Below are 57,671 nucleotides of genomic sequence, written 5' to 3'. Positions count from 1 at the left end.
CAATATGTCTGGTTTGAAGCGGCCGAAGCGCACGGCGTGAATGTGGGGGTCCGCGGGATCTATCTTGTCTATCAGCTTTTTCAGTTCCGGTGTCAGTGAGACATCCTCAAGGTCAACGACGACGCGATCCGGATCTTTTACCGTAGTGAGGGTGTAGCGAATGGCGGAAGCGGATTCAAGCGTAAGACGGGTGTATTCCTCGGATGGCCAGATACGGGCGGAACTGATGCGTATCTTTTCTTCAGCACAGACAGAGCTGGCAGATGACGATAACAGGAGCGCCGTCATTGACAGGCATGCGCCAGCTGCCAAGCGGTTTCGAATAGAGGAGAAACGGATTGAGTTCAAGGGTTGTGAGACTGAAGGAGCAGGCTGGGGGCGCCACCCCTTCAACGCAGCGTATTGTTCCTCGATGAGATTTGCCAGCGTTTCACGCACAGTTTGCCGGCCTCCGTGTCCGCCTGAATTTCAACATCACGCCCCCCTTCTGTAACCTTGAATATAAATTTCAAATCGGCTCGGGGCAATAGTCCGTCTGCCTTTTCCGGCCATTCCACGAGACAGATCGAGTCTGCATTGAAGTAATCCCGAAAGCCCGCTTCTTCCCATTCATTGGGATTATTGAAACGATAGAAATCAAAATGATACAAGTATAACCTAGAAATTTTATAAAGTTCAATCAAATTATAGGTGGGACTTTTCACTTTTCCAAGATAACCAAGCCCGCGTAATATGCCGCGCGTAAATGTAGTTTTGCCTGCTCCCAGTTCGCCTTGCAGGAATACAATAAGGCCCGGGCGCAATGCCGGAGCTATTGCAGTTCCGAGTGCCAGGGTAGCGGTTTCATCGGCGAGATGGCAGGTCTGGTGAAGGGCTATCAAGGTGATGAATGGCGGCAGAGCCGGTATGATGTGAATATCAGAGCCCGGCAGGATATGAATATGCGTAAAGACTCATCCACCGAACTCTCCCCGGAACCTTTGCAAGATCTTCCTGACTCTACTGTCGATCTTCCGCAACTCGCCAGATTCATCAAGGAATGGGGGAAGAAGCTCGGTTTTCAGAAGGTTTCCATTGCCGATGCAAGCGCGGACATGAGGCAGGCGGAGACAGGCCTGTTCGAATGGCTGGACCAGGGTTGTCACGGGGAGATGGATTATATGGCACGGCACGGCACCCGGCGTACTCGTCCTGCCGAACTCGTTCCCGGGACGCTGCGAGTGATCTCCGTGCGCATGAATTATACACCGGTCGCAAAGGACAGCTGGCAGGTCATCCAGGATGGCACTCGCGCGTTCATATCGCGCTATGCTCTGGGTCGGGATTACCATAAGGTACTGCGCGGGCGCTTGCAAAAACTTGCAGAAAAAATCGAAGCGGAAACAGGACACCTGAATTACCGTGTATTCAGCGACAGCGCGCCGGTAATGGAAGTTGAATGGGCGCAAAAATCGGGCCTTGGCTGGCGCGGAAAGCATACTCTGCTGCTTTCCCGTGACGCGGGATCCCTGTTCTTTCTGGGCGAATTGTTTACGGATCTGCCACTGCCCGTGGACAACCCCGTAGGCAATTACTGCGGCAGTTGCACGAGGTGCATCGATATCTGCCCGACGCAAGCGATCATGGCGCCCTATCGAGTGGATGCGCGACGTTGCATTTCTTATCTTACTATCGAACATAAGGGCAGTATTCCCGAACCCTTGCGGCCTTTGATCGGTAATCGGGTATATGGTTGCGATGATTGCCAGCTCGTCTGCCCCTGGAATAAATTTGCGGCAATTACCAATGAAGATGATTTTTCCGTGCGAAACGGCCTGGATAGCGCGTCTCTGATCGAATTGTTCGAGTGGAGCAGAGAGGAGTTTGAGGCACGGCTTGCCGGAAGTCCGATTCGGCGCATCGGACATGAGCAATGGCTGCGTAACCTGGCTGTCGGCCTGGGGAATGCGCCATTCTCCCAGCCTGTCATTCAGGCATTGCGGGCGCGCCTGGATGACGCTTCGTCCCTGATACGCGAACACGTACGCTGGGCGCTGCATCAGCAGGAGCGCCCTCTGTCGCTTTTTATCGAAGATGCGTCGATCCCGAAAAAATAATTTGCGTTTTGTACGGAACTTAACATACTGTGCCGTAAGGGTGTACTAAAGTCCAATTCGCTCCCGCTCCTCAAGTTGATAGAATGCGCGACATGTTCGAGCGTATGGATGAACCGGAGGAATATTGCAACGGCTGAATCGAGAAGCTGGGTCGTCGGCCACCGATATTGCGGGTATTCTTCCAGGCCCCGGCCTTGCTGAAATACGGTACGATGCAGAGTTATATTGCTGTTTGCGGGCACATGAATACTGTCTTGACAGGTGTATTGACTTATAGCATCTTTATTTTACATTAAAGGTCAATAATCCTCTCCGACTCAGGCATTTTCTAATCAACAAAAAAGGAAATTCAGTGAACGCCCTTCGTATCCGTACCGTGACATGGTTCTCTTGTTTTGCTGTTGTACTTCCCCTTCTTTCCCTTGGGGGTTGCAAAACATATCCATCCCTGAATCCAGATGAGAAACCCATTGCACACGATTACCTGATCGGTCCGGGAGATAATGTCGATATCATTGTCTGGCGTAACCCTGAAGTTTCCATGGCAGTGCCCGTTCGACCCGATGGCAAGATTACCACCCCCCTGGTAGAGGATCTGCCGGCAAGCGGAAAGACCTCGACGGAGCTTGCGCGAGATATCGAGGAGGCATTGTCGAAGTACATCCAGCAGCCGGTCGTGACCGTTGTGGTGACAGAATTTATAGGCCCATACTCCGAACAGATCCGGGTGATAGGGGAAGCAGCCGAGCCTCAGGCATTGCCCTATCGGGAGGAGATGACACTGATGGATGTCCTGATTGCGGTAGGTGGTATTACCGACTTTGCCGCGGGTAATCGCGCTAGGATAGTACGTAACGTGGACGGGAAGCAGCATCAGTTTAGCGTGCGGTTGGACGATCTGATCCGGGATGGGGATGTGACGGCCAACGTACCCATGAAGCAGGGAGATGTACTTGTCATACCGGAAAGTTATTTCTGATCTGTGAAATTCCACTGTGACGACTTAATCCTCCTGTAACGGCATTCCGATAAGGTATAAGGTTTTCATTACCGGATAAGTTGAAATGAAAAAAATCATTCCAGGAACAGGGATAGAAATAGCGTCTTATTCCACCCAGACTTCTATTCCTCCATCGGCTACCATGAGACAAGACATCCGCCCTATTCGATAAGCTCTCCATCTATTTTTCACCACTCCATGAAGCAGCGAGACGTAATACCCGGGATAACGAGAATCCTGGTTAGAAACTATTCCAAGACAACGGGAGTGCGTTCACCCTCCCCATCATTGACCGCATTTCTAAGGACCGTTTGACAATATGGAGGAGCTGACAACCCAGCTGCTGGTTTATCTGAAAGGGGTATGGAAGTATCGCTGGATCGCTGTGGCTGTAGCCTGGACCGTCGCAGTCGTCGGTTGGATCATTGTCTATAAACTCCCCGATGATTACCAGGCTTCCGCCAGAATCTATGTCGACACGCAAAATGTGTTGAAGCCCCTGTTGCAGGGCATGACAGTGTCGCCTGATCTGCAACAGCAAGTTTCCATCATGAGCCGTACTCTGATCAGTCGCCCGAACGTGGAAAGAGTCATTCGCATGGTGGATCTTGATATCAAGACAAAAGACAGCAAGGATCAGGACAGGCTAGTGAAGGAGCTCATGGATAAGATCAAGCTGGGGACCACGGGGCGAGATAATCTTTTTACTATTGCCTACAGCAATCAGAACCCTAAACTTGCCAAAGACATTGTCCAATCTTTACTGACGCTTTTTGTTGAAGGAGGGCTTGGAAACAAGAACCAGGATTCTTCAGCGGCCATTCGCTTTATTGATGAGCAGATTAAATCTTATGAGGAGAAGTTGATCACAGGGGAAAATAATCTCAAGGCATTCAAACAGAAGAACATCGGAATGATGCCGCAACAAGGCAACGATTATTATTCACAACTGTCCCAGGCGATAGAAGATCTCAATAAAACCAGGCTGGAACTGCGCGAGGCGCAGCAGGCGCGGGACGCGATCAAACGTCAGATCACGGGTGATGAACCGGTTCTCCTCGTGGATCAGGGGGAGGAGGGGGCAGCCTCATCGATAGTTAATGTGGAACTCGATTCTCGAATCCAAGCGTTGAGCAAGAACCTTGATGCGCTCAGACTAAACTATACAGAGTTGCACCCGGATATTATTGCAGCGAAACGCCTCATTGCCCAGCTTGAGGAGCGCAAGATCGAAGAGGCCAAGCTGACGAGGAATAGCTCGGATCCGGGCAGAAACTATAGCCCGATGCTGCAGCAACTCAATGTAGCGCTGGCGGATGCGGAAGCCGACGTGGCATCCATGAACGCTCGGGTAGAAGAGTACACTGCCCGCTACGAGCGCCTGAAGTCCTTGAGCAACGCTGTGCCACAGGTTGAAGCCGAGCTTGCCCAGCTCAACCGGGATTACCAGGTAAACAAGGCGAATTACGAGAAACTTCTTGAGCGGCGTGAATCGGCCAAAATCTCGGGAGATCTGGGTTCCACCACAGATCTGGTGTCATTCCGTGTCATTGATCCCCCGACAGTTTCTGATAGACCCGTTGGCCCGGACCGTGCGAAATTTTTTTCCATTGTTTTCCTCGGCTCTTTGCTGGCAGGGATTGGTATAGCCTTTGTTATCAGTCAGGTTCGGCCCACCTTCCACAGCCAGATCAACCTGCGGGAAATTTCGGGCAAGCCGATACTGGGTTCAATTCCGATGATCTGGACAGATACGGAAAAGATAAAGCGCAGAAAGCGCCTCTATGCATTCGGGTTATCCCTGCTGTCCCTGTTAGGCTTGTACGGGGCTCTTATGCTGAAGATGGCGTGATTCGTACTCTGAAAGACAGCGAGTTGGTGCTGGAAGTTTTGATGACGGAAACCTGTTCCGGCGCAAGGTCCTCATATCTCTGATTGTTGCCTTAAAATCTATTTTGATGAAGTTTGTATTGCTCCGGCCCAATTTTTTTCATTAATACTTCAGGCCGGCGACTGAATCAATTCCAGAGTTCAGTAGTGTGGCAGAATCATTTAATTAATATCTCTTTAACCACCATTCCTGTCACAATTCCTCGGTTAGGTGCAGTAATTCTATAAAACCAGAGTTCAGGGGATCTCGGAACAGAACGGGAGCGCATGTGAGCATAATTGAAAAGGCTGTAGGCAAATTGGAAAAAGGGGTACTGGCGAGCGCACAAGTACCTCCATCGGTTTCGGTAAATCCTGATCAGAAGCTCAGTAGCGGTGTTACCGAGACAAAAGAGGTTGAACAAAAAGTTCCACCAAATACGTTTATCACACAAAATCGGGTAAACCTTGACCTGGTCAAAATGCGTCAGTATGGTATCGTCACCCCCGATCAGGGGAGAACGCAAATAGCGGAGCAGTTTCGCGTGATCAAGCGGCCGTTGCTGACCAATGCCTTCAATAAAGGGCCGGGCATGATCAAGAATGGCAATCTCATCATGGTTACCAGCGCACTTGCTGGCGAAGGAAAAAGTTTTTGCACTGTCAACCTCGCAATGAGCATTGCGATGGAAATGGACCGCACAGTTTTGCTGGTTGACGCGGATGTCGCGCGACCTTCGATCCCAAAAATCCTGGGTGTGGGAACAGAAAGGGGCTTGCTGGATATTCTTGTAGAGGAAGATCTCAGCCTAGCGGATGTACTGATCAAGACTGATGTCGAGAAACTCACACTCCTTACCGCAGGAAGGCGGCATTCACACTCCACCGAACTTCTCGCCAGCCGGAATATGGAAGAATTATTGAAGGAGCTTGCAGAACGTTATGCTGATCGCGTCGTTATTTTTGATTCTCCTCCCTTATTGCTGACAAGCGAGGCGCGTGTACTGGCAACCCAGATGGGGCAGATTGTCCTGGTGGTTGAGGCCGAAACGACATCACAGCAGGCCGTCAGGGAAACGCTGCGACAAATTGAGTCGTGTGACGTCGTGAACCTGATCTACAACAAGGCCAGAACATTTTCTGGCGGGGAATACTACGGCTACTATTACCATGAAAGTGCCTGAGAATAAGTGTCAGCATGGCATTTTGTTATCGCCAGCTTGCACTGTAGTCGGGATCATTCTGGTACTTTCATCTTATTCTTCTTGCTCAAATGCAGCGGAGTGGAAAGTTATTCCGCGGCTGAGCTTGATGGAGACGTATAGCGATAATCTGAGACTGGGTTCAGGGGGAAGTGATTTCGTTACTCAAATCAATCCAGGTATTTCACTGACCGGAATAGGACCGCGATTCAAGCTGAATACAAATTATACGATGAATAACCTCATCTATGCGGAACACTCCAATCTGACGAGAATGAGGCATCAGCTAAACGCGAGGGGAACTGCCGAGCTGATGGAAGATTTTTTCTTCGTTGACGGCAGGGCTTTGATTACTCAGCAGAATATCTCCCTGTTTGGGCCTCAAGCTATCGATAATGTGAATGTCACAGGCAACAGGGCTGATGTCAGAACATTTAATATCAGTCCCTACATCCGCCACCGTTTCAAGAATTTTGCTTCAACTGAATTACGCTATGCCCACAACATAGTCAGCTCAAACGCGAATTTGCTTCGAAACAGCCAGGCTGACAGCTTTTCTGCTCGCGTGGATAGCGGCACCGATTTCGGCAAGTTTCACTGGGGTTTGAGCTACAGTAACAACATGATTCATTTCGACCAAACGGGTCGAACAGTAGAACTGGAGCGTTCTATTGGCAGTCTTCGTTACATGTTTACCCCAAGGTTCGGTCTGACAGCGACAGGGGGTTACGAAAGGAACAGTTTTCTATCAATCCGGGGGAGTCCTTCCAGTCCTACCTGGACGGCAGGTTTTGTATGGACGCCAAGCGAAAGAACAAACATAGTGGCGAACGCCGGAAAAAGATTCTTCGGAGATACTTATTTTGCCCAAGCGAGCCATCGGACCCGCCTGACAACATGGAATTTCAGCTATATCCAAGATATTACTACCTTCAATCAACAGTCCCTGCTTGGTGGCATGGGCATTACGAGCTCGCTGAACCAGTTGATTGGAGCGCAGTTTCCCAATCTTCCTCCGGAAACTATTCAACAAAATACCGACCTCTTACTAGGTCCCAATTTCTCTGGTTCTTTTCTTGGTCCCACCAATTTTTTTACAAACCGGCTCTTTCTCCAGAAACGGCTGCAGGCCTCTGTTGCTCTCAATGGTGTCAAGAATACACTTGTGTTGACGGGGTTCGACATGACACGTCAGGCCTACTCGCCAGACAATGTAGATGCCGACTTGATCGGAGCAGCAAATGCAGCCTTACTGAGACACACGCGCCAAACTGGGGGAAATGCGCTATGGAGTTACAGGATTTCCCAGCTTACAAGAGCTAATCTCAGTTTTGCATACACACGATTCAGTTTTCTCAATACGGGCAGAGAAGATGACCTCAGGCTTATCACTGTCAGTCTGACCCGGCGATTCCCGCAGATATTGCCCAATTTGAACGGTACGATCCAGTACCGGCGCAATGAGAGGGATTCCAATCAGGGAGGCGATTATCTCGAGAACGCCGCAATAGCCTATGTGAACATGACTTTTTAGCAGAACAGAAGAAGTGTATACATCATTCTATGGCTTCAAAGCCAAGCCATTTCAACTGAGTCCGGATCCAAATTTCTTTTTCGGCAGCAAAGGACATAACCGAGCGATGGCCTACCTTGAATATGGGTTAGCGCAAGCGGAGGGATTCATTGTCGTTACGGGAGAAGTGGGCGCGGGGAAAACCACGCTGGTCCGTAATCTGTTTCGGCAACTGGAGCCGGAAAAGGTCGTTGCTGCTCAAATTGTCAATACCAGCCTGGATTCTGATGACACATTGAGGATGGTCGCGGCGGCGTTCGGGTTGAATTTGACGCAGGGGAGCCCGGGGAAGACACCAGTGCTCGTCGCACTCGAGAAATTCTTCCGACAATGCGAGCAGCAGGGTAAGCGGGCGCTTTTAGTGGTGGACGAGGCGCAAAATCTCTCCCCCCATACTGTGGAAGAACTGAGGATGCTTTCCAATTTTCAGGGAGATAACAAGTCTCTGTTGCAAACATTTCTTCTCGGGCAGCCAGAGTTCAGGAAAACCCTCCTTGGTAATGATATGCGGCAGTTACGGCAAAGAATCACTGCAACCTATCACCTCGGCCCCATGGACCTGACGGAAACGAAATCCTATATTGAGCACAGATTGAAGACTGTGGGCTGGAGCGGAAATCCCGGGTTTGATGAGGATGCTTTTGACGCCATATATCACTATACCGGGGGTATTCCAAGGAGAATCAATGCGTTGTGCGATCGCCTCCTGCTGATGGGCTATCTCGAAAAGCTGCAGCATTTCCGAGTATCTGAAGTGAACGAGGTGATCCGGGATATCCAGCAGGAATTTGATACAGTTGAAGTCGAGACCGGACTATTCTCAGGAGATAAAACTTCCGCGTTGAAGGAAGAGCAGTTCGTTACCGAACTGGAGGAGATGAGCAACCGGGTTGCCAAGCTGGAGGAAACCGTTGTTTCCCTGATGGGTCTGCTCAAGCAGGTACTCTCGCTGGCTGACGTGAACAAGCGGCTCCGCTAGAGGCACGTCTGCCCTATGCGCCCCTATGCGCGATCCAACATAGTCGATCAAGAAATGCCGATGAGCATGAGGGCGAGATTACGAGGATGCGGCGCGTTCGGCGCAGCTATTGCTATTCGAGTTATACGAGATTTTTCAAATGAATCCTGACCTCATTCGAAATGCAATGACGATCGACGTGGAGGATTATTTCCAGGTTTCCGCCTTTGCCCCTCATATTCCGAGAGATTCATGGAATTCCATCTCCTGCCGTGTAGAAAATAATATCGATCGCATTCTTTCATTGCTGGACGAGAGAGGGGTAAAAGCAACGTTCTTTACCCTAGGCTGGATTGCGGAGCGTTATCCCGCGATGGTGAGGCGGCTGGTTGCAGAGGGCCATGAGGTGGCGAGTCACGGGTGGGGTCATCAGCGGGTTTGGGAGCTGGACCCTGACGAATTCAGAGAGGATATCGTCCGCAGCAAGGCACTCCTGGAAGATATTGCCGGGCAACCCGTACTCGGTTATCGGGCGCCGAGTTTCTCCATAGGACGTCAGAATGAATGGGCCCTGGATCTGCTCGGAGATGCGGGCTACCGTTACAGTTCCAGCATCTATCCGATCCGCCATGATCACTATGGAGTTCCCGATGCTCCACGGTTCGCCTATTACCCCCGCAACAACATGCTGCTGGAAATCCCGATTACAACGATACGAGTGTTCCAGAGAAACCTCCCAGCGGGTGGCGGAGGCTACTTCCGGTTATGGCCTTACCCTGTCTCCCGCTGGTTTCTGCAGAGGCTGAATCGTTTCGAGGAGCGTCCTGCAATCTTCTATTTCCATCCATGGGAAATAGACCATCAGCAACCACGCCAGAAGGGGATTAGCATGAAAACGCGCTTTCGCCACTATCACAACCTCCATCGGATGGAAGACCGGCTCAGGGCGTTAGTTCGCGACTTCAGATGGGATCGGATGGATAGAATTTTTCTGGAAGATGCATGAGTTCCCAGGCGTATTCAGTTGCAAATGTGAATTTTGAGTCTCCGCACCCAACTGACGCTTTGTCGGTAAACCTGCTTTCCGGGGGGGAAGTTAAGCGATGGGATGATTTCGTATCGTGCTGCCGGGAAGCGACCTTCTTTCACCGGGCAGGTTGGCAAACTGTCATTGAACGCGCTTTTGGTCATAAAACCTGGTTCCTTTACGTGGAATCCGGAGGGGAAATTCAGGGTGTACTTCCCCTGGCGGAGATCAATAGCCGCTTGTTTGGTCATTCACTGAGCTCCCTGCCCTTCTGCGTGTATGGGGGAATTGCTGCCAATTCGCAAGCTGCCCGGCATGCGCTTGACCGGTCTGCCCAGAAACTGGCCCAGGAGTTGCAGGTAGACTATCTCGAATACAGGAATCTGAAACCACATCACGCTGACTGGCATGGAAAGGACCTTTATGTCACCTTTCGCAAGGAGATAGCGCCCGAAGCTGAACAGAACATGAGTGCCATTCCACGCAAGCAGCGGGCAATGGTGCGAAAAGGTATCAAGGCAGAACTGGAAAGTGTCGTTGATCAGGATATAGAACGCTTTTTTTCAGCTTATTCGACCAGCGTGCATCGCCTTGGTACCCCGGTTTTTTCGAGGAAGTATTTCCGTCTGCTCAAAGAAGTGTTTGCGGAAGATTGCGAACTGATGATAATCGTAAAGGATAACCGCACCATCTCCGCGGTGATGAGCTTTTATTTTCGGGACGAAGTCTTGCCCTACTATGGAGGCGGTACCGGGGAAGCACGCGAGGTGGCGGGAAATGATTTCATGTATTGGGAACTGATGCGCCGAGCGTGCGAAAAGGGGTACAAGGTTTTTGATTTCGGCCGCAGCAAACGCGGATCAGGCTCTTTCGATTTCAAGAAGAACTGGGGATTTGAACCGCAGCCCTTGCACTATGAGTATCAACTCTATCAGGCAAAGGAAGTACCGGATCATAATCCCCTCAATCCCAAGTATCAGCTCTTCATCAAAGCCTGGCAGAAACTGCCACTGGGGCTGGCAAACCTCATCGGTCCGCACATCGTAAGAAATCTGGGCTAGATTCATGCGGGAATTGCTTTATCTGGTTCATCGAATTCCTTATCCCCCGAATAAGGGAGACAAGATCCGGTCCTATCATCTGCTGGAACATCTGGCACAACACCATCGCGTCCATCTCGGTACCTTTATCGATGACGAGGGAGACCGGAAATATATCGAGAAAGTAAGAAACCTCTGCGGGGAAACCTGTTTCGTCAATCTCCATCCAGGGATGGCCAGGGTGCGAAGCCTCTCAGGATTGCTTTGCGGGAAGCCCCTTACTCTTCCCTACTATTGGAACTCGCGTCTGCAAGCATGGGTAAATCGCATCCTTGACACGAGACCCATTGAGAATATCCTGATCTTTTCTTCCGGAATGGCGCAATATGTAAGCCGTGTTAGCCATATCCGCCGGATTATCGATTTTGTCGATATCGATTCGGACAAGTGGATGCAATATTCGACGTCAGCAGGCTGGCCGATGAACTGGATATACCGAAGAGAATCCAGACTGCTGCTGGGCTATGAAAAAGAGGTCGCACGTACATTCGACAGCGCCACTTTCGTCTCCGAGACAGAAGCGAGCCTGTTCCATCAATTGCTACCCGAAGCTGCGGCAAAAGTGACCCATTTCAATAATGGCGTCGATGCCAATTATTTCTCGCCGCAAAATATCTATCTCAATCCTTTTCCCCAGGGGAAGCACGTTCTTGTTTTTACCGGCGCAATGGATTATCGGGCCAATATTGACGCAGTCGCCTGGTTTGCACGATCTGTTTTTCCGGCGATCCGTGCGAAACTGCCGGAAGTCGAGTTCTATATCGTCGGGACGCGTCCGTCCAGTGCCGTAGCGGCTCTGGCAGCATTTCCCGGCATCAGGGTAACAGGATCTGTACCCGATGTGCGGCCCTATTTGGCGCATGCCTCGCTGGTGGTCGCGCCATTGCGCATTGCGCGTGGAATACAAAACAAAATCCTGGAGGCAATGGCCATGGAGAAGATCGTGATAGCCTCTCCGTCAGCTGCGGAAGGCATTCACGCACGAAGGGAGGAGGAACTGGTGGTTGCTCTTGATGAACAAGACTTTGCCCGTCGAGTTATCTCCTTTCTCCAGAACAGCGCGCATCCTGGAATTTGTCGAGCTGCCAGGATGCGCGTGCTGGAAGACTACAGCTGGAAAAACGGCTTGAGACGTATCGACAGACTCCTGTCACAACCTCAGGCAGTTTAGGCAGAATTCCTTGTACTACTATTGCCAGAGAGAATTTCGAGTGGAACGATGCATATGAATACCCCAATCCGCCAAGACGTCGCCCCCGGACCCTCATTGACACTGGAGCATGAGGGGTCGAAAGCAGGCGCTCTGCTTGCGCTCGGTGTAATTGTGGCGATTCTCATTGCTTATCATGAAACCACCTGGTCCATGATTTCCACTTGGAGCAGATCGGATACGTTTGCTCATGGGTTTCTGATCTTTCCGTTCAGTGCTTACCTGATCTGGGGACAGCGCGAGCATCTCGGCACCCTTTTTGCTCGCCCCAACCCCAAAGTTCTTTTCGTACTTGCGATTCTCGGTTTCAGCTGGCTTTTGGGAACACTGGCGAGTGTCCAGGTATTTGCGCAATTTATGGTGATAGCGATGATTTCCGCCGCAGTCTGGGCAATCCTGGGAAATCAGATAGCATGGGCGCTGGCCTTTCCATTAGCCTATCTCCTGCTCGCCGTACCTTTTGGCGACGCATTCATACCGTCGCTGATAAACTTTACCGCAGACTTTACCGTAACAGCGCTTCAGCTGACCGGAATTCCCGTCTATCGCGAAGGCAATTTTTTTACCATTCCAAGCGGCAACTGGTCCGTGGTTGAAGCCTGCAGCGGTCTGCGCTACTTGATTGCATCCTTTACGCTGGGAACCCTTTACGCATACCTGACCTACCGAAGCCTCACCCGGCGGCTGATATTTATTGCCCTATCTCTGATCGTACCGATCCTTGCCAACGGTATCCGCGCCTACCTGATTGTAATGACAGGGCATCTAAGTGGTATGCAGCTTGCTGTAGGCATCGACCACCTGATTTACGGATGGATATTCTTTGGCTTTGTGATGTTGATGCTATTCTGGGTCGGATCTTTCTGGCGTGAAGATGAGAACAAGCTTGACAGTATCAGCCGCACCAGGGGCGTTTCGACGGGAAATAATCGTGGTTCAGAGGGCGATTCCACTTTAAGGACAACGATCACCGCGGGCGCGGTTTTATCCATAGCCGTCATCTGGCCGATATACGCGGAGTGGCTGGAGAGGAAGGTTTCCTACGGTACGGAAGAAGTGGAAATCCATGTCTTAGATGCTTCCGGCAAATGGCAAGCTAGTCCGGAGCTCCTTTCAGACTGGAAACCAATATATACGGGTTCGACTGCTCAGTTCCTGAGAAATTACCGGAATAACGGACGATCGGTAGATCTTTACATCAGTTATTACCGTGAACAGAAGCAGGGTATTGAATTGATCAATTCCGAAAATGTTCTTGTGCCAGAAAAGGGATCAAAATGGCATGACGCCGGTGAAGATATGCGTACGATTTCCCTTGGTTCGCAGGAAGAAATCGTCAAACAGAACCGATTGCACTCTCCTTCAATATCACTGCTTGCATGGAGGTGGTATTGGATAGGGGGTGAGGAAACCGCAAATCCGTATTGGGCCAAGCTTATGCTGGCCAGGAACAAGCTGCTGGGGAGAGGTGACGATGCGGTTGAGATCATCGTGGCAACACGATACGAAGATAGCGTCGATGAAGCGGCCTCAGTGCTCCAGGATTTTATTACAGATACTGCGCCCGCAATAACGGGTGCGCTTCGAAATGCAGCAAATCGCTAGCAACCGGCTACGCCTGAATCCGGCGGAACACGTCAAGCAGCCCCCTCTCATTGTTCACGTGATTTATCATCTGGGGGTGGGAGGGCTGGAAAATGGCGTGGTCAATCTCATCAATCATATTCCGGCGGATCGCTACCGGCATGCCATAGTTTGCCTGAAGGGGTATTCGGACTTCAGGAGCAGGATTGTCAGCGAGGACGTGGAGGTTATCGCGTTGAACAAGCGCGATGGACACGATTTCAAGCTTTATATCGATCTTTTCAGGGCACTCAGGCGCCTGAAGCCCGATATCGTGCATACGCGTAATCTGGCCGCCATGGAAGGCCAGGTGATTGCAGTCCTTGCGGGAGCACGGGCAAGGGTGCATGGCGAACATGGGCGGGATATGTTCGACCTGCATGGCAAAAACTGCAAATATAATTTATTGAGAAAAGCCATTCGTCCGTTTGTAGATCACTTCATTACTGTCAGCAGGGATCTCGAAAGCTGGCTTGTCGATACGGTACGGGCAGCGCCGCATCGCATCAATCAAATCTACAATGGCGTAGACAGCCGACGCTTTTATCCGCGTAAAAGCACACGCTGGGAGAGCAATATGGTTCAGGGAGCGGTCGCGGGATTTTTCAGGGAAGATACATTTGTCATTGGCAGCGTCGGACGCATGGCAGAGGTGAAGAATTACCTCGGCCTGATAGAAGCATTTTTACTTTTGCTGAAGGAAATGCCAGCTGCTCACGAAAGGCTTCGGTTATTGATTGTCGGGGCGGGAAGTACCCGGCAGCGCTGTATTGAAAAGGTACGTGAAGCGGGAGTCGAAGGACTTGCCTGGTTTCCTGGTGAACGGGACGATATCCCTGAGCTCATGCGCAGCATGGATCTGTTTGTGCTTCCTTCGCTCGGAGAGGGCATTTCCAATACCATTCTCGAGGCTATGTCCACAGGTTTGCCTGTCGTCGCGACCCGGGTGGGAGGAAATGCGGAACTGGTTGAGGAAGGCATGACAGGAATGCTGGTCCCGTCAGGATCGGCAACTGCGCTGGCAGGAGCCATGCAGGAATATTACAGAAATCCGGAGCTGTTGGTAGAACATGGCCGCGCCGCCCGAAGGCAGGTCGAGACAAGGTTCAGTATGGAAGCCATGATGTGCGGATATCTTGAAGTCTATGACAAAGTGTTACGTCGGGCATAACAGGCAGAAGGAAAAATAACATGTGCGGAATTGTGGGGCTGTTCGATACTCGCGGCAAAAGGCCAATCGACCGGCAACTGCTTCTGGGAATGAATCAGGTTCAGGTACACCGCGGTCCGGATGAAGGAGAAGTTCACATCGAACCGGGGCTGGGTTTTGGTCATCGCCGTCTTTCGATTATGGATGTTTCCAGTGGCCAGCAGCCGCTTTTCAATGAAGATGGTAGCGTGGTGGTGGTTTTCAACGGCGAAATCTATAACTTCGAGATGCTTGCCAAAGAACTTTCCAGCCTGGGTCACACCTTCCGGACACATTGTGATACCGAAGTCATTGTTCATGCCTGGGAAGAGTGGGGTGAACGCTGCGTGAATCGCTTCCGCGGCATGTTCGCCTTTGCCTTGTGGGACCGGAATCAGGAGATCCTGTTTCTTGCGCGAGACCGGCTTGGCATCAAGCCGCTCTACTACAGCCTGCTGGATGATGGCACTTTCGTTTTTGCATCAGAGCTCAAGGGAATTCTTGCTCATCCCGGTTTTATCCGGGATATGGACGTTCATGCCATTGAAGATTATTTTGCCTATGGGTATGTGCCAGAGCCAAAAACCATATTCAAACAGGCATATAAGCTTCCCCCAGGGCACACTCTGAATATCAGCCGGGCAAGAACCGTATCTCAGCCTCAATCCTACTGGGATGTTCCGTTTACGATGCATCCTCCCCTGAGTCTGGAGGAAGCTCGGGAAGAGCTGATTGCTCGACTGCGTGAGTCGGTGAGGGTACATCTGATGACCGAAGTGCCCTTGGGGGCTTTTCTGTCCGGGGGCGTGGATTCGAGTGCGGTGGTGGCAATGATGGCGGGTCTCATGAATGATCCCGTCAATACCTGCTCCATTTCTTTTGGCGATCCTGCTTTCAACGAATCTCAATATGCGCAAAAGGTGGCGGACCGCTATTGTACGCATCATCAGGTAGGTCAGGTTGACCAGGACGATTTTGACCTGATAGACCGGTTGGCTTCACTGTATGACGAGCCCTTCGCAGATAGTTCGGCCATGCCTACCTATCGGGTTTGTCAACTGGCCAGGAAGCGGGTCACTGTTGTCTTATCAGGGGATGGGGGTGATGAAAATCTTGCGGGCTATCGTCGTTACCGCTGGCACCTCTATGAGGAGAGAATGCGATCCGCTCTGCCGTTGGGGCTTCGCAAACCCCTGTTCGGCCTGCTCGGGAATCTGTATCCCAAGGCGGATTGGGCGCCGAAAGTTTTGCGTGCAAAATCCACCCTTGAAGCTCTCGCGAGAGATTCTGTGGAAGGCTATTTTCACAGTGTTTCGATCATGAAAGACGGCATGAGGCGCCGGTTGTTCAGCGAATCCTTCAAGCGTGAGCTTCAGGGGTATGGAGCAGTGGAGATCCTGCGCAGGCATGCGGATAAATGTCCGGTGGCAGATCCTCTTTCCCGTGTTCAATACCTGGATATGAAAACATACCTGGTGGGGGATATTCTTACCAAGGTAGATCGTGCAAGCATGGCGCATTCCCTGGAAGTACGCGTGCCCCTGCTGGATCACGAGCTGGTCGAATGGATATCGGGGCTTCCCGCATCCATCAAACTGCGCGGGCATGAAGGCAAATATGTATTCAAGAAAGCTCTGGAACCCTACCTGTCAGATGACATTCTTTATCGCGACAAGATGGGATTCTCGGTTCCGCTCGCAAGCTGGTTTCGCGGTCCCCTGCGCCAGCGGATAAATGATGCGCTGCTCGGACCGGTTCTGGCGGATACGGGATTCTTCAGTCGCGCATTTCTGAGAGAAATGCTGGACCAGCACCAGTCGGGGCGGCGCGACTATAGCGCTTCCCTATGGTCGTTGTTGATGTTCGAATCGTTTCTGCGCCACGTGCTTAATGCTGAGCAAGTACATACTTCCAGGGAAGGGCTGAGGCTGATTCATTTTGCGTGAGCAGGTTGTGGCGGAATCGAGATTCGCCGGCAGATCAGGGCAGAAGGGGAAATCCTGTGACAGCAAGCGTTCCGGATCTTTTCGTCCGTCGGCTCATCCTGATCCGATATGATGTTTGATAGCCGTTAAATTCCGCGAGTGGCCGATGCTGGATGTATTCCTTACTGTTGATGTCGAGGTGTGGTGCAATGGCTGGGAGGACCTCGACGCCAAATTCCCGGGAGCGTTCCGGAGATATATCTATGGGCCTACCCGTAAGGGGGATTATGGTCTGCCGTACCAGTTGCGCCAGTTGCGGGACTACGGATTGACCGGGGTATTTTTTGTTGAACCCTTGTTTTCGACGCGGTTTGGCCCTGAACCGCTGGTAGAAATTCTTGGCCTCATTCGGGAAGAAGATCATGAAATACAGCTTCATCTCCATACCGAATGGGTAGATGAATCAAACCGGCCATTGCTCGGCAATGTGAGCCGCAAAAGACAGCATCTGCGCTATTTTTCACTGGAAGAACAAACAATCCTGATACAGGCAGGAGTGCAGTTGATCGAGTCAGCAGGAGCCCTGCGTGTAAACGCGTTTCGTGCGGGAGGTTTTGGCTTCAACCGGGATACGTTGCGCGCCCTGAATGCAAACCAGATCACTTTCGATAGCAGTTACAACGCGAGCATGCTCGGACAAGATAGCGGTGTCAGTCCTGAAATCCCACTGGTGGAGCCTATCGAATGCGAAGGTGTGTACGAATATCCGATGACGGTCTTCGACGGGGGCTTGGGCGGGTTGCGGCATGCCCAGTTGACTGCATGTTCGTATCAGGAAATGGAGGGTCTGCTCTGGCAGTCGTTGGAGTCCGGACGTAAAGCTTTTGTTATCTTGTCGCATAATTTCGAATTGCTTAACCCGGCGATGGACCGTCCGGACGAAATTGTAATAGAGCGTTTTCATAAACTTTGTTCTTTCCTTGACCAGCATCGGGATTGTTTTCGCGTACGTGGCTTTCATGGCCTGATGCCTGTGTCTGTTCCCCTGCAACCCGCTCCGCTTACCTCACCGGTCTGGAAAACGGGATTCAGAATCATTGAGCAGGGTTTGCTCAGGAGGCTTCGTTGAGTCAGACGTGGCATTGTCAGCAGGTGCCGATAAAGATACAACTGGGTGACAAGACTCTACTTGCCCCCCAGTTATTGTTGCAGGTGCGGGAAGCGGGACTTGATGATGAAGAACTGCCTGTAGCTGACCCGGTAGCCCCCACTGATCCTCTTCCCGTAGAGAGTCAGGGTTTCCTGATAAGATCGCTGCGCATTGCTGGCCCGCAGCCCGTGTTACGGCGGCAAGGCCCTTATTTGTGCTATGTGCCTGCCCAGTATCCCCGCTATTACATCGACATGCAGCAGTCGTTTTCGGAATACAAGAGCAAATTTTCCTCCAAAACTCGTTCTACTCTCACCCGCAAGGTACGGAAGTACGCGGAATACTGTGGTGGCAGTATCTCATGGAAGGTTTACAAGTGCCCCGGCGAAATGACCGAATTTTTTCGGCTTGCCCGCATTGTGTCCAGAATAAGCTATCAGGAGAGATTGTTTGATGAAGGGTTGCCAGATTCCGAGGAATTCCGTCGAGGAGTTGAACAACTTGCTGGGGAGGATAGAGTACGCGGGTTCATTCTTTTTTATCAAGATAAACCCATCTCGTATCTCTACTGTCCTGTTATAAACGGCGTGCTAATTTATGCATTTCTTGGGTATGATCCCAGTTATATGAATTTTTCAGTCGGCACCGTTTTGCAGTGGCTCGCTCTGGAGTATTTATTCGAAGAGCGCAAATTCCGTTTTTTTGACTTTACAGAGGGGCAATCCGAGCACAAAAAGCTGTTTGCAACACACAATATTCAGTGCGCGAATGTTTTTTTTCTGCGCAACAACATCCAGAATAGGCTTCTGCTGCATAGTCAGTGGACTGTCGACTATATCAGTAATGCAATCGGCGACAAACTTGATGAGCTCGGGCTTAAGCCAAAGCTAAAAAAAATGATGAGGTTTGGAATTTGATGCTTTGCCCACATCGTCCATTTCAAAGAAGGTTATGATGCAGTGGTACTTGGCTAACGTTCCAGACAATATTCCTGACTTCTCTCTGCCAGGCACTATACCCCTTGCATTGGATCCCCGCTGGCTGAGGAGCCGTGTCGATAGTCTGGACAAGTCTATTCATTATTTCTTTCAGGGTGATCCACAAAACCCTTGTGGGTATGCCCCCTTTTTCGTTCATCCAGGAGCACTTGCGTATTGCTTTGGCGAGACAACCTTATTTCGCATTCCAGTGCGAAGGCATGCAATGCAGGGAGAGCCGCTGTGCGAAGATCCTTTGTCACTGACAGGATTGCTCAAGCTTCTTCGGGAAACAATAGGCACACGAGGTGTTGTATTTTTCGAGGGTGTACGAGCAGGCTCGCCTTTGGCCAATCTGCTGACATCGCGAGACAGCACGGTTTACAGTCTTTTCCATGTTGTGCCCTACGGCCCCCCCTATACCCGACGACTCATCGAGCTACCAGCTGGGGCGCAATTCGAGGATTATCTCAGAACGTTGCGAAGTAAAAGCCGTGAGGATGTTCGTCGCACACGTAAGAATTTCAGCGTGAAGGCGGGGGGAGACGTAACGCTGGTCCGTTACACTGAACCAGAACATGTCGACGAGCTCGCAATGGATCTAGCGCAGGTGTCCCGCAAGACCTATCAATATCATTTGCTTGGCATTGGCCTTGAAAATACATCGGAACAAGTTGCCCACCTATACATGGCGGCCACATCGGGTTGGCTTAGGGCATATATTCTCCGGATAGGGGATAAGCCGGTTGCTTTCGGGCTCGGCTACCATGACGGTCATACTTATTATGGACACCATGTAGGGTACGACCCAGCTATATCCAAGCTGCAACCAGGTATTTATTTGCATACAGAGGTTATGGCCGATCTGCTCGCAGACGGTATTTGTCGCTTTGATTTTCTGGCTGGGGACAGCTTATATAAGCAAAGGATGTCAAATACATCACGAGAGGAACGACACTATTACTTGATCCCACGCGGCTGGCCTGGCACAGCGTATGCTTATTCGCTAATCGGGATCAATACCCTATCTGAGACAATTGGAAGCTGGCTTGATAAGAGCGGCCTCAAAGCGCATATCAAGCGGATGGTCCGCGATAGCTCCGTCAAGCGTTCCACAGGCGGAAACTAGGCTGCGATGAAGGAGAGACTGGAATTCTTGAAAGGTCCTGGAGGACTGCGGGCCGCCGCTTATTTCGGGTTGAAATTACTTACCCGGATTGACGTGTTTCGTATTGTTTGGATATTTGCTCAGTCGAGCAAACCATTGATGCTGCCGTCCGGTTGGCGCTACTTGAGCTTGTATACTGGTGAGGCACTGTCCAATCTCTCCAGCGATATAATTGAACGCGCAGCCGACCAGTGCGGTTCAAATCCGAAACAACTTCTTGGGCGTGGAGGTAGTTTGCATCTATTGCTGGCTGGCGATTCGCTCGTAGCGCAGCTCAGTATTGAGCGCGGGCCCACCTGCCGGATTGATTCACCACCGCTATACTTAAGAATGGCCGAAACAGATGCCTTCCTGAGCTATCTATATACATGGCCAGAATACCGTCGACAAGGCGCCGCACAGCGATTGATCGCCGCAACCGTAAGCGATCTTTCAACTCGCAATGTTCATCGGATAATCGCGCATATCCGTGCAACTAATGTGCCCTCTCTGGCTGCCTTCGAGCACACAGACTGGAAAACCGGCGCAATGATGATATGCACGCTCCGTGGCCGTTTGTTAATGGCACCGGGTGCCACCAGCGCTGGACTAACGTTTCGCTCGGCGATTTAGATGTGGCCTCACGGTGTTATGATGTGAGTTAATAATAAACTTATCCGGGTCTTCAGCCCATATTTGTAGAGGTATTCATAGGTTTACACCCTTTAAGACCTTATAAGTTAGTCGCTTGGCGAAGTTGTAGGCATCAGGAAGATTTTCATATGCGCCTTAAGCTCTCATGAATAGGTCAATTTCGCTCGGGTCTAAAGGTTGCAGTATGAGGGCGGAAATGCCGTCCTCCTTTTATGGCTCCGACGACGCCAATCCAACCAGGCATCCACTCGCGTACGGTAGTAGTGAATCCAGTCATGCTGATGCTGTTCCACTTGGAATTTATTATCCCACTGAATCACCAGGATGCAGTCATCGTACCCGCTAAGGTCTAGTTGGTCGTAGTGCTCTTGCATAGGGCGTGTCATGGGGTAGTTGTTAGTAAACAGGGGAATCAGTATAACTCGAAGGGGTAGATGCCCGAGTTCGCTCGTCACCTGGGCTATTAGCTGACGCTTTCCACTAACAATCGGATCACTCGTATAAATTACCGAGATCCCATTTTTTGTCAATCTGTCCGGCAATTCGCGCAGGAGGCGAATGGTAAATTCAATGCCAATATCCCCGCCGCCTATGGGCAACTCCGCGCCGACAGGATGGGGAACATAAGGTGTGTTTGCGGTGATGCAATCGAAGCGTCCCTGAATGTTTAAAAAAAGATTGCTTTGCACCGCACGAACAGTCGTCAGTTTGTTGAGGCGGGAATTTGCTTGAACCATCGCCAGAGCTCGCGGGTTGATATCGGCGCAAAAGCTCTCCTCGGATTGCCGGGCAAGGGATATACCTTGAACACCGCTTCCCGTGCAAAGATCGAGAGATCGAGAAAAATGGCGTCCCTTGCAGTATTTCGCGGCAATATCGACCATCAAATGAGAATCCCATCCAATGTATACAAAATCAGATTGATTCCTGGATGGATCACAGAGGAAATAGTTGCCCCTTACAGGGTAGCAGCGAACCTTCGATTTGACCGTATTGTCTGAGAGAGACAGAATTCCTGCATTCTCAAGTGTTCTTAAGCTTCTTGCATCGATAACCTTACTGATTCGATCAAGCGCAACATTTCGGTAGAAGAAAAACAAGTCAAACAGCATTGTTGGCGCGGGGCCTTTCTCTCGCTCGAGCAGAGCTGTGTAGAGATTCTGGCAAGGGGACTCTTTCCAGCAGTTGACACCGCCAGTAATAAATTTTGCGAGTCTGATAGGCTCAGAATACCAGCGATTTCCGCCGGATAGGGGAAGTCTGGTTGCGGATTCGTACCGGGAGTTTTGCAGAATCGACGAAAGAACATCCGCAGCCTCTTCTGTCAATCCTGCTGGATCAAAACGAACTCCACTATGAGCTACTGGTTCCTGAGCAGACAATGTCTCAATTGGGTCCATTCGTGCGGGAGGTAGCCGAGCATGTTAAAAAGCGGGGGTTAGATTCTGGCAAGAATTCACCAGATCACATCGTGTTGCCCAACCTATCATACAACTAGAAAGCGCGCAATTTAGTGGTAGAGAGTCGTGGGAGCAAATAAACTGTTCGGTTTGTAGCAAATGATCTTTCAACTGTGCCTACCTTAATCTCTTCGGGTCCAATTCCCCGCCCCTTGCGGCGTAGAATTTGCTTTGCGAGTATGGTTGGCAAGCATGGAGGTGAGAAATGATTGGCAAGTATGTGCAAAATCAAGGTAGAACTTATCAGAAGCTGCACGCGGACTATCAGCTTGCGTTGTTCTGAGCAAAAACACTCGCTGCCTGCAGCGAGGTTCTTTATTATTATAGCTCCCAAGAGCGAAAACATCAGGACAATTGCGCAGCAACTCAATATAGGACTCGATACCTTTGCTTTCATCGATGACAATCCATTCGAACTGGAAGAAGTATCACGCGCGCTGAAGGGCGTCACCTGCGTGAACGCAGCCGATATCGATAACCTTTTTTCGAGCCCTCGCTATCAAGGTGCTACTAATGAAGACGCGAGAAAACGCAGCCAGTTTTATAGGGAAGAATTCGTGCGCAGGAAAAGTGCGACCCAGTTTGGTTCGGATTATCTTGGATTCCTGGCAGCATGCGAAATAAAGCTCTTTGTCGATCTTTATACGGATGAGGATCTGGAGCGTGTGTCTGAACTCGTGCAGCGCACGAATCAACTGAATTTCTCGGGGCGCAAGTATCAGAGGAGCGAAATTTTGCCTATCCTGGCGAACCAGGAAATAGAGAAGTACGTGTTGCGTTGCATGGATAACTACGGTTCTTATGGCGCTGTAGGATTTTGTATAGTGCGGACCGAAGAGAGCGAGATACGCGTCGAAGACTTCATGCTCTCCTGCCGAGTGCAGGGGAGTTCATCGAGCAGGCTTTCTTCAATTATCTGGTGAATATACCCCGCAGGCAAAAGCCACAGAGTTTGTGGGTTAATTTCAAACCCATGGGGCGCAATATTCCAGCCCAGCAGGTGCTTGAAAGTCTGAACTTTATTTCAGCCGGGGATGATACCGGCTTGAGAGCCGATCTTACGTTGAATGCCTTCGATTGCAACTTCATCACTGTGGAATCTTCGTGTTAGGGGGAAGTTAAACCTTCCCAACGCTGTTCTCGTTTGAGCGTGCCTAGGTTCCAGAGATGATATTTGTGTTCGTCACTCCCTTGAAGTTTTTGGCAGAAATCCTGTTGCTCAAGTGCAACTATTCATTACTACAGGCATCTCCAGCCCGTTGGCGTCGAGTGGAGAGAATTAACCAGGCACTACGAATTCCAACGGCGGTGACAAGAATGAAACCGACCTGAACCGCACACCAGCGTGCGAATAATTGCGTCTGGCTTAACAGGTTCTGGCGGTCTGGGCCGAGCAAGAACTGCACGCCAGAGAAAGTAAATCCGTACTTTTCAACATTAGGCTCCAAGCCAAGATTCAGCAGCCACCACGCTACCGGCAGAGCACTAATGGAAACGATAATTGTGAGCCCAATCCTACGGCCATCCCCATTGGTTTTGGCAAGCAGGACTGCATTAGCGCACAATAAGCCGAGCAGGATGTAGAGATAGCCTCCACCCCCCCATCCGAAGTCTCCATCGCGCGCAATGAGTTCATTCAGATTATCTGTCGAAGACCAATCAAAGGTAACGGCTTTTGCGAGCCACAGCCATGGCAAGACGCTTGCGATGAGGAAGGCAACACGAGATAAAGTCTGAGCATTTAGTTTGGGCAGATGAAAGAAATCAAGCGCTAACACAAGAAAAACCAATAACGGACAGTACAATCCAGCATATCGCATCCAACGCTCTATTGGTCCAACGACGTCCGGTCCGAGCAGCTGAAAAAAACTCCGCCAATGCGTACCCCAAGTATCCTTATTGACTACGAACCAATACAAATTATTGGCTCCCACAATGTCATCAAGGCTTTCCTGCGTGACACTCATGCTAAGGAATATCAGACTGACAAGGCTTAGCGTAAGAGTCCACACGGGAAACTGAAGAAATGGTAATTTGCTGGAGGCAATTTTTTCGCTCATCCATGTGGCAGTTGCGCCATACCATAGCAGTGCTCCGGCAAATACCAGAATGAAAAGAAAATGACCATCACCAAGGAACATTTCCCTTAAGTTGTATGGAATGCCAGGTAACCGCAGCAGTCCCCATATCGGTATCGCGAAACAAAACAAGACAACCACTATCATCAACCACTGCTGCCCGCCTAGATTTGCTAAAGCGCTGCCTCGTTTCGCCTCATGAATATAAACTTCGCTGCCTGTCATTTGGGGCTTTGAAGGTAACTGGGGTGAATATTCTAGTTTCATAGAAAAACCCCATCCGATCAATAGCAGTAGAATCGGCTCGGTGATGTCCGCAGTGCGCCCAAGGAGTCCCATTTGTATCAATTCCAATAAACTCGCCCATAGTGCGAAGCCAATCGCAGCTTTCATGACACTAACGCCTAGCCGTTGCATCAACCATAGCAGGGTAGTGTAGATAAATAGCGACCGCATTAGTCCACGAACGGCTGTTTCTATAGATCCTCCCAGCATGTTCGCAAAGGGGATGATGTTGAGAGTTCCACCTATGGCCGGCGAAAAAGGCGTGATTGCCATTATCGTCCATGCGACAAGTAGCAGCAGCAGCGTTGCTTCAAAAAATGCTTTTGTGCTTCGAAAGTGCAGTATCCATAGGCACGCTAAGTAGCCTATTAACATACCAATCAGAGTCGACCCCTCTAAGGTCAGGTTCACAATAACCAGTTTCCCTGCCAGGATGAATATGAGAATACCTCCTAGCCATAACGCCGGGCTCAGCCGCAAGGTTACAAATGCGCTGCCTGCGGCAAGAGTGCCAGCGGCAAGCATCATAGTTTGCGGGAGTGAGAAGCTGAACTCGGAAATAAGCGGCTTTAACGCATCTTTGACTTTTTGCAGGTCGAGAGAAGGTACCAGCGGTAGCAGTTCGGCCAGCAGCCACAGCCCCAGTACCAGTAGCGGTACTACTGTGTTGTGGTTAAAGAAATTATCGTCTGTTAGCGTTGGTTTCGGGAGCACGCTCACAGTGATTGATCCCGCTGCGATTCCCAGCATCATTCCAACCGTATTCCAGACGACATCGGCCAGAGCTGGAGAACGGGAGGGCAGCCATACCTGGGCGAGTTGAAGGCTGAAAGCAAACAACAGTGCCAGAAAGAGAATTCCAGCAATATGTGTGCGACTGCTCCCTCTAAGAGGCAAAAATATAACTCCCGCCATTCCCAACGGGAAAAACAGACCGATATTTCCCAGGACGTCCCCGAGGGAAGTGAACCAGTGGAAGTCAGTAAGAAATCTTTGAACACTGCCTGCGGGAGGAGCGGAAAAATTGCCGGGGTATAGTGACCCGTAAGCAATCAATAACAGGATTATCGCGAGGATTCGCATTCCGGAATGTTGTTCAGTCGAAGAAAAGGATTGATGGTTTTTCATGCGTTGCGGGTACAGGCTTGATTTTCAGTACAGGGAGCCACCAAGGCGCTTTTTTTTCAGGGCGTATGCTCCTGTTCTTTTCATGTCGTATGAACTGCCATCGATCCCGATCGGCGTCCGGATAGACGGTAAAACGAGGAATATCTTCCGCGTTCCTTGTTGCCTTGGGGAGGGCAGGCGGCAAGGGACTAAGGTTCATCTCTCCCAGAGGTGCAAACGGGCGAGCAAGATAGCTCGGGGCCTCGTCGAATTTGCCAACCAGATTGCTTCCCGTGAATGCGCTGTTTATGGGCGATTCTGCGAAAACGATATTTGAATCAACAAATTGGGGATACCCTGAGCCTAATCCGCGATGGATCAGCCTGATGCCCGCTCCTTTCGCTAAGACCGTGTTGTGGAAAACACTGACCGATCGAGGGGTGTCATTGTGAGGCTGGATGCGAACCGCATCACCCAAATGATTTACAAACACGTTATTGTACAGAGCAATGTTACCTTCACCCTGGAACAATGATTCGTGCGGATTCTGATAAAAGAAATTGCCCTCGATGTCCAGATCGCGAATGACAATATAACCGGAATTGAGGATGCTGATGGTGCTGTAGTCCGGTCGCGCCAGGAAGATCGGTCGGTTTTTTTCGTTGGACCCGCTAATCGTGACGCGCGCATCCGGCGTTCCATGAAGATGGTGGACTGGTAACCCCTCCTTATAATCCCCTGGCGCGAGTTGCAGGTGGTCGCCCGGCTTGAGTCCCTTCAGTAACACTCGATAATTGGAGGGCGTTCCCCTGTACGTCGTGTATGCAGAAGCAAATGCACATCCAGAAACGATGTGGGCAAGCATGCTCGCAAGCAGTAAAAAAAGGATGCGTCCTGGTCCATCGCTTTTGTTACAACTGTCCTGCCCCCAATGCATAAGGCAATGTGACGATATATGCCGGCCACGAGATTGCAAATGCTTGCCTTTTCAGCTATAGTAAATGCAACTCTGTTGCAAATCCACAAATCCATTGCCACAAATCCATTGGTTAATCTTCAGAAAAAAGCCGAAGAGATGATCCGTCACTGCGGGGAGCGTATCACCCCCGGACGGATTCATATCCTTGCCATGCTACTGTCGGAACGCCGGGCTGTCACGCATCACGAAATTGAAGAGCGATTGAAGGGAGAACACCGCTTTGATCGGGTCACGCTCTATCGTGTGCTGGAGTGGCTGAATGAGAAAGGTTTTGTGCATCGGCTGGTGAGTGCGGATAGAGTCTGGCGTTTTCGTGCCAACATTCATGAATATTCCCAGCCACATGCTCACTTTGAATGCTTGCGTTGTACAAAGGTAGTCTGTCTCGATGACTTCGAGACTGCGCATGAATTTGAGCTGCCGGCAGGTTACCGCTCGCGGGAAGTTGAGCTGACTGTTAAAGGCTTGTGTGCCGAATGTACCTGATCGATAAATCGTTTCTGGGTGCAGTAAAGGCGCCGGATGAATAGCGGTTGGTTGATAATGTTGCGTAAGCAGTTATTTTTGGTTCTGGTGCTCGCGCTCACGCTGGCATGGGTGCCCGTCCTTCAGGCGGTGCATGCGTTGACTCACGTCGGGGAAATCACCTCCAGCCCCATCGTTTCAGAGTTGGAAACGATGGAGAGTGCTGCAATCGAAAGTGTAATTCCTCCTGTGGCTGACGAGACGGATGGCGAGGCCGACAATGACCGGCTTTGTCTCGACTGCCTTGCGCTGACAGGTTTCAGCGTTATTTTCTCTATCCTTGCAATTGGATTTTCGAGTCAGACAAGACGTCAGGCGCGTCTTTATCGAAAATCACAGCCTCTTTTCTTCAATTCTTATACTCCCTACTCCACGCGCGGTCCCCCCGCGCAAGCTTGGCGCACATAGGCTAGCCAAGGCCACTGAGGGCCGCTGGGCGGTATTCCGCAAGGAGATTCTGATCGAGATCGTCAGGTGTTTACGGTCGATCGGGCAGATATCCAGTAATCCAGTAAATCGATATTTATCCAGGGTGATCAGCATCCGACCATATCTGCCGCCCCTTTGCGGCGGTAAAGTCGCGTCACTCTGATTATCCGTTTCCCTGCCAGATTTAAGCAATCAACATGAGTTGTACAAATTGTGATTTTGTGTGCGGACCTGTTCTCCGTGCACATGGAGGACCGAGGTCATACGCTGCATTGGCGATGGCAACGCTGCTCGCGCTCGATGCAGCCTCCGTCCAAGCTCAAAAAGCGGAAAAAATTGAGGTACTCAATCCCGTAGTTGTCACCGCAACCCCTTTTGAGGACCGCACTGAGCTGGATATAGCCCAGCCCGTTTCTATATTGAAGGGGGATGATTTGCGGAGGAAACGCGAAGCCAGCCTGGGGGATACCCTTTCCCATGAACTGGGTGTGACATCGAGTTTTTTCGGACCGGGCGCCGGGCGTCCCATTATTCGCGGCCTCGATGGGCCACGCGTCAGAGTGCTGGAGAACGGCATCGGTACGCTCGATATCTCTTCAATCAGTCCGGACCACGCTGTTACTGCCGAATCTCTCAATGCATCGCAGATAGAAATCCTGCGGGGCCCATCAACCCTGCTCTACGGCAGCGGTGCGTCGGGTGGCGTGGTCAACGTCGTGAACGGTCGTATTCCAAAACAACTGTTCAAGTCGATAAAAGGCAATATCGAAGCGCGTGGGAATACCGCTACCGAGGAGCGCGCCGGTGCCTTCAATGCAAGCGGAAGTATCGGGCAGGCGTCATGGAGCGTGGGAGGGTTCAAGCGCAAAACCGACGATTACCATATTCCGGGGCGCGCAAATGAGAGTGATCCGGGCGGCCGGAAAGGAGTTGTCGAGAACAGCGCCATCAATTCCGGCGGCTTGTCAGGGGGTGGCTCGTATGTCGGGGAAAGAGGCTTTGTAGGCGGCTCGATCTCCCGAATGGACAACGAATATGGTATCCCCGGACCGGAAGGCTCGAAGATCGATCTCAAACAGACGCGCTATGATCTGGCGGGTGAACTGGACAAACCCATGGTTGGTTTCGAGAAGCTCAAGGTGCGCATGGGTTACAACGACTATAAGCACAACGAAATCGAAAGCACTGGTGAGGTTGCGACCCGTTTCAAGAACCAGGGACTGGAGAGCCGCGCCGAACTCTCGCATTCTGCTGTGGCAAACTGGAAAGGTGTATTCGGCGTGCAGTTTCGTGATCGACATTTTTCTGCCTTGGGCGAGGAGACCGTGGTACCCGTTACCAATTCGCATTCGATAGGCGTGTTCCTGGTGGAAGAACGTAATTGGGATCGATGGCGCCTGGAACTTGGCGGTCGTGGCGAGTACGCAGCCCAGAATCCCAAAGATAGCCATCCGTCACGTTCCTTTGGTCTCTACAATGTCTCCGCCGGGGTTTTATGGAAATTCCTGGATGGCTACGGATTGTCATTGACCGGGGTTCGTGGTCAGCGGGCGCCCTCGACAGAGGAACTGTATATTCATGGCGCGCACCATGGAACCGCCACCTTTCAGAGCGGAAATAATGGATTGAGAAGCGAGACCACAAACAATGTCGATCTGGCATTGCGCAAGACCAGTGGTATGGTGACGTGGAAGATCAATATATTCCATAACTGGATCGGCAATTATATTTTCGTCCGAAGTGCAGACACGAATGGAGACGGTGTAGCTGATCGGGTGGATCAGGAAGGAACACTGGACCCCGCGGGCGAGTTTCTGGTACAGAACTTTGCACAAGGTGGGGCCCGATTTTACGGTGCCGAAGCAGAAACCGTTCTCACGTTGAAGCCGAACGAAATCGACCTGCGCCTGTTCGCAGATTACGTACGGGGAAAACTCAATAACGGAGGCAACGTGCCGCGCATCACGCCGTTACGCTTCGGCCTGGAATTCAATCACAGAACCGGCCCCTGGACATCGAATATAAGTGCAACCCGCGTGATGCGCCAGAATGATCTGGCGGAACTGGAGACAAGCACGCCCGGGTATACGATGGTGAACATGGAGGTAAGTTACCGCATCAAGAAGACGCGCTCCAACGGCATTCGAATCTTCCTCCAGGGCAGAAACCTGCTCGATGAAGAAATGCGCGTGCACACCTCTTTCCTGAAGAACTTCGCGCCATTGCCGGGCAGGGCGCTCGTCGCTGGCCTGAGAGGGGAATTTTAGCAGGCAGAGCAGTTTCGACGGCGGCCAGCCCTGGCTCAGGGCACTAGTGCTGTGGCATGTAGGGGACGTTCGCACGCGGTCTCTGACCCCTACACTCAAGCTCTCCTGTTAACCCTGAGCAGAATGTGGCAAACTTCGAGGTTACGTCCTATTCGGTATACTAATCCGTGTCCTCGTACGAACTCTTCATCGGTTTGCGTTACACCCGCGCCAAGCGCCGCAATCACTTCATCTCATTCATTTCCCTCATTTCCTTGCTCGGCATTACGCTCGGGATGACAGCGCTCATTACCGTTATGTCGGTTATGAACGGATTTCAGAAAGAAGTCCGCTCCCGCATCCTCGGTGTCGCGGCGCATGTCCAGGTGAGCGGGGTGGACGGCAGGCTGACGGACTGGCGGAAAGTCGCGGAAGAAGCGCTGAAGCATCCCGAGGTGGAGGCTGCTGCACCCTACATAGGCGCACAGGGAATGATTTCGTTCGATCAGTCCGTGAGCGGTGTTGCCGTGCGAGGCATCCTGCCTGGCATGGAAGATAATGTGGCGGATCTCGGACGGATGATGATAGACGGCAGACTGGAAAACCTCGCGCCGGGAGAGTTCGGCATGGTCATCGGCCGCGAGCTGGCCCGCGCGCTGGGAGTTTTTACGGGTGACAAGGTCGTATTGATTTCGCCACAGGGACAGGTGACGCCTGCGGGAATCATTCCGCGCCTCAAACAGTTCACCATTACCGGTGTATTCGAGGCGGGACATTTCGAATACGACTCCGGGCTGGTGCTCATCCATCTGGCAGATGCACAAAAGCTGTATCGCATGGAAAATCAGGTGTCAGGCGTTCGCCTCAAGTTGCATGATCTTTTCAAGGCGCCACAAGTCGCGCAAGAGCTTGTGCCGCTAATTTCCAGCGACGTCTATATCACCGACTGGACGCGCCAGCACGCCAATTATTTTCGTGCCATACAAATCGAGAAACGCATGCTGGCACTTATTCTCGCGCTGATCATTGCAGTGGCTGCGTTTAATATCGTCTCCACGCTGGTGATGGCCGTGACGGACAAGCAATCGGATATTGCGATATTGCGCACGCTGGGTGCAAGTCCACGCAGTATCATGAAAATCTTTATCGTGCAGGGAACCTGGATCGGAGTGGTTGGTACCACATTGGGCGTGATCGGCGGCGTGTTGCTTGCCTACAACGTAGAGGCAGTCATTGCAATGATAGAACGCCTGTTCAGCGTGCAGTTCCTGTCCAGGGAAGTCTACTATATCAGCGAAATCCCCTCCGACCTGCAACTCGATGACGTGATCGCCGTCGCTGTCGTTTCCTTCGTGCTGACGCTGCTGGCAACGCTCTATCCGAGCTATCGCGCATCGAAGATCAATCCCGCCGAGGCGCTGCGGTATGAGTGACAATATCATTTCCTGCCGCAGTCTGCGAAAGAGCTATTATCAAGGCCAGATTGAAGTGCCGGTCCTGATGGGAATAGATCTGCAGGTGGGGAAGGGAGATACCGTCGCTATCGTCGGCGCATCAGGCTCGGGAAAGAGCACGTTACTGCACCTGCTTGGGGGCCTCGATGTTCCTACCGGGGGCGAAATTCGCATCATGGGACAGGAAATTGCTGACATCGGTGAAGCAGAGAGATGCGAGTTGCGTAACCGGTCACTCGGTTTCGTTTATCAGTTTCATCATCTGTTGCCTGAGTTTACCGCGTTGGAAAACGTGGCCATGCCGCTTTTGATCCGTCGAACGGCCAAGGCCAAAGCCTACGACAGCGCCCGCGGAGTTCTGAAGCAGGTCGGCCTGGGGCATCGGCTGACACACACTCCTGGAGAGCTTTCGGGAGGCGAGCGCCAGCGGGCCGCCGTGGCGCGTGCACTGGTGACCCGGCCAGCGTGCGTGCTTGCGGATGAGCCTACGGGCAATCTCGACCGGCGAACTGCGGGAGAAGTGTTCGATCTGATGCTCGAACTCAATCATGATGCCGGCGCGAGCCTTGTCATTGTCACACATGATCCCGATCTCGCCAAAAAAGCCGGCCGAACCCTGCACCTGGAGGATGGTATCCTGACTGGCTGAGGCACAGGGAGTGGCGCGCCTGCGCAGGTTGTCCCTCTCCAGCTTCCATGAGCCCTATCAGCTCCATTCCGGTATCAGCTGAATGGCCGTAACGGCTTTGCCCTATCCGCTATCTTCATCCATTCCACCCATATTCTGCTCATTCTTCTGTCTGCGTCGTTTTGCGCGCTTGCGCCATTCATAAATCGCGAACAAACGCCACCCGGCGCGCACTGCAAAATAGCCCGTTGAAGAAAGTAACAGAGCCAGCAGCAACATTCCGACCAGCAAAGGCTTGCCGAGTGATACGACCCAGTCGATCAGGGCAGGCCCCCACTCGCTGATACTTTTATCCATGAGGTGCAATCCCACCTCGGGCATGCCGTTCGACGTGCCTCCCGTTACAAAAGCGCCGATTTCGTAGGCAGCCACATAGATCGGCAGAATGGTAAAGGGATTCGAATAAAGCGTCGTTATGACTGCTACGGGAAGGTTGACCTTGAAGGCAACGGCGAATAACGCGGCAAAAAAGAATTGCACAGGATTGCTCCCGGGGATAAGGCCGGTGAACAATCCGACGGCAAAGCCGCCAGCAACTGACCTCCGATGCAGATGCCAGAGATTGTGATGCTGCAGTCGCTCTCCGAAAAGGGCAACAAACCGGTTGTGGCGGATGGTTTCATGGGAAGGCAGGTATTTTTTGAAAAATTTTCGAAACACAGGGGTGGCATGAAATATATACAGGGACAGGAGCCAAGGAACTTCGATAAATTCTCCGGTTCGCCCAGCGACAGGGTTCCTTGATACAAACATACACCACTTGGTCAGCCTAAGCTACGGGCATATGAAATTCTGCGTGCGATGAAAAGGCATTTGTGAACGGGACGCTGCCACTGGCCTTGTCTGTTTTCTCAGACTTCTCCGACGATTTCTATCCCGGATAGCAGTCGTCCGCATGTTCTACTAATGGCAGGAAATCGCTGATGCGAATTTGTATTCTGGCATTTGTGGCCGGAGTAGTGTTGCTGCAACAGCAGCCGGTGCTGCCAGCGCTTGCAGGTGCATGGGTTCTTTTCCCCGGCGTGGTGTGCGGAATTCTGCTACTTCGCTGCCGCGCTCCTGTTTTTGCTCGCATCGGCAAGATGTTTTGGGTTTGCCTTTTCCTGGGAGCCGGTTTTTTCTGGGCGGCTGCTTTTGCGCAATGGCGCTTGAGTGACGTGTTTCCGCACGAATGGGAAGGGAAGGATATACAGATAATTGGCGTAGTCGCAGAGTTGCCGCAAACCGGTGAGAACAGTGTCCGCTTTACTTTCGATGTGGAGCAGGTCTTGACGGAAAGCGCAATCGTGCCGGCGCGCATTTCTCTTTCCTGGTATAAAGAGCGTGGCAGTGGCTTTACGCCAAGGCCTTCAACACCTTCTCTCAATGTTGGGGAACGCTGGCGGCTTACTGTACGGCTCAAGCGCCCCCATGGAACCGCCAATCCGCATGCTTCAGACTTCGAACAGTGGGCGCTGGAGCGCAACATTCGAGCCACAGGCTATGTGCGCAAGGATGACGAAAATAGACGCCTGGAGAAAGTGGTGGGGCGTCCCGCTTATCATGTCGAGCGTTTGCGCCAGGATATCCGCAATAATTTCATTGCCGCGCTGCCCGGCCATGCTCATGCCGGTATCCTGGTTGCGCTGGCGGTAGGGGATCAGCGGGCGATTCCGCATGAGCAGTGGCAGATATTCACGCGGACCGGAATAAACCATCTCGTCAGCATATCCGGTCTTCATATCACCATGCTGTCGGGTCTTGTATTTACGATGGCATACTGGCTGTGGCGCAGAAGCTATCATTTCACGCTGCGGCTGCCGGCCAGGAAAGCCGCAGTCATAGCCGGGCTGGTGGCAGCGTTCGGTTATACGCTGCTGGCCGGTTTTGCGATCCCGGCACAACGCACGCTCTATATGCTTGCCGCGGTGGCCGTTACCCTATGGCTCGGCCGTTCCATTGCAATGACTACCATCCTGACATGGGCATTGCTTGCAGTCGTAGCTCTCGATCCGTGGGCAGTGCTTTCACCCGGCTTCTGGTTATCTTTTGGCGCCATGGCGGTCATCATGCTGGTATCTGTCGGCCGCGTCGGCAGGCCGCACTGGCTGAGTAGTTGGGCAACGGTGCAGTGGGCCATAACCCTGGGCTTGATACCTCTTTTATTGGCGATGTTTCAGCAGATATCGCTGGTTTCCCCAATCGCCAATGCGGTGGCGATTCCACTGGTGAGTCTTGTCGTGGTGCCGCTAACTCTGCTGGCAACCTTGCCGCCCCTCGATTTTCTGTTGATACCCGCGCATGCAGCGCTGGACGGTTGCATGATCGTGATGCAATGGCTGAGCGATGCACCTCAGGCCGTCTGGAGTCAGCAAGCTCCTCCTTTCTGGGCAGTAGCCGTGGGGGCGGCAGGCATTTTCTGGACGCTGCTGCCTGGGAAGTGGGGTTGGCGGCTCGGCCTCGGTACCGGTTTCCCTGCTCGCTGGCTCGGTCTCATCGCCCTGTTGCCGATGTTTCTGCTGCCTCTCTCAAGACCGGAGCAGGGAGAGCTGTGGCTGACCGTGCTGGATGTCGGCCAAGGACTGGCGGTACTGGCGCGGACGGAAAAGCACACGCTGCTCTATGATACTGGCTCTGCCTTCACGTCCGAGGCCGATAGCGGGAGCCGCACCATCGTTCCTTTTCTCCGGGGGGAAGGGATAAGGCATCTTGATGCAATGATCGTCACACACGCCGATTCGGATCACAGCGGCGGAGGGCTGTCCGTGCTGCAAGCGGTACCCGTGGAATGGCTCGTCTCATCGTTGCGCGACGATCATCCCATGCAGCAGGCCGCTCTCAACAGGCGCCGGTGCAAGGCGGGACAGTCGTGGGAATGGGATGGCGTTCACTTCGACATGCTTCATCCGATGGAAGAGAGCTACAATGACTTCCGCCTCAAGAGCAATGCCTTGAGTTGCGTGTTGAAAATTACCACCCGGCATGGCAGCGTGCTTCTGCCGGCGGATATCGAGAAAAAATCCGAATATCAATTGCTCAAACGTTATGGGGAGGCGCTTTCCTCAACGGTATTGATTGCTCCTCATCATGGAAGCAAAACTTCTTCCACCGAGGAGTTCGTGCGCAAGGTGAACCCGCGGCTGGTAGTATTTACCGTAGGTTACCGCAATCGTTTTGGCCATCCGAAGGAGGAAATCGCGGAGCGGTATCGATCGGCGGGAAGCAGATTGTTGCGCAGCGACATCGATGGCGCCATATTGCTGCGCTTTGCCGGTAATGACCTTGCCGTGGAGCGATGGCGCGTGCGGCGGATGCGTTATTGGCACGATTCAACAACGTTTTAACCGGAAATAAAGATAAAGCAGTTATGAAAGGACACGAGGACCCGGTTGAAAAAGGCCGCTCCCATACTCACCACACCCGTTCCATGAACGCTTTCTCCCTCATTTCTGGAAAAGGGGACGAACCTTTCCGGCTCCAGTCCCCGGGTTCAATCTTCTCCCCGGCAGAAATCGATCTGCTCCGGGGGGTGCAGGCTTTTTGCGAGCCGCTCTATATGGATAAAAGCCTGCCTAACGGTGAATTGCTCTCTTCGCATGTAGATGGAGTCGCGGCGATTCTCGCCGGGTTGCGGGTGGACAGCGATACGCTGGCAGCAGGAGTGCTTCATGCAGTTCCGGGGTATCTGGAGGGGTATGAAGAAGAATTGGCAACCGCTTTTGGTCCGACGGTCGCTCATCTCGTGGAAGGTGTGAGGCGCGTCAGCCGAATCCAGGTGTTGCGACCAGCAAGCAGCACGGACAATATCGGGAACGGCAACGCGCAGATTGAAGTATTGAGGAAGATGCTGCTCGCGATGGCGGAGGACATCCGGGTCGTGATCATCGCCCTGGCCGACCGGTTGCAGACGATGCGTTACGTCGTTGCCAGCAATATTGCCGGAAGATGGGAGGCCGCTGAGGTCACCCTGAACATTTTCGCGCCTCTCGCCAATCGACTGGGGCTGTGGCAAGTGAAGTGGGAGCTGGAGGATTTGTCGTTTCGGATCATTGAACCCGAACGCTATAAAAAAATCGCCACGTTACTGGAGGAGACCCGCCGCAGCAGGGAACAGTATATCGCGCTGGTGGTTGACAAGTTGCAAAACGAACTGCATCAGGCCGGGATCAAGGCTCAAGTCACAGGACGTCCCAAGCACATTTACAGTATTTACAGAAAAATGAATCGCAAGGGGGTGGACTTCAAGGAAATCCAGGATACCCGTGCCGTTCGCATCCTCGTGGACGAAGTCAGGGATTGCTACGCGGCATTGGGGTTGGTGCACAATCTGTGGGTGCCGATCCCCAAGGAGTTCGATGACTATATTGCCAAGCCGAAAGGCAATGATTACCGATCACTGCATACTGCGGTAATCGGTCCGGAAGACAAAGTGGTCGAGGTGCAGATCCGGACCCATGAGATGCACCGTCATTCGGAGATGGGGGTCGCTGCGCATTGGCGCTACAAGGAAGGTGCAAAGCGAGACGCGCGGTATGAGGAAAAGATCGCTTGGTTGAGGCAGATACTTGAGTGGAAAAATGATGTCGAGGACGCGGGAGAACTGGCTGAGCATTTCAAAGTTGCACTGTTTGAAGATTCGGTCTATGTACTGACGCCGCAAGGGAAGGTGATCGCACTGCCCAAAGGAGCCACTCCCGTGGATTTTGCGTACCATGTGCATAGCGACCTGGGGCACCGTTGCCGGGGTGCCAAGGTGGATGGCATCATGGTGCCCCTCGATTACCCGCTGCAAAATGCGCAAAGGGTGGAGATCATTTCGACCAAGCAGGGGGGGCCCAGCCGCGACTGGCTCAACCCTGCACTGGGTTATATCAGGAGCCAGCGCGCCCGGACGAAAGTCAGGCAGTGGTTCAGCAGTGAAATGCGTACTGCTTCCCTCACACAAGCCCGGGCTTTGGTGGAAAAGGAACTGCAGCGCCACGGCATGACTGCGATGAGCCTGGATAAGCTGGCAGTCGAGTTCAAATTTGCCAGACTTGATTCCTTTCTTGCAGCCATTGCAAGGGGGGATATCAACGCGCGCCAGCTATCGGCATTCTTGAACGGAGAGACCGAACCGGGCCTGTCCGTTCCCGAAACGCCAGTCATCAAAAAGCAGACCCTCACCTCGGAACTCCAGGGAGACGTACTCGTCGTCGGGGTCGATAAGCTGCTTACCGTACTGGCAAAGTGCTGCAAGCCTGTACCCCCTGATCCCATCATCGGTTTTGTCACCCGAGGGCGGGGAATTACCATCCACAGGGCGGGTTGCGCCAATGTCTCTCGCTTGTCAGGAGAAGGCGTGGCGCGCCTCGTCAGTACGCAATGGGATTTATCCAAAGATGCGAGTTACGCCGTGGAGGTGGAGATTCGGGCGCAGGATCGTCAAGGATTGCTGAACGACATTTCGAGCGTTCTGTCGCGCGAAAAAATTGATGTCGTCTCTACCCGCGCCCATAGCCGCGACCTGAATGCGACCATGCAGTTCGTGATCAGGATTGGCAACGTGGATCAATTGCGGCGTGTTCTCGGGTTGATAGCAGGCGTCCCAGGAGTCATATCGGCATTGCGGAAATGAGCGTAATTCAGCAAAGCTGTCAGCCCTCTGATACCCCGCACATGACTGAGCAGTGCCCAACCCGTTCAAGCTTCATTTCGGACTCCTCTTCTGTTGACTGTAATCGAGCCACAGTGTGGAAATTACAGTAGAAACCCGAGTTGCAAATTGATGCTTGACGGCAAATTCGACGGTAAAGCCTGGCATCTTCGTCATGCTCATCATTCCTCCATGCAGGTGTGGACGCGAGACAGACAATGCGTTTATAGACGGCCACGCAGCAAAAGCAAGTATGTATAAAAGTCGTTCGGAGGCGTTGCCGGCCCGAATGCAGTCCTCTCCCATCGGCAGCTTGCAACCGGAACATTTATCTTTTCCTATAGTCGAGGCCGAAAATTCCCATACTCCCCTACCTTTTATAATCCCTCATTCTCTTCCTTGACTTTGGCTTTTTTTTTAACTACAGTGGGTAAAAGTGGGTAGAAGTGGGAGACGATTTTCTGCAGTTTTCCTCCGTAAAGTAAAGAAAGGGAGCAATGTTTCGCGGTGGGACACCTGTCAGTCTGGATAACAAGGGTAGACTCGTCGTGCCTGCAAGATACCGGGAGACACTCATATCCCTTTGCGCCGGTCATCTGATTGTCACTGCCGACCCATCCAAGTGTTTGTTGATTTATCCTCAGCCCGTATGGGAGCCCATAGAGCAAAAGCTCAACAGTCTTTCCAGCTTTAATCCACAGACCCGCAGTTTGCAGCGGCTTCTCGTTGGCAATGCCTGCGATGTGGAGATGGATGGCGCCGGTCGCATTCTTGTGCCTCCCTCTCTGCGGGCATTTGCGGGCTTGAACAAAGAGGTGGTTCTGGTGGGACAAGGTGCGAAATTCGAGCTGTGGGACAGCGAAAAATGGAACCTGCAGATGGAGAGCGCGCTCGTGTTCAGAGACGGCATTCCCGAAGAACTCGAAGGTTTTTCACTGTAATTTTGTGGCTGAGGTAGGGAAGCACACCACTGTTCTGCTACAGGAGGCGGTGGAAGCGCTGGCACTCAAGCCCGATGGGATATATGTGGATGGGACATTTGGTCGGGGCGGACACAGTCGGCTGATACTGGAGCGCCTCGGGAGGAGCGGAAGACTGATCGCGTTCGATAGGGATCCGGCCGCTTGTGCGGTTGGGCGGAATTTTGGAGACGAACGCTTCTGCATGGTTCACAGCAGTTATTCCAGGTTGCAGGAGGTGCTGCGGCAGTTGAATGTCGGTCAGGTCGATGGGGTATTACTGGATCTGGGCGTGTCGTCACCCCAACTCGAGGACGCCGCACGCGGCTTCAGTTTCAGCATGGAGGGACCGCTCGATATGCGCATGGATACAACAGAGGGGCAGACAGCAGGTCAGTGGTTGGCTTCGGCGTCGGAAGTCCAGTTGGAAGAGGTGATAAAAGAATATGGCGAAGAGCGGTTTGCTAAGCAGATTGCAAGAGCGATTGTTAAGGCTAGAGCGCGACAACCTCTCGTCACTACCGGTCAACTTGCCGCGATCGTGGCAGCGGCCATACCCGCGCGCTCGCGTGAGCCAAAACAGAATCCGGCGACGCGTACCTTTCAGGCCATCCGGATTTACCTCAATCAGGAGCTTGAGAGGCTGTCGCTTGCCTTACCGCAGTGTGTCGAGATGCTGAAGACGGGTGGCCGGCTGGTCATCATCAGTTTTCACTCGCTGGAAGATAGAATAGTGAAGCGTTTCATACGTGAAGGAGCGAATCCCGACAAACTGCCGAAGCACTTGCCGCTGCGCGCCGACGAGGTGCGGCGTTTCAGCAGAGCAAATCTGCAGAGGGTCGGGAAGGCGGTGCGGCCCGGCGTGGCGGAGATCGAATGCAATCCTCGCGCCCGCAGCGCGATAATGCGCGTGGCGGAGCGGATAAACACCACTTAGGGGAATCTCGTTGCGCGTTTTTGGTTGATGAGAGGTCGATGTGATCAGAATAAATATTTTGTTGACCTTAATTCTCGTCGCTTGCGCGCTGGGTGTTGTGACTTCACAGCACAAGGCGCGCAAGCTGTTTGTGGAACTGGAAAAGGAGCAGCAGCTGGCGCGGCAGCTGGCGGAGGAATGGGGGCAGTTGCAGCTTGAGCAAAGCACCTGGGCGACGCATGCCCGTATTGAAAAAATTGCCACGGAGCAGCTGCAGATGCGCCTGCCGGACCCCAAGCTTATCCAGACCATACCCCTGAGCCATCCCGTGGGGGAACCTGTCGATTCGACCGACTCCAAGGAAGCATCGAAATCATGAAAGCCAATCAAAAGCCGCTTGTTATCCTGCCCGCGAAGCGCTCACGCCTCCTGGTGGGTTTATTGTTGCTTGGATTCGCTGGGCTGGCAGGACGCGCTGCCTATCTGCAAGGAATGCACAACGGGTTTTTGCAGCAGAAGGGCGAATCGCGTTATGGCCGTGTGCTTGAAATGAACGCAAACCGGGGAATGATCACCGATCGTTACGGCAAGCCCCTGGCGATAAGCACTCCCGTGGAATCCGTATGGCTGAGCCCGCAGGATGTGGTTGCCACTCCCCAGCAGTTAAGCAGGCTCGCGGGTCTGATGGATATGGATGCGGATGAGCTTCACAAGCGCCTGGATGGCCTGACAGGAGTTTCCCAGGGTTCCCGAGCAGCGTCCAGGCGTGATTTCGTATACTTGAAGCGGCATTTGTCGCCACCCGTGGCGGCCGGCATCGTCGAACTGAAAATCCCGGGCATATTTCTCAAGCGCGAGTACCGGCGCTACTACCCTGCGGGAGACCTGACTTCGCACGTCCTCGGGTTCACCGATCTGGACGACAGGGGGCAGGAGGGTATTGAGCTGGCCTGGCAGGATGAGCTTGCCGGAAAACCGGGAAGCCGTCGAGTCATCAAGGACCGCAAAGGCCATATCATCGAGGACGTCGAAAGCATCCGCGCACCGAAGCCGGGACAGAACATGGCGCTGTCGATAGACAGCAAAATACAATACCTCGCCTACCGTGAATTGAAGCAGGCGGTGGAAACCCACAAGGCCAAGGCCGGCGGCCTGGTAGTGCTCGATGTGAAGACTGGCGAAATACTGGCCCTGGTGAATCTCCCGACCTATAACCCGAACAACCGGTCCAACAGGAATAGTGCGCAGTCGCGTAACAGGGCTGTCACCGATATGTTCGAGCCGGGTTCCACGCTCAAGCCGTTTACGGTGGCGGCAGCGCTGGAAGCAGGGAGAATCACCCCCGACACTGTATTTCAAACCGCGCCGGGTTCATTCTCCATAGGTAAGGCGACCATACGCGATGCGCACAGGACAGAGGCCTTGACTGTCACCCAGGTGATCCAGAAATCCAGCAACGTCGGTTCAGCAAAGATCGCGCTGTCGCTTCCGCCGCAGACACTGTGGGAAATGCTGAATGGAGCAGGATTCGGAGAGTTGCCTGGCTCCGGCTTTCCGGGTGAGGTGAGCGGCAAGCTGCGGCCTTATAAAACCTGGCGTCCCATCGAGCAGGCGACCATGTCGTATGGTCACGGCATTGCGGTGAGCCTGATGCAGCTTGCTCGCGCTTATATGATTTTTGCTGCGGAAGGTGAAATAAAACCGGTATCGCTGCTGAAGCTCGACGCGGCTCCCATCAGTAAGCGCGCGATTTCACGCGACACAGCGCTGGCCGTGAGCCGTATGCTCGAGATGGTGGTGCAACCAGGCGGTACCGCTACGCGGGCGCAGGTCAACGGGTATCGGGTGGCGGGGAAGACTGGAACCGCGCACAAACTGGAAGGCAGAGGCTATGCAAAAAACCGCTATCTTTCGACCTTTGTCGGTTATGCGCCCGTCTCGAATCCGAGATATGTCATTGCAGTGATGCTGGACGAGCCGTCAGCTGGACAATATTACGGAGGGACGGTGGCGGCGCCGGTTTTCAGCCGGGTGATGCACGGCATCCTGCACATGCAGAATGTGCCGCACGATGCGCCGGGCGGCACTACGACGTCCCTGACGGCCGCTCCGCCTAAGGACAACAAGGGTGATGTATGAGTCCCAGGTCGGGGAGGAAGATATCGGAATGTCCCGGCGGCTCCGAAGCCGGCTTTGATTTCCATGCGCTTGACCGGCTCGGAGCCAGGAGGGGGCATCTTGCGGTTGACAGCCGCACCGTGAAACCGGGGGATACTTTTCTGGCCTATCCCGGAGAAAAGACGGATGGACGTCAATTCATTCCGCAAGCGATAGAGCGGGGTGCCCGCGCAGTAGTGTGGGAATGCGACAGCTTTGCGTGGGATCCGCAATGGAAAACACCTAATCTGCCAGTCTCGGATTTGAAATCCAGGGCGGGATTCATCGCAGACTATTTGTATGACCATCCCTCACAAAAGCTATGGCTGATCGGAGTGACGGGAACGAACGGCAAAACCTCCTGCAGCCACTGGATTGTCCAGGCGATGGCTGCACTGGATCGTAAAGCCGCGGTCATCGGCACGCTGGGAGCCGGTTTTCCCGGAGAAATGGAATTTTCTGCAAATACCACCCCCGATTCAGTGTTATTGCAAGCTAAAATAGCTAATTTTTTGCGGCGGGGCGCGGAATGCGTGGCAATGGAAGTCTCGTCGCATGGGATTGTGCAAGGACGGATAAACGGAGCAACGTTTGCAGTTGCCATGCTTACCAATCTTTCGCGCGATCACCTCGATTATCACGGCAACATGGAAGTGTACGCAGCTGCCAAGGCGCGATTATTTCATTGGAGCGGGCTCAAGTATGCCGTGCTGAACCTCGACGACGTATTTGGCATGCAGCTTCTGCACGATCTGGAAGGAACTGGAATCGGCATGATCGGCTATGGGTTTACCGATACAGCAATCGCGCCCCCCAATCCTCGCTCATTCCGGAGAGTATGGGGTCGCAATCTCAGGGCAAGCATGGCGGGACTGGAATTCGACATTGAATTTGAAGCGGAATGTCTGAAATTTAAAACGGAATTGCTGGGCAGCTTCAACGCTTCCAACTTATTAGGGGTGCTCGCTACCCTGCTTGCAAGCGGTATTGCTTTCCCAGAAGCGGTCCGAGCCTTGCAAAAAGTCCAGCCTGTAGCAGGGCGCATGCAGCAGATAGGTGGGGAGGGAGATGAACCCCTCATCGTTGTGGATTACGCTCATACTCCGGACGCCCTGGAAAAGGTATTGACCACGCTGCGGGAAGCGGTGGATGCCGGTTTCCCTGGCGGCAAGCCGGAGACGGGATCAGGAAGGCTTGTCTGCGTATTCGGCTGCGGGGGCGAGCGCGATCAAGGCAAGCGTCCCCTGATGGGGGAAGTGGCGACCCGATTGGCTGACGAAGCCCTCATCACCAGTGACAATCCACGAAGCGAGGATCCGGATTCTATTATTCGGGACATCGCCGTTGGAGCTGCCGCCAATCATCGCATCGAGAAGGATCGGACCGGTGCGATTCATCGCGCGATACAGGGCGCGCATAAGGGCGATGTCATATTGATCGCAGGTAAGGGGCACGAAACCTGGCAGGAGGCAGGCGGTAAAAAGTTTCCTTTCAGCGATGCAGAGGTCGCTAGAAGAGCATTGATGACGGAGAAGACGCAGGCGCGAATATGATGAGTTTGCAGGAGGCGGCCCAGGTTCTGTCCGCAACCTTTGCCGGAGCCCAGCACGATCGACCGGCTGCGGGAAAGATCGATTTCACAGGGGTGAGCACGGATAGCCGCGCACTTGCACGGGGTGATCTGTTTGTTGCTTTGGTTGGCCCCAACTTCGATGGTCACGATTTTATCGTCCAGGCACGGGACAGGGGCGCAACGGCGGCCCTGGTACAGCAGGACAGGCTGACCGGGAATCAGGAATACGGGATTCCCCTGATACAGGTGCAGAATACACGGCTGGCATTAGGGCACCTGGCGGCATACTGGCGCGAGCGCTTCACCATACCGCTGGTCGCAGTAACGGGAAGTAATGGCAAGACGACCGTAAAGGAGATGATCGCCTCCATTTTAAGGCGCGCCGTGGAGCAGCCAGCGGGGGGGATGGAGACGGACGCTTCGGATGCAGTGCTGGCAACCCAGGGCAATCTCAACAACGATATAGGCATGCCGCTCACGCTTTTGCGATTGCGTGAGCGGCATCACTATGCCGTCATAGAGATGGGCATGAACCATCCGGGCGAAATCTCATACCTTACCCGCCTTGCAAAGCCTTCGGTGGCACTCATTACCAATGCCGGGGATGCGCACATTCAGGGACTTGGGTCAGTTGAAGCAGTAGCCCGCGCAAAGGGTGAAATCTTCGAAGGACTCAGCCAGCAGGGAATAGCGGTTATCAATGCAGATGACCCGCACAATGGGCTGTGGCGTGAATTTGCGGGTGGCAGGCAGATAATCGATTTTGGTCTGAAGAGCAAGGCAAAAGTGAGCGCAGGTTACAAACTGGCTTTTTCCGGCGCGCAAATAACACTGCTTTTACCCCAAGGGGTCGAGGAGGTGACTCTGCAGGTGCCGGGCGAACATAACGTGCGAAATGCGCTGGCTGCCGCGGCTGCGGCTGCGGCCGTCGGTGTGTCTCCGAAGGCGATCGCGTCGGGATTGAGCGCATTTGGCGGAGTGAAAGGAAGAATGCAAAGAAAATGCGGTGTACGCGGCGCAACGCTGATCGATGATTGTTACAACGCCAATCCCGACTCGGTACGGGCGGCCCTGGCGGTGCTTGCAAGGGCGGAAGGTAAAAAAGTCCTGGTGCTGGGGGATATGGGAGAACTGGGCGACAAAGGAAGAGAGTTTCATGAGCAGATCGGTGACGAAGCGAGAATTGCGGGGATAGACGAGCTCATGGCTTTGGGAGATTTGAGTGCGTACGCGGCGGAAAAATTCGGCAGCGGAGCCCGCCATTTCAGAAAAATGGAGGATCTGTTGGCCGATATAGAAACGCTGCCCGGGCCGGACGTCACCCTGCTGATCAAAGGATCGCGTTTCATGCAGATGGAGCGAGTCGTAAAGCGTCTGGAATCCGGGTTATGAGTTTACGGATCGTGAATCAGGTTATGGACGTCATGGTCTTCTTCGGAGATTCTGGTAAATCCCGGAATATTTCACACGGATGCCTGTCATGCTGCTAGAGCTTGCTCAATGGCTTGCCAGCGACATCCGCCTGTTCAATGTATTCAGTTACATTACATTGCGTACCGTTCTGGCCGCGCTCACCGCGCTGGTAATCTCGTTTATTGTAGGCCCGACGATGATCCGGAAACTTACCGCCTACAAGATCGGGCAGGCGGTGCGCGATGACGGCCCCCAGACACATCTGGTCAAGGCAGGTACGCCCACCATGGGCGGAGCGCTGATACTCGTCTCTATCGCCATTACCACCTTGCTCTGGGCGGATCTCAGCAATCGCTACGTGTGGATTGTCCTGATTACAACCCTGGGTTTCGGCATGATCGGTTGGGTGGATGATTATCGCAAGGTGGTATATCGCAATCCGAAAGGACTTTCCGCGAGGGCGAAGCTTTTCTGGCAATCGGCCATTGCGATCCTGGTGGCGCTCTACCTGGTGCTGACGGCCGAACTGCCCGCGCAGACAACCCTGATCGTTCCCTTCTTCAAACAGGTGGCCGTTCCGCTTGGTGTTACAGGCTTCGTGGTGCTCGCCTATTTCGTCATCGTCGGTACCAGCAATGCGGTAAACCTGACCGACGGGCTGGATGGCCTCGCTATCATGCCTACCGTAATGATCAGCAGCGCCCTGGCGATTTTTTCCTATGTGGCCGGTCATGCGGTATTCGCAAAATATCTTGGTATTCCTCATATCCCCCAGGCCGGCGAACTCGCGGTTTTCTGTGGCGCTCTGGCGGGAGCAGGTCTTGCTTTTCTGTGGTTTAACGCTTATCCGGCGGAAGTCTTCATGGGAGATGTCGGAGCGCTTGCCTTGGGCGCGGCACTTGGAATCGTGACAGTGATAGTGCGGCAGGAAATCGTTATGCTCATCATGGGAGGCGTGTTTGTAGTGGAAACCCTGTCGGTCATGTTGCAGGTGGCTTCGTTCAAGCTGATCGGCAAGCGCATTTTTCGCATGGCGCCATTGCATCATCATTATGAATTGAAAGGCTGGAAGGAAAACCAGGTAGTGGTCCGGTTCTGGATCATTACCATGATGCTGGTGTTGTTCGGTTTGTCTTCCCTGAAGCTGAGATGAAGTTGAAATCATGAATCTGCAAGGCAGAACTGTCCTGGTGCTGGGCCTCGGAGAGACCGGCCTTTCCATGGCAAAATGGTTGTTTCGGCGGGGAGCGCTGGTGCGAGCAGCTGATACCCGAAACGAGCCACCGGGTGTGAAGGCGTTTAACAGCGCGCTGCCGCAGGCGGAGGTTTTTGCAGGTCCCCTGGTTGACAGGGCCTTTTCCGGCTTGGATTTGATCGCAATCAGTCCCGGCCTGTCCCTGTCGGAGCCTCTCGTGCAGCAGGCGCTGAAAGAAGGCACCCCCGTAGTCGGGGATATGGAGCTTTTTGCCTGGGCGGTTAGAGATGCGGGGATTTGCAGGCCAAAACTCATCGGGATTACCGGCTCCAATGGCAAAACCACGGTGACCGCCGTAACGGGGACAATGTTAAAAAAAGCGGGGTGGGACGTCGAAGTGGCGGGGAATATCGGTCCTGCGGTCCTGGACGCCTTGATGCGCCGGGAAGATGCAGGAAAAATGCCGGAGGCGTGGGTGCTGGAGCTTTCCAGTTTTCAGCTGGAAACTACGGAGAGCCTGGGGCTGGATGCAGCCGCGGTGTTGAATGTAAGCGAAGATCATCTGGACCGCTACGCGGGAATGCAGGAATACGCCGGTGCCAAGGCGCGGATATTTCTTGATGGCAGCAACGAGACCGGCGCTGGAGGCAGGGGTGACAGCAGACGCGTGCAAATCCTGAATGGCGATGATCCTCTTGTCCGGCAAATGGCGTTAGCGGGGAGACCTCCCATCACTTTCAGTCTCGGCATGCCACAAAGTGATCGCGATTTCGGCTTGCTTTGCGAGGGTGGAGACACTTGGTTGATGCAGGGAAACACACGTCTCATGAAAACCAGCGAACTCGCCATTACTGGCCGGCACAATTGCGCAAATGCGCTGGCGGCACTGGCGCTATGCCGCGCCCTGGCCATCCCGTTTGATCCTTTGTTGCAGGCGCTCCGCGAATTCAGGGGCCTGCCGCACCGGGTTGAGAAAGTGGCCGCTTTCAGTGGCATTACCTTCTACGATGATTCAAAAGGTACTAACGTAGGTGCAACGGTGGCTGCCCTGAAAGGTCTTGGGCAACCGGTGGTTTTGATTGCCGGCGGAGATGGGAAGGCACAGAATTTTTCGCCCTTGGCTGCCCCGATAGGGGAGCATGGGCGCGCAGTGGTAGTCATCGGGCGGGATGCGGAAAAAATTGCAGTGGCGATAAATGCGTGCGGAGTGCCTCTGCATCGTGCTCAAACGATGGAAGAGGCGGTTCGGAAAAGTTTTCAGCTGGCGCAGAGGGGCGATGCAGTCCTGATGTCGCCGGCATGTGCCAGCTTCGATATGTTCGACAACTATGTGCATCGGGCAGAGGTGTTCGTTGCGGCGGTAAAAAGCATCGAGGCCGCATGTGCAGGCGGCAATTCAGCTGCGGTTGCAGGATGGCATTGATCAGATGATTTATCAGTACGGTACCGGAAAGCAGAAAGTTCTGTCTGCGGATTTTGATCAGGCCCTGATCTGGACAGCCGTACTCTTGCTGAGCCTTGGGCTGGTGATGGTTTATTCCGCCTCGATTTCGATTGCCGAGGCTGATGGCAGTGGTTACCCGGCCTATTTTCTCATCAGGCACGCTGCCTATGTCGCGGCCGGTTTGCTGGTGGCCGTGATTGCGTTCCAGGTTCCTATGGAGTCGTGGCAGAAATATTCTTTCCACCTGTTCCTGCTTGGTTCGTGCCTGTTGGCACTGGTGCTGGTTCCCGGCGTGGGGCGCGAAATCAACGGTAGCCGCCGCTGGATATCCTTGCTGGTGGTGAATCTCCAGCCGTCGGAATTCATGAAATTGTTCATGGTGATCTACGTCGCCAATTACACGGTGCGCAAGTCCGCCGTCCTGGGAAGTTTCCGCAAGGGTTTTCTTCCCATGCTGATCATCACGCTCATCGTGGGGGCTCTCCTGCTGCTTGAGCCGGATTTTGGCGCCTTCGTTGTCATTACCACTGTCATGATGGCGATATTGTTTCTGGGAGGAATGGATCTGAAACTGTTCGCCGGGCTGATTGGTTTCCTGATTGTTGGGCTGCTTGCCCTGGTCTGGAACGCCCCTTATCGCATGCAGCGTTTCTTCGGGTTTCTGGATCCCTGGGACGACCCCTACGGAAAAGGATACCAGTTGAGCCATGCGCTGATTGCATTCGGACGCGGTGAATGGCTGGGCGTCGGCCTGGGCGGAAGTGTCGAAAAGCTTTTCTATCTGCCGGAGGCGCATACCGACTTTCTTCTGGCGGTGATTGCAGAGGAACTTGGTTTCGTCGGCGTCCTGATCGTGCTGGCGTTGTTTGCCTGGGTAATTGCACGCGCGTTCATGATTGGCCGCCAGTCGGCAGTCAGGGGACGTCATTTTCCCGCACTCGTGGCGCAAGGTATCGGTGTATGGCTGGGAGTGCAGACATTCATCAACATGGGCGTGAATATGGGAGTGCTCCCCCCGAAGGGACTCACCCTGCCGTTGATGAGTTTCGGTGGCAGCAGCATAGTTGCAAGCTGCCTCTCGCTGGCGGTGCTGCTGCGCGCGGATTGGGAAAATCGGCAGTTGGCGAGAGGTTATCGGATATGAAAAATACAGGAATGGCGTCTTGAGCCATACGATTCTCATTATGGCGGGAGGAACCGGCGGACATGTATTTCCCGGTCTTGCCGTGGCGGAGTATTTGAAGCGGGCCGGGTGGCGCATAGTCTGGCTTGGAACTGAGGGGGGAATGGAAACAACGCTGGCCCGGCAGCAGGGGCATACCCTGGAGACGATTCGCTTCTCCGGATTGCGGGGGAAAAACGTTCGCACCTGGTTGTTGCTGCCCGCGCGTCTGTTGCTGGCATTCTGGCAAAGCGCAAGAGTAATACGGAAGGTTCGGCCGGACGTGGTGTTGGGCATGGGCGGCTATCCCGCGTTTCCAGGAGGAATGATGGCTTCGCTGCTGGCGCGGCCGTTGCTGATACACGAACAGAACTCCATTCCGGGGCTCGCCAATAGAATCCTCTCGAGACTCGCCGACAGGATATTGCTGGGATTTCCCGACGCGATCAAAGGTGAAAAAAAAGCGGTGTTTTGCGGCAACCCCGTACGTGACGAAATCACCAGACTGGCGCCACCTGCACAGAGGTATGCATCCCGCAGCGGAAATATCAAGCTGCTGGTGGTAGGCGGCAGTCTGGGTGCTCAGGCACTGAATACCATCGTACCGCAGGCATTGAAGCGGATACCTGAAGGGATGCGTCCGCAGGTGACGCATCAGGCGGGGACCCGGCATCTGGAAGCGCTGAAGCAGAATTACTTCGAAGCGGGGGTGGAGGGTGAACTGGTTACGTTTATCGATAATATGGAATCCCGCTATGGAGAGAGTGATCTCGTGATCTGCCGCGCGGGCGCGCTCACCGTCGCGGAGTTGGCCGCGGCGGGGGTGGCAAGCATTCTGGTGCCTTTTCCCTATGCTGTGGATGATCATCAGACCACGAACGCAAAATTTTTGAGCGGGAAAGGTGCTGCGATATTGCTGCCGCAGAGCCAGCTGACTCCGGAAGGATTGGCAGAGCTGTTGATGGGTATGGGCAGGGACCAATTTATGGAAATAGCGTGCCGGGCGAGAGAGTTGGCGCAACCCGATGCTACCCGGTGCGTGGCCGAGACGTGCATGGAAATGGTTGCAGTTTAAGGTAATCATGTTTCCTCCGTCTTACAGCAGTTGCACTTGCTACGGCAGTTGCATTTGCTTTATGTGTAAACAACGAAAAGTATGAAACACAAAGTTAAGCATATTCATTTCGTGGGCATTGGCGGGTCCGGCATGAGCGGAATCGCCGAAGTGCTGCTCAACCTGGGATACAAGATCAGCGGCTCGGATATACATGATAGTGTGACCACCCGGCGACTGAAAAAACTGGGCGCGATGGTTTATATCGGTCACGCGCGCACTCACGTGGCATCGGCGGATGCAGTCGTAACCTCGACCGCGATTCAGCCCGATAATCCGGAGGTTCTTGCGGCGCGGGAGAGCAAAGTGCCAGTCGTTCCACGCGCTATCATGCTGGCCGAGCTCCTGCGGTTGCGGCAGGGAATCGCCATCGCGGGTACGCATGGCAAAACCACCACCACCAGCCTGATCACCAGCGTGCTGGCGGAAGCGGGCATGGATCCCACATTCGTTATCGGCGGCCGACTGGAGGCGGCGGGTTCCCACGCGAAGCTGGGCCGTGGCGAGTTCATCGTCGTGGAGGCGGATGAATCCGACGCTTCGTTCCTCCACCTGCAACCCGTGCTGGCTGTGGTCACCAATATCGATGCCGACCACATGGATACCTACGAGCATGATTTCGGCAAGCTCAAGCAGGCGTTCGTGGATTTTGTACAGCATCTGCCTTTCTATGGCATGGCGGTGCTGTGCGTGGATGATGCCCACGTACTCGAGATCATGCCGGCTATTACCAAGCCTGTGACCACATATGGATTATCGGAAACCGCGCAGGTGCGCGCCGCGGATATTCGTCACAGTGAAGGTCAGATGCACTTTACCGCTCTGATAGGGGTTAACGGCAAAACTCGAAAACTCAAAATCGTGCTGAATCTGCCTGGCCTGCATAATGTGCAAAATGCGCTTGCGGCAATAGCCGTATGCAATGAGGTCGGACTGCCGGATGCTGCCATCGTCCGGGCCCTGGCGGACTTCAAGGGGGTTGACCGGAGATTCCAGCGTTACGGCGAAATTCCCTTGGCTGATTCCGAAACTGGCAGAAACGGAAGTTTTACCCTGATCGATGACTACGGCCACCATCCCGTGGAGATGGCGGCCACAATTGCCGCAGCGCGCGGCGCGTTCCCGGGACGCCGCCTGGTATTGGCGTTTCAGCCGCACCGTTATACACGCACACGCGACCTGTTCGAAGATTTCGTCAAAGTTCTATCCACAGCCGATGTACTGCTCCTGACAGAAGTTTATTCCGCTGGCGAAACGCCCATCATTGCCGCAGACAGCAAATCGCTCGCGCGGTCGCTGCGCGTGCTCGGCAAGGTGGAACCCATCTTTGTCGAGAGGGTGGACGAACTGGAGGAGGCAATTCACAGCATCGCCAGGGATAAGGACGTGGTGCTGGTAATGGGAGCAGGATCAGTGGGAGGAGTGGCTCCTACCCTTTCCCGGGATTCGCAGGCTGAAGCTCGCCTGCCGGTTAGTCCGAAAGAAAACAGGGAACCCGCAGTGCTTTTGTTACAGGGCTCCTGAATGGATATGTCAGAAATCAACCTTTCCCTTGATTATGCCAGCGTTCGTGGCGAGTTGCTCCATAATCAGCCGATGAAGAACTACACTTCCTGGCGCGCGGGCGGGAGCGCAGAGCGCATCTTTCTGCCAGCGGATTTGGATGATTTTGCAGCATTTCTGCGCGCCCTGCCCGGGAATGAACCGGTATATGTGGTGGGGCTTGGCAGCAATCTCCTGGTACGCGATGGCGGGGTGCGGGGCAGTGTCGTTGTACTGCACGCCCGCCTGAACGATTTGCGGCTGGAACAATCCGATGCGGGCGAGATGCTGATTTACGCCGGCGCAGGGGTGGCGTGCGCCAAAGTCGCCCGATTTGCTGCGCTGCAGGGGCTGGGGAGAGCGGAATTCCTGGCAGGTATTCCCGGCACCGTAGGCGGCGCATTGGCAATGAATGCCGGATGCTATGGGGCCGAAACCTGGGACATCGTCTCGAGCGTGCAAACCATGGACCGCTCGGGGGGGGTGCGCAGACGATCGTCTGGGAATTACGAAATTGGCTACCGGCACGTGGCGTTGAGGGGAGAGGGGAGTACCGGGAGCCAAAAGGCTGGCGGCATAGAGAATGTCCCTGACGATTCTCTGGGGGGTGAATGGTTCTCGGGCGCGTGGTTCGCGCTGCCGCGGGACGATGCAGCGTCAGTTCGGCAGAAGATCAAGGAGTTGCTTGCCCGCCGTATCCAGAGTCAGCCTTTAAACCTGCCGAATGCCGGATCCGTGTTCCGCAATCCGGAGAATGACAAGGCGGCGCGACTCATCGAGGCGTGTGGGCTTAAGGGGTTTCGTATCGGTGGCGCCATGGTTTCGCCGCAGCATGCGAATTTCATTGTGAACACCGGAGGCGCTACCGCCTCCGACATAGAAGCGGCGATTGCTGCGGTACGTGAAACCGTAAAAAAGCAGACTGGTATGGAACTGAAACAGGAGGTGCGCATTATAGGGACTCCTGCCAGGTCTGGGTTGCGTGTTTCCCGGGCTGCGTACAGGAAGGATGGTGGATATGGCGGGTAGTCATGACTTCGGGAAAGTCGCGGTTCTCCTCGGAGGGCGATCAGCGGAGCGCGAGATTTCCCTTGAAAGTGGCAAAGCCGTACTCGATGCCCTGCGCCGCTGCGGAGTGGACGCTCATCCATTCGACCCTTCCGAACAGCACATGGACGCGCTTTTACATCAAGGATATGCGCGTGCTCATATCGCCCTCCATGGCCGCTATGGCGAAGATGGGACAGTTCAGGGTGCGCTGGAGTTGCTGGGGCTTCCCTATACCGGGAGCGGCGTGCTGGCGAGCGCCTTGGCAATGGACAAATGGCGCACCAAATTGCTCTGGCAGTCTGCGGGCATCAACACGCCGCGCCATATTCTGCTCGATGAGCAGAGCGATTTTGATGCAGTGGCAAAAGAGCTCGGCCTGCCGCTGATTGTAAAACCTTCGCGAGAGGGTTCCACCATTGGCCTGAGCAAGGTAAGGAAGGCAGGGGAAGTCGCCGCCGCATGGCGTCTTGCTGCCCGCCATGATGCCATGGTGCTGGCGGAGCAGTTTATCGAAGGAACCGAACTCACGGCTTCCATTCTCGGAGATGTTGCGTTGCCGCTGGTGCGAATTCAGGTCGAGGGTGATCTGTACGACTACGAAGCGAAATACCTGTCGGACAAGACGCAGTATTTCTGCCCGAGCGGGGTGTCCGAGGAGCAGGAGTGCGTCATTCGGAAACAGGCATTGCAGGCGCACAGACTGTTGGGCTGCGAAGGTTGGGGAAGGGTGGATTTGATACTGGACAGGTCGGGCACTCCCTATTTCCTCGAAGCGAACACTTCACCCGGGATGACCACACATAGTCTTGTTCCCATGGCGGCAAAAACGGCAGGAATATCGTTCGAGGAACTGGTCCTGAAGATACTGGAACTGGCCCATGTGGGATAACCATCAGGCATTGAACCAGGTGGCGGACTGGCTGTTTGCGCTGGCGGGACTGATAGCGATCTACCTTGTGGTCCAGTGGACGATCCATCTGCCGCTGCTGCCGCTGAAGGAAGTCAATATCAGGAGCAACAGCGGCAGCGGTGAGCTTAAGCATGTGACGCGAGAACAGGTTTCTGACGCGGTTCATCGCGAAGTGGGAGGAAATTTTTTAACCATTGATCTTGAGGCTGCACGGCGCACGTTCGAAAAACTGGCGTGGGTAAGGGTGGCAAGTGTTCGACGGATCTGGCCGAGTGGGCTGGACGTAGTGGTCGAGGAGCATGTGCCGCTGGCACACTGGGGCGATAGTGCCCTGGTCAACAGGCAGGGAGAGATATTCAATGCTACATCGGATGAGCCGATGCCTTTATTTGAAGGACCAAGAGAGAGTGTTCGTGAAATGGTGCATCAGCATGCAGTTTTTACCAGATTGCTACAGCCGTTGAAGCAGGATGTCGAGCGGATGGAACTTTCACCCCGGCGTGCGTGGCGGGTTCGCCTTGGAAATGGAACGATACTGGAGCTTGGGCGAGAGCACCTGGAGAAGCGATTGGAGCGCTATGTACAGACACACGATCTGGTCGCAGCGCGATTGAATCAACGTTTGAGTTATGTAGATTTACGTTATGTCAGTGGTTTCGCAGCGCGTGGAACGCGATAGCAGTGAAGCTCCTCAGGAGCAGACAGGCAGGATTTCCGGGAATCCCGTGGAGCGGGAGGAAGCAGGGATTGCAAGGCAAATGAATAGAGGCAGTGAAGCGAAAAATCTGGTTGTCGGCATTGATATCGGCACTTCGAAGATTGTGACTGTTGTCGCTGAAATGAAGCCCGAAGGCGGATATACAGTGATCGGTATGGGCAGTCATCCATCACGGGGCCTGAAGAAAGGCGTGGTCGTCAATATCGATGCAACCATGAATGCGATTCAACGCGCGCTGGAGGAGGCGGAGTTGATGGCGGACTGCAAGATCCGTGAGGTTTATACCGGTATCGCAGGCAGTCATATCAAGAGTTTCAATTCGCATGGCATGGTGCCTATCAGGAACAAGGAGGTGACGCGGCAGGATGTTGAGCGGGTGATGGAGACGGCAAAGGCCGTGAATATTCTGAACGACCAGCAGGTGCTCCATGTGCTCAACCAGGAATTCATCATAGACGAGCAAGAGGATGTTCTGGAACCGATTGGCATGAGCGGTGTGCGGCTCGAAGTCAAGGTTCATATCGTTACGGGTTCGGTATCGGCCGTCCAGAACATCCTCAAGTGCGTGCGCGGCTGCGGCTTGGAAGTGCGCGACCTGGTGTTGCAGCCTCTTGCTTCCGCAATGGCCGTTCTATCGGAAGATGAGAAAGATCTCGGCGTTTGTCTGCTGGATATCGGCGGGGGTACGACCGATATTGCGGTATTTGCCCGGGGCGCCATCCGTCACACCGCGGTGATTCCGATTGCAGGAGATCAGATTACCAACGATATTGCGCTGGCGCTGCGTACTTCTCCCAGCGACGCCGAAGGCATCAAGTGCCGCCATGGATGCGCGCTGCGCAGCATGGCTGACCCGCACGAAATGGTGGAGGTGGCGGGTGTGGGCAATCGCGGGACCCGCCATCTGTCAAGACAGACATTGGCGGAAGTCATCGAGCCGCGAGTGGAAGAGCTCTACTCTCTGGTACAAGCTGAATTGCGCCGCAGCGGATTCGAAGAATTGCTGTCGTCAGGGATCGTGATCACGGGTGGCAGCAGTTCGCTGGAAGGGATGGTGGAGCTCGGTGAAGAAATATTCCACATGCCGGTGCGACTGGGATTGCCCAATTACCACGGCAGTCTGGAGGAAGTGGTGGTCACACCGAGATACTCCACCGGAATAGGCTTGATCCTCTCAGGGGTGGACCAGTTTCAACAGCACCAGCAAAGCAGGCTGGAAGGTAATTCATTCACGCGGATTCTGGACAGGATGAAAAGCTGGTTTCAGGTCAATTTCTGAGTTGCTGGCTGCGTGCGGGCATGGAAGAGCTCGAAAGCAGTACTTTGTACCTGGCAAGTGCATGTGCGAGTTGCATACAGTCAGGGTCTCAATGGGTAACGTTTATTGTTTGAACACATAAAAGGGAGGTGCGTGATGTTCCAAATCATGGATACACAAACACAGGAAGCTGTTATCAAGGTCATCGGCGTTGGCGGGTGCGGTGGTAATGCCGTAGATCACATGATGGAAAACGGTGTGCAAGGCGTCGACTTTATTTGCGCCAATACCGATTCGCAGGCGTTGAAGCGCAATCAGGCGCGTACCCTGGTGCAATTGGGGTCGACGATCACCAAGGGATTGGGGGCGGGGGCGGATCCAGAGATTGGACGGCATGCCGCACTTGAGGACCGCGACCGCATTGCCGAGCTGATTGAAGGAGCGGACATGCTATTCATCACTGCTGGCATGGGCGGCGGAACTGGAACAGGTGCTGCGCCGGTAGTGGCTCAGGTTGCAAGGGAAATGGGAATTCTGACCGTCGCCGTGGTCACGAAACCTTTTGTATTTGAAGGCAGGCGCGTGAGAGCGGCCCAGGCAGGACTGGAAGCGCTTGCGCAATACGTTGATTCACTGATTGTGATTCCGAATGACAAGCTGATGGCGGTGCTGGGAGAAGACGTCAGCATGCTGGATGCATTCAAGGCAGCCAACAACGTATTGTATAGCGCCGTCGCCGGTATCGCCGAAGTGATCAATTGCCCGGGACTCGTCAATGTCGATTTCGCCGATGTGAAAACGGTGATGTCCGAAATGGGTATGGCAATGATGGGTTCGGCGATTGCCTGTGGTCCCGAGCGCGCTCAGGCCGCAGCCGAGCAGGCAGTTGCAAGTCCCTTGCTGGAGGATATCAATCTTGCCGGTGCCCGTGGAGTACTGGTAAATATCACCGCCAACGCCGCAATGAAGATGCGCGAAGTACATGATGTAATGAACACGATCAAGGACTTCACCGCCGAAGACGCTACCGTGATCGTCGGGACAGTCATTGACGACGACATGCATGATGATCTGCGTGTGACCGTGGTGGCGACCGGTCTGGGCGGAGTCGGCCTGGGAGGCGCAAATCGCGTCCCGCCCAAGACCTTGAGCGTTGTTCACCCGCGCACCCCCATGGATAGTATCGACAGCATGAACTGGAAGGATTCGGAAGGTCCTGCTTCGATCCGAACGAACAGGCAGCGGGATGCAGCCGTCGAAGCGATGAAGCAGTCAGGGGTGGACCTACTGGATATCCCTGCATTCCTGAGAAAACAGGCCGACTGAGGAAGCAGGCTGATCGAGCAACGGCTACCGGTTGTATCCGGTCTGGAGCGAGACTGGTCTGAGGTGAGATTCATCAGCAGCATTGGCTGCGCTGAATATTTTTTGCCTTCTGATCTACCTTGATTCAGGCTCAGAAGCGCAGAGGGGCGGAACAGGCTGTTATCGCTGGGAGTTTTTTCTTGCAGGTCGTCTCAGCAAACTGAGCGATCCGTTACTTCCTGCGATGGAGTATTCCCTCGCCTGGGTAGCATTCAGCGCAGCGCATGTTCATGTGCGGCGATTTGCTGATTTCCACCCTGATGGTTGGATACCCTTCCTTCTGCCTTTGTTCCTTTCCGATTTTGCTCCCCTTAGATCGGTTCGGGGTTTTGTTCGGGTCTAGGGATAAAAATAGGGAAATAGGGATAAAAACAGGGATCGAACAAGGCATCATCGCCTTTTCTTTCAGAGTCTCCTTTGCTGTTTTTCCAGCAGCGACTCCACCGCGGTTTTCAAGGGTGAATCTCCCAGACCCGCAGCCAGGACATTCAGGCTCTTGATGCCTTCTTTATCTATTTGTCGTTTTCTGTCCGGGAAATCATTTCCGCGAATGTCGCGGTAATTTGCTTGCACAGCAATCCGAATTGCAGTAACCTCGTACCCGGCTGCCTGAAGCTTTAATAATAATGATGGCAGCATGTGCCTGAGTTTTGCGGCAATCGCACCGTTATCCGCGCAAATTGTCAGGCTTCCTTCAGAGAAGCCACCTAAAGCGCAGTGCTTGCCCAGGTTGGGCAGCATAATTTTCTTAAATGCCCTTTGCATCTCGGTTAACTTTTCCGCGTGATTGAATAACCGCTGATGCTCAGGCGTCAGCCTAAGGGTCCCAAGGTAGAAATCGATCTTGCGGGCAGTCATGGCTGAATCATGATTAGGGGAGAAGATGAATATTATTCTAATTTCCAATAATTCGGCAAAAGCAAAAACCCTGACTTTAACCGGTAAACACCTTACGCTCGTGGTTTCCGGGTTCTTTTTTGCTTCCATGCTGATGGCGATGGTACTCAACTATATATCCCTGCGATATGCAGACAAGATCGACAGTCCCACATTGAAATCCCTGGTTTTAAGCGCACAGCAGGAAGAGCACCAGAAAACCCAGTCCTATCTGCGCGACAGTCTCAACGCCATGGCGATCAAGATGGGCCAGATGCAGGCCCAGCTACTGCGGCTCGATTCCGTTGGCATGCGGCTGGCAGAGCTGGCCGGCATGAAGCCGCAGGAATACCTGTTCAACCAGAATCCGGGGCAGGGAGGTACGTTGTCTACACAGCAATTACAGGATATCTCATTTACCGAATTCAACAGTCAGATACAGGAGCTGGCACGG

At 53.4% G+C, this 57,671-nt stretch carries 48 protein-coding genes (2 of these 48 cut by a window edge); 41 read left to right on the top strand and 7 right to left on the bottom strand.

The features are described 5' to 3' along the window. Both C8R21_RS02780 and tsaE read right to left on the bottom strand, forming a co-directional pair. Nucleotides 1-312: the 5' end (the start) of an N-acetylmuramoyl-L-alanine amidase gene (locus C8R21_RS02780; protein WP_258192214.1), read on the bottom strand. It extends 978 nt beyond the left edge of the window; 312 of the gene's 1,290 nt are visible here — the first part of the coding sequence; it begins with the start codon at nt 310-312; its stop codon lies off the left edge, out of view. 77 nt (nt 313-389) lie between these two features. Next, the gene (gene tsaE, locus C8R21_RS02775; RefSeq protein WP_107761338.1) at nt 390-881 is read right to left on the bottom strand and encodes a tRNA (adenosine(37)-N6)-threonylcarbamoyltransferase complex ATPase subunit type 1 TsaE; all 492 of its coding nucleotides are present in this window, start codon (nt 879-881) and stop codon (nt 390-392) included. A 60-nt stretch (nt 882-941) separates the two neighbouring features. Here tsaE and queG point away from each other — a divergent pair, with 60 nt between their 5' ends. The 16 genes from queG to C8R21_RS02695 all read left to right on the top strand — a co-directional run bounded on the left by queG (nt 942) and on the right by C8R21_RS02695 (nt 20,679). Next, nucleotides 942-2,096 (top strand): tRNA epoxyqueuosine(34) reductase QueG, encoded by a 1,155-nt coding sequence (queG, locus tag C8R21_RS02770; RefSeq protein ID WP_258192213.1) that lies wholly within the window; start codon nt 942-944, stop codon nt 2,094-2,096. Nucleotides 2,097-2,448: 352 nt separating this feature from the next. After that, nucleotides 2,449-3,075, top strand: coding sequence for an XrtA/PEP-CTERM system exopolysaccharide export protein (locus C8R21_RS02765; RefSeq protein ID WP_107761337.1), 627 nt, complete (start codon nt 2,449-2,451; stop codon nt 3,073-3,075). Nucleotides 3,076-3,415: 340 nt separating this feature from the next. After that, nucleotides 3,416-4,948, top strand: a complete 1,533-nt coding sequence (locus tag C8R21_RS02760; protein WP_107761336.1) for an XrtA system polysaccharide chain length determinant — start codon at nt 3,416-3,418, stop codon at nt 4,946-4,948. Nucleotides 4,949-5,255: 307 nt separating this feature from the next. Next, nucleotides 5,256-6,149 carry an XrtA-associated tyrosine autokinase gene (locus C8R21_RS02755; protein WP_107761335.1) on the top strand — a complete coding sequence of 298 codons (894 nt, stop codon included), beginning with the start codon at nt 5,256-5,258 and terminating at the stop codon, nt 6,147-6,149. After that, on the top strand, nt 6,136-7,701 hold the full coding sequence (locus C8R21_RS02750; RefSeq protein WP_107761334.1) for a TIGR03016 family PEP-CTERM system-associated outer membrane protein: 1,566 nt from the start codon (nt 6,136-6,138) through the stop codon (nt 7,699-7,701). Before C8R21_RS02755 ends, C8R21_RS02750 begins: the two co-directional genes overlap by 14 nt. 13 nt (nt 7,702-7,714) lie before the next feature. Then, nucleotides 7,715-8,719, top strand: coding sequence for an XrtA/PEP-CTERM system-associated ATPase (locus C8R21_RS02745; protein WP_107761333.1), 1,005 nt, complete (start codon nt 7,715-7,717; stop codon nt 8,717-8,719). Nucleotides 8,720-8,858: 139 nt separating this feature from the next. Continuing rightward, nucleotides 8,859-9,704, top strand: coding sequence for an XrtA system polysaccharide deacetylase (locus tag C8R21_RS02740; RefSeq protein WP_107761332.1), 846 nt, complete (start codon nt 8,859-8,861; stop codon nt 9,702-9,704). Continuing rightward, nucleotides 9,701-10,786 carry a FemAB family XrtA/PEP-CTERM system-associated protein gene (locus C8R21_RS02735; RefSeq protein ID WP_107761331.1) on the top strand — a complete coding sequence of 362 codons (1,086 nt, stop codon included), beginning with the start codon at nt 9,701-9,703 and terminating at the stop codon, nt 10,784-10,786. Before C8R21_RS02740 ends, C8R21_RS02735 begins: the two co-directional genes overlap by 4 nt. Before the next feature lie 4 nt (nt 10,787-10,790). Beyond that, a complete protein-coding gene (locus C8R21_RS02730) occupies nt 10,791-11,996 on the top strand; it encodes a TIGR03087 family PEP-CTERM/XrtA system glycosyltransferase (protein ID WP_107761330.1) in 1,206 nt (401 codons plus the stop codon). A 54-nt stretch (nt 11,997-12,050) separates the two neighbouring features. After that, nucleotides 12,051-13,640 carry an exosortase A gene (gene xrtA / locus C8R21_RS02725; protein WP_107761329.1) on the top strand — a complete coding sequence of 530 codons (1,590 nt, stop codon included), beginning with the start codon at nt 12,051-12,053 and terminating at the stop codon, nt 13,638-13,640. Next, nucleotides 13,624-14,829, top strand: a complete 1,206-nt coding sequence (locus C8R21_RS02720) for a TIGR03088 family PEP-CTERM/XrtA system glycosyltransferase (protein WP_107761399.1) — start codon at nt 13,624-13,626, stop codon at nt 14,827-14,829. The genes xrtA and C8R21_RS02720 overlap by 17 nt, the downstream gene beginning before the upstream one ends. A gap of 20 nt (nt 14,830-14,849) precedes the next feature. After that, on the top strand, nt 14,850-16,793 hold the full coding sequence (locus C8R21_RS02715) for an XrtA/PEP-CTERM system amidotransferase (protein ID WP_107761328.1): 1,944 nt from the start codon (nt 14,850-14,852) through the stop codon (nt 16,791-16,793). Nucleotides 16,794-16,938: 145 nt separating this feature from the next. Beyond that, nucleotides 16,939-17,901, top strand: a complete 963-nt coding sequence (locus C8R21_RS02710; protein ID WP_107761327.1) for a polysaccharide deacetylase family protein — start codon at nt 16,939-16,941, stop codon at nt 17,899-17,901. Then, nucleotides 17,898-18,839 (top strand): GNAT family N-acetyltransferase, encoded by a 942-nt coding sequence (locus C8R21_RS02705; protein WP_107761326.1) that lies wholly within the window; start codon nt 17,898-17,900, stop codon nt 18,837-18,839. Before C8R21_RS02710 ends, C8R21_RS02705 begins: the two co-directional genes overlap by 4 nt. Further along, entirely contained in the window at nt 18,829-20,028 is a 1,200-nt protein-coding gene (locus tag C8R21_RS02700) for a GNAT family N-acetyltransferase (RefSeq protein ID WP_107761325.1), read from the top strand. Before C8R21_RS02705 ends, C8R21_RS02700 begins: the two co-directional genes overlap by 11 nt. A gap of 6 nt (nt 20,029-20,034) precedes the next feature. Next, nucleotides 20,035-20,679 carry a GNAT family N-acetyltransferase gene (locus C8R21_RS02695; protein WP_107761324.1) on the top strand — a complete coding sequence of 215 codons (645 nt, stop codon included), beginning with the start codon at nt 20,035-20,037 and terminating at the stop codon, nt 20,677-20,679. 191 nt (nt 20,680-20,870) lie between these two features. Here the strand turns inward: C8R21_RS02695 and C8R21_RS15795 are convergent, their stop codons facing one another. Next, on the bottom strand, nt 20,871-21,584 hold the full coding sequence (locus tag C8R21_RS15795; RefSeq protein ID WP_258192230.1) for a class I SAM-dependent methyltransferase: 714 nt from the start codon (nt 21,582-21,584) through the stop codon (nt 20,871-20,873). A gap of 845 nt (nt 21,585-22,429) precedes the next feature. Between C8R21_RS15795 and C8R21_RS02680 the strand changes: the two genes are divergently transcribed. Next, the gene (locus C8R21_RS02680; protein ID WP_258192211.1) at nt 22,430-23,083 is read left to right on the top strand and encodes a hypothetical protein; all 654 of its coding nucleotides are present in this window, start codon (nt 22,430-22,432) and stop codon (nt 23,081-23,083) included. A 306-nt stretch (nt 23,084-23,389) separates the two neighbouring features. On the opposite strand, the gene C8R21_RS02675 is transcribed toward C8R21_RS02680, so the two are convergent. Together C8R21_RS02675 and C8R21_RS02670 are read right to left on the bottom strand one after the other, a co-directional pair. Continuing rightward, the gene (locus C8R21_RS02675; protein WP_107761322.1) at nt 23,390-25,651 is read right to left on the bottom strand and encodes a VanZ family protein; all 2,262 of its coding nucleotides are present in this window, start codon (nt 25,649-25,651) and stop codon (nt 23,390-23,392) included. Next, a complete protein-coding gene (locus tag C8R21_RS02670) occupies nt 25,620-26,417 on the bottom strand; it encodes a hypothetical protein (protein WP_258192210.1) in 798 nt (265 codons plus the stop codon). The genes C8R21_RS02675 and C8R21_RS02670 overlap by 32 nt, the downstream gene beginning before the upstream one ends. Before the next feature lie 189 nt (nt 26,418-26,606). Between C8R21_RS02670 and C8R21_RS02665 the strand changes: the two genes are divergently transcribed. The 5 genes from C8R21_RS02665 (at nt 26,607) to lolD (ending at nt 31,912) form a co-directional block, all read left to right on the top strand. Next, a complete protein-coding gene (locus C8R21_RS02665) occupies nt 26,607-27,095 on the top strand; it encodes a Fur family transcriptional regulator (RefSeq protein ID WP_107761397.1) in 489 nt (162 codons plus the stop codon). A 57-nt stretch (nt 27,096-27,152) separates the two neighbouring features. Continuing rightward, nucleotides 27,153-27,542, top strand: a complete 390-nt coding sequence (locus C8R21_RS02660) for a hypothetical protein (protein ID WP_107761321.1) — start codon at nt 27,153-27,155, stop codon at nt 27,540-27,542. Nucleotides 27,543-27,760: 218 nt separating this feature from the next. Then, nucleotides 27,761-29,830 (top strand): TonB-dependent receptor, encoded by a 2,070-nt coding sequence (locus tag C8R21_RS02655; RefSeq protein WP_107761320.1) that lies wholly within the window; start codon nt 27,761-27,763, stop codon nt 29,828-29,830. 167 nt (nt 29,831-29,997) lie between these two features. Then, the gene (locus C8R21_RS02650) at nt 29,998-31,242 is read left to right on the top strand and encodes a lipoprotein-releasing ABC transporter permease subunit (RefSeq protein ID WP_107761319.1); all 1,245 of its coding nucleotides are present in this window, start codon (nt 29,998-30,000) and stop codon (nt 31,240-31,242) included. Beyond that, nucleotides 31,235-31,912 carry a lipoprotein-releasing ABC transporter ATP-binding protein LolD gene (lolD, locus tag C8R21_RS02645; protein ID WP_107761318.1) on the top strand — a complete coding sequence of 226 codons (678 nt, stop codon included), beginning with the start codon at nt 31,235-31,237 and terminating at the stop codon, nt 31,910-31,912. The genes C8R21_RS02650 and lolD overlap by 8 nt, the downstream gene beginning before the upstream one ends. Before the next feature lie 102 nt (nt 31,913-32,014). Here lolD and C8R21_RS02640 read toward each other — a convergent pair whose 3' ends face one another. Further along, complete coding sequence (locus tag C8R21_RS02640; RefSeq protein WP_107761396.1) at nt 32,015-32,611, bottom strand: DUF2062 domain-containing protein; 597 nt, start codon at nt 32,609-32,611, stop codon at nt 32,015-32,017. 263 nt (nt 32,612-32,874) lie between these two features. On the opposite strand from C8R21_RS02640, the gene C8R21_RS02635 reads away from it, so the two are divergent. The 18 genes from C8R21_RS02635 to ftsZ all read left to right on the top strand — a co-directional run bounded on the left by C8R21_RS02635 (nt 32,875) and on the right by ftsZ (nt 56,302). Next, nucleotides 32,875-35,274, top strand: coding sequence for a DNA internalization-related competence protein ComEC/Rec2 (locus tag C8R21_RS02635; RefSeq protein WP_107761317.1), 2,400 nt, complete (start codon nt 32,875-32,877; stop codon nt 35,272-35,274). Nucleotides 35,275-35,297: 23 nt separating this feature from the next. Next, nucleotides 35,298-37,547 (top strand): RelA/SpoT family protein, encoded by a 2,250-nt coding sequence (locus tag C8R21_RS02630; protein WP_258192209.1) that lies wholly within the window; start codon nt 35,298-35,300, stop codon nt 37,545-37,547. A 515-nt stretch (nt 37,548-38,062) separates the two neighbouring features. Further along, nucleotides 38,063-38,506, top strand: coding sequence for a division/cell wall cluster transcriptional repressor MraZ (gene mraZ / locus C8R21_RS02620; protein WP_107761315.1), 444 nt, complete (start codon nt 38,063-38,065; stop codon nt 38,504-38,506). Nucleotides 38,507-38,510: 4 nt separating this feature from the next. Further along, nucleotides 38,511-39,461 carry a 16S rRNA (cytosine(1402)-N(4))-methyltransferase RsmH gene (gene rsmH / locus C8R21_RS02615; protein ID WP_107761314.1) on the top strand — a complete coding sequence of 317 codons (951 nt, stop codon included), beginning with the start codon at nt 38,511-38,513 and terminating at the stop codon, nt 39,459-39,461. A 40-nt stretch (nt 39,462-39,501) separates the two neighbouring features. Continuing rightward, the gene (ftsL, locus tag C8R21_RS02610) at nt 39,502-39,819 is read left to right on the top strand and encodes a cell division protein FtsL (protein ID WP_107761313.1); all 318 of its coding nucleotides are present in this window, start codon (nt 39,502-39,504) and stop codon (nt 39,817-39,819) included. Further along, on the top strand, nt 39,816-41,579 hold the full coding sequence (locus C8R21_RS02605; RefSeq protein WP_107761312.1) for a peptidoglycan D,D-transpeptidase FtsI family protein: 1,764 nt from the start codon (nt 39,816-39,818) through the stop codon (nt 41,577-41,579). Before ftsL ends, C8R21_RS02605 begins: the two co-directional genes overlap by 4 nt. Further along, on the top strand, nt 41,576-43,150 hold the full coding sequence (locus C8R21_RS02600) for a UDP-N-acetylmuramoyl-L-alanyl-D-glutamate--2,6-diaminopimelate ligase (protein ID WP_107761311.1): 1,575 nt from the start codon (nt 41,576-41,578) through the stop codon (nt 43,148-43,150). The genes C8R21_RS02605 and C8R21_RS02600 overlap by 4 nt, the downstream gene beginning before the upstream one ends. Beyond that, entirely contained in the window at nt 43,147-44,562 is a 1,416-nt protein-coding gene (locus C8R21_RS02595; RefSeq protein WP_107761310.1) for a UDP-N-acetylmuramoyl-tripeptide--D-alanyl-D-alanine ligase, read from the top strand. The genes C8R21_RS02600 and C8R21_RS02595 overlap by 4 nt, the downstream gene beginning before the upstream one ends. 88 nt (nt 44,563-44,650) lie before the next feature. Further along, entirely contained in the window at nt 44,651-45,736 is a 1,086-nt protein-coding gene (gene mraY / locus C8R21_RS02590; RefSeq protein ID WP_074975575.1) for a phospho-N-acetylmuramoyl-pentapeptide-transferase, read from the top strand. Between the two features lie 10 nt (nt 45,737-45,746). Next, nucleotides 45,747-47,201, top strand: coding sequence for a UDP-N-acetylmuramoyl-L-alanine--D-glutamate ligase (murD, locus tag C8R21_RS02585; RefSeq protein WP_107761309.1), 1,455 nt, complete (start codon nt 45,747-45,749; stop codon nt 47,199-47,201). A gap of 4 nt (nt 47,202-47,205) precedes the next feature. Next, entirely contained in the window at nt 47,206-48,366 is a 1,161-nt protein-coding gene (ftsW, locus tag C8R21_RS02580; RefSeq protein ID WP_074975576.1) for a putative lipid II flippase FtsW, read from the top strand. A 19-nt stretch (nt 48,367-48,385) separates the two neighbouring features. Further along, nucleotides 48,386-49,459 (top strand): undecaprenyldiphospho-muramoylpentapeptide beta-N-acetylglucosaminyltransferase, encoded by a 1,074-nt coding sequence (gene murG, locus C8R21_RS02575; protein ID WP_107761308.1) that lies wholly within the window; start codon nt 48,386-48,388, stop codon nt 49,457-49,459. 81 nt (nt 49,460-49,540) lie between these two features. Further along, a complete protein-coding gene (gene murC / locus C8R21_RS02570; RefSeq protein ID WP_107761307.1) occupies nt 49,541-51,022 on the top strand; it encodes a UDP-N-acetylmuramate--L-alanine ligase in 1,482 nt (493 codons plus the stop codon). Next, on the top strand, nt 51,023-52,069 hold the full coding sequence (gene murB, locus C8R21_RS02565; RefSeq protein WP_107761306.1) for a UDP-N-acetylmuramate dehydrogenase: 1,047 nt from the start codon (nt 51,023-51,025) through the stop codon (nt 52,067-52,069). It begins immediately after the preceding gene. Then, nucleotides 52,059-52,979, top strand: coding sequence for a D-alanine--D-alanine ligase (locus C8R21_RS02560; RefSeq protein ID WP_107761394.1), 921 nt, complete (start codon nt 52,059-52,061; stop codon nt 52,977-52,979). The genes murB and C8R21_RS02560 overlap by 11 nt, the downstream gene beginning before the upstream one ends. Beyond that, nucleotides 52,969-53,679 (top strand): cell division protein FtsQ/DivIB, encoded by a 711-nt coding sequence (locus C8R21_RS02555; RefSeq protein WP_107761305.1) that lies wholly within the window; start codon nt 52,969-52,971, stop codon nt 53,677-53,679. The genes C8R21_RS02560 and C8R21_RS02555 overlap by 11 nt, the downstream gene beginning before the upstream one ends. 79 nt (nt 53,680-53,758) lie before the next feature. Further along, nucleotides 53,759-54,997 (top strand): cell division protein FtsA, encoded by a 1,239-nt coding sequence (ftsA, locus tag C8R21_RS02550; RefSeq protein WP_107761393.1) that lies wholly within the window; start codon nt 53,759-53,761, stop codon nt 54,995-54,997. Nucleotides 54,998-55,132: 135 nt separating this feature from the next. Next, complete coding sequence (ftsZ, locus tag C8R21_RS02545) at nt 55,133-56,302, top strand: cell division protein FtsZ (RefSeq protein WP_107761304.1); 1,170 nt, start codon at nt 55,133-55,135, stop codon at nt 56,300-56,302. A gap of 444 nt (nt 56,303-56,746) precedes the next feature. Here the strand turns inward: ftsZ and C8R21_RS02535 are convergent, their stop codons facing one another. Further along, on the bottom strand, nt 56,747-57,349 hold the full coding sequence (locus C8R21_RS02535) for a DUF721 domain-containing protein (RefSeq protein WP_308811370.1): 603 nt from the start codon (nt 57,347-57,349) through the stop codon (nt 56,747-56,749). Here C8R21_RS02535 and C8R21_RS02530 point away from each other — a divergent pair. Beyond that, nucleotides 57,333-57,671, top strand: the beginning of a protein-coding gene (locus C8R21_RS02530; protein WP_308811369.1) for a M23 family metallopeptidase. Its footprint extends 471 nt past the window's final position; 339 of the gene's 810 nt are visible here — the first part of the coding sequence; the start codon lies at nt 57,333-57,335; its stop codon lies off the right edge, out of view. The two genes, C8R21_RS02535 and C8R21_RS02530, sit on opposite strands and share 17 nt — an antisense overlap.

It is taken from the genome of Nitrosospira multiformis (genome assembly GCF_003050865.1).
Taxonomy (GTDB): Bacteria; Pseudomonadota; Gammaproteobacteria; order Burkholderiales; family Nitrosomonadaceae; genus Nitrosospira; species Nitrosospira multiformis_E.
Note: the sequence above shows the minus strand (reverse complement) of the source record. Positions and strands in the feature narration are given on the sequence as shown.

Coding starts and splice junctions, on each gene's coding strand:
- queG (WP_258192213.1), top strand. CDS start 942: ATGCGTAAAGACTCATCCACCGAACTCTCCCCGGAACCTTTGCAAGAT.
- C8R21_RS02760 (WP_107761336.1), top strand. CDS start 3,416: ATGGAGGAGCTGACAACCCAGCTGCTGGTTTATCTGAAAGGGGTATGG.
- C8R21_RS02750 (WP_107761334.1), top strand. CDS start 6,136: ATGAAAGTGCCTGAGAATAAGTGTCAGCATGGCATTTTGTTATCGCCA.
- C8R21_RS02740 (WP_107761332.1), top strand. CDS start 8,859: ATGAATCCTGACCTCATTCGAAATGCAATGACGATCGACGTGGAGGAT.
- C8R21_RS02735 (WP_107761331.1), top strand. CDS start 9,701: ATGAGTTCCCAGGCGTATTCAGTTGCAAATGTGAATTTTGAGTCTCCG.
- C8R21_RS02730 (WP_107761330.1), top strand. CDS start 10,791: ATGCGGGAATTGCTTTATCTGGTTCATCGAATTCCTTATCCCCCGAAT.
- xrtA (WP_107761329.1), top strand. CDS start 12,051: ATGAATACCCCAATCCGCCAAGACGTCGCCCCCGGACCCTCATTGACA.
- C8R21_RS02720 (WP_107761399.1), top strand. CDS start 13,624: ATGCAGCAAATCGCTAGCAACCGGCTACGCCTGAATCCGGCGGAACAC.
- C8R21_RS02715 (WP_107761328.1), top strand. CDS start 14,850: ATGTGCGGAATTGTGGGGCTGTTCGATACTCGCGGCAAAAGGCCAATC.
- C8R21_RS02710 (WP_107761327.1), top strand. CDS start 16,939: ATGCTGGATGTATTCCTTACTGTTGATGTCGAGGTGTGGTGCAATGGC.
- C8R21_RS02695 (WP_107761324.1), top strand. CDS start 20,035: ATGAAGGAGAGACTGGAATTCTTGAAAGGTCCTGGAGGACTGCGGGCC.
- C8R21_RS15795 (WP_258192230.1), bottom strand. CDS start 21,584: ATGGTCGATATTGCCGCGAAATACTGCAAGGGACGCCATTTTTCTCGA.
- C8R21_RS02675 (WP_107761322.1), bottom strand. CDS start 25,651: ATGAAAAACCATCAATCCTTTTCTTCGACTGAACAACATTCCGGAATG.
- C8R21_RS02665 (WP_107761397.1), top strand. CDS start 26,607: ATGCTTGCCTTTTCAGCTATAGTAAATGCAACTCTGTTGCAAATCCAC.
- C8R21_RS02660 (WP_107761321.1), top strand. CDS start 27,153: ATGTTGCGTAAGCAGTTATTTTTGGTTCTGGTGCTCGCGCTCACGCTG.
- C8R21_RS02655 (WP_107761320.1), top strand. CDS start 27,761: ATGAGTTGTACAAATTGTGATTTTGTGTGCGGACCTGTTCTCCGTGCA.
- lolD (WP_107761318.1), top strand. CDS start 31,235: ATGAGTGACAATATCATTTCCTGCCGCAGTCTGCGAAAGAGCTATTAT.
- C8R21_RS02635 (WP_107761317.1), top strand. CDS start 32,875: ATGCGAATTTGTATTCTGGCATTTGTGGCCGGAGTAGTGTTGCTGCAA.
- C8R21_RS02630 (WP_258192209.1), top strand. CDS start 35,298: ATGAAAGGACACGAGGACCCGGTTGAAAAAGGCCGCTCCCATACTCAC.
- mraZ (WP_107761315.1), top strand. CDS start 38,063: ATGTTTCGCGGTGGGACACCTGTCAGTCTGGATAACAAGGGTAGACTC.
- C8R21_RS02605 (WP_107761312.1), top strand. CDS start 39,816: ATGAAAGCCAATCAAAAGCCGCTTGTTATCCTGCCCGCGAAGCGCTCA.
- C8R21_RS02600 (WP_107761311.1), top strand. CDS start 41,576: ATGAGTCCCAGGTCGGGGAGGAAGATATCGGAATGTCCCGGCGGCTCC.
- C8R21_RS02595 (WP_107761310.1), top strand. CDS start 43,147: ATGATGAGTTTGCAGGAGGCGGCCCAGGTTCTGTCCGCAACCTTTGCC.
- mraY (WP_074975575.1), top strand. CDS start 44,651: ATGCTGCTAGAGCTTGCTCAATGGCTTGCCAGCGACATCCGCCTGTTC.
- murD (WP_107761309.1), top strand. CDS start 45,747: ATGAATCTGCAAGGCAGAACTGTCCTGGTGCTGGGCCTCGGAGAGACC.
- ftsW (WP_074975576.1), top strand. CDS start 47,206: ATGATTTATCAGTACGGTACCGGAAAGCAGAAAGTTCTGTCTGCGGAT.
- murC (WP_107761307.1), top strand. CDS start 49,541: ATGAAACACAAAGTTAAGCATATTCATTTCGTGGGCATTGGCGGGTCC.
- murB (WP_107761306.1), top strand. CDS start 51,023: ATGGATATGTCAGAAATCAACCTTTCCCTTGATTATGCCAGCGTTCGT.
- C8R21_RS02560 (WP_107761394.1), top strand. CDS start 52,059: ATGGCGGGTAGTCATGACTTCGGGAAAGTCGCGGTTCTCCTCGGAGGG.
- C8R21_RS02555 (WP_107761305.1), top strand. CDS start 52,969: ATGTGGGATAACCATCAGGCATTGAACCAGGTGGCGGACTGGCTGTTT.
- ftsA (WP_107761393.1), top strand. CDS start 53,759: ATGAATAGAGGCAGTGAAGCGAAAAATCTGGTTGTCGGCATTGATATC.
- ftsZ (WP_107761304.1), top strand. CDS start 55,133: ATGTTCCAAATCATGGATACACAAACACAGGAAGCTGTTATCAAGGTC.